Source organism: Nitrospira sp., from assembly GCA_030653545.1.
Classification (GTDB): Bacteria; Nitrospirota; Nitrospiria; order Nitrospirales; family Nitrospiraceae; genus Nitrospira_D.
This window is the reverse complement of the sequence record JAURZE010000028.1, coordinates 168667-226337: the sequence shown is the minus strand read 5'-3', so window position 1 is coordinate 226337 and position 57671 is coordinate 168667. Positions and strand designations below refer to the sequence as shown.

Genomic DNA, 57671 nt, shown 5'->3' with positions numbered 1-57671 from the left:
CTGCTGTCCTGACCGGGCTCGTTCCCTATAGCCAGATCGACATTCACGCTCCGGTGGCGGAAGCGTTGCGACTGGTAGGCTACAAGTGGGGAGCAGCCGTCGTGGCCATGGGAGCCGTCGCCGGCATTACCAGCGTGCTGGTCGTCATGATGCTGGGACAGATCCGGGTGTTCTTCGCCATCTCACGTGACGGCTTACTCGGCCCATGGTTGTCCGTAGTGCATCCACGCTTCGGGACTCCGCACCATGCAACGATCCTGACCGGCGTCGGCGTCGCAGTCATGGCCGCCTTTGTGCCCATCGGCACCGCGGCCGACATGACCAACATTGGAACCTTCTTCGCGTTCACCCTCGTGTGCATTGGACTCATCGTCCTGCGCTACACCCGTCCTCACCTGGCACGTCCGTTTAGAACTCCGCTGATGCCCTGGATCCCGCTGTTGGGAGCGCTCTCATGCCTCGGCCTGATGTGGCAACTCCCCGCCCTCACCTGGCATCGCTTCGTTTGGTGGACGCTCGCCGGAGTGATTATTTATGGGTTATACGGCATGCGACACAGTAAATTAGCCGATCAGTCGACAGACGCCCGCCTGCCTTCGCCGACCAATCACTAGCCAGATTGCTATCAGGAAATACTACTTCGTTTCGGCGGATGGCTCGGAAGCAGGCGCCGGAGCCGAGGAAGCGGCAGTCGGGGAGGAGGCGGTCGGGGCTAATGCTGGAGCACCAACAGCAGCGGACGCTGTTGGTTGAGGCGCAGGAGCGGCACCCGCTGCAGCAGCCGGCGTGGCGGCCGGCTTGGGAGGCGCGGCTGGTTTGGGCGGTGCAGGCTTTTCCGGCTTGATCCCGCCTTCCCAGGAAGGACCGGAATACATCTCCGCCGCAAGCCCCTTGGACTTCCACTTATCTTCGAAGTCGGCGGCGGCTTTGTTGGGAGTCTCGCCCACACCCATCACATCATTCCATGGATAGGCTTTCGGGCTGATCTGGCAGGAGGATTCCGTCCGATTCAAATACAAGGCAATCGGATTGCCTCGATAGGGACCGAGATAGATATGCACACAGCCGACGTATTCAAGCAGCTTCGCCATGCCGGTCTCCAAGAGGGCGCATGATGCCATAACTCCCTGGAAACAGGCAAGTCAAGAACGCCTTACTGACCCACACGCGCCGGTGCTGCGGGCGGGAGCGGTATCTGTTCGGGCCGCTTCCGAATCATGAATACGGCACCAATCAGGGCAATGATCACGGTGACGTTCAGCCCCACATCCATGAGGTATTGATAGAACTGCGTTTCCGTCATGTTTTGCTGATGCGACAGTTCTGCGCTTGCCGTCAGAATCTTCCTGGTACAAGCGATCACGCCAACAGACAGATAGGGCTCCAACTCCAACACTTCCGTCTGTAAAAATCGCACCACGGTCCGGAACAGCTCCAGGAGAATAATGACCAAAAGGATATCGTTTAACAATCTGAGACCGGCCGGAAGAATCAACACATGCCCCTTCGGATCGAACTGACCGGCGAGAAACACATACCAGGCATGGATGAACACCAACATGCCAAGGATCAACAAACTGAACCCGGCGGTTGCATACCCCAAACGGTCCAACCATTCCATGTAGTGGCACCATCGCCGCATCAACTCATTCCGATGAGCTCGTGGTTCTTCAGTCCCCATACATCACCTCCAGTCCAAGCTAGGCCGTGCCAGCCTGCCCGGTCTGCTCCGGCTCAGGGGCACGCATCTGACCGAACTTTAATTCACGCATCGAACTGATCGTCAAGGAGTGACCACAGCACCGAATTTCTTTGAAGCCCGCGCCGCCATCCATAATCATGACTCGCAACCCGCAGGAATCCGGATACAACTTCTTCTCGTCCAAGACCACCGCCGACGGCAAGGCGCCTCGTTTCCGGCCGGCGGGTGAGCCCATCTCCGCCACGACATCCTGCTCGGTCAGGTCATGGTCGCAACAGACAATCTTTTCAAACCCCTCACCTCCGCCCATAACTTTGACGACCAACCCGCAGGCATGCGGATGGCGTGTATGCTCATCGATGAAATCGCCTTTTTTAAGAGCCATCGCGTGACCTCACTCCTGCGCAGCCGCCATACCGCGCCGTTCATCTACCCCAAGAAAGACGGCCAACCCGACGAGAAAAAACAGCGCCATTGAGAGCACGGCCCAGCGCTGACTCCCGGTCCACACCGTCACCTCTCCGTAGACGATCGGGCCAAGAATCGCGGCAAATTTCCCGGCGACGGAAAAGAAACCGAAGAATTCACCCTGATGCCCCAACGGGGTAAACCGGCCAAGCAACGTGCGACTCACCGACTGATTGGCACCGAGCGCCGCGCCTGCCACCAGGCCAAGCAGATAAAACTGCATCTGCGTCTGCACGGCCGCCGCGCCAATCACCACGCCGATCCAGAGCAGTAAGGTCACCACGATCGACCGGGTCGCCCCGATCCGATCCGCCACAAACCCGAAACCGACTGAGCCGAGACCCGCCGTAATCTGGGTCACGAGGAAATAGATAATCAGATCGCCCGGCGTGAAGTCCAGGACTTTGTTTGCAAAGATGCCCGACGCGACGATCACCGTATTGATGGCGTCCGAATAGAGTAGATAGGCAATGAAATAGCGCCGGAGATCACGATAGGTCGACAGACGGCGGGCCGTGTCACGCAGTTGCCTGCTCACCGCACGCCATACCGTCAGGCCGTCAGGGACTGAACGCGGCTGAGCCCGTTCTTGCAAGTACAGAAACGTCGGCAATGTGGCACTCAGAAAGAACAGCGCCGTCACAACAAAGCTCATCCGATACGACCCGAGATTCGTGTCGGCAAAGCCGCCGACGATAAACGGGTAGGCCAGCGCCAGTGAGAGCAAGCCACCGACATAGCCGAATCCCCAGCCATAGCCCGACAAGCGGCCCATCTGCTGCGGCGGCACCAGCTCCACCAGAAACGCACTACAGAACACAAACCCCACATCAAAGCCGATATTGGCGATCCCAAAAATAAACAGTCCCAGCGCCACATCACCGCGGTGTACGAACCACAAAAGCGCGGTGCAGACCACACAGAGAAGCGTGGAAGCGATCAGCACCCTCCGCTTGTTTGCACGGATATCCGCCAACGCCCCAAGCACGGGAGATACCAGCGCCACCACCAGCATCGACAGCGCATAGCCCCAAAACCAGAGTCGCTCGGCCATGCCCGACGGCGACACATCGGCTGCCACCACCTGGATGAAGTAGACGCTGTAGGCGACCGTCACGATCAGGGTGGAAAAGGAAGAGTTCGCAAAATCGTAGAAGCACCAGGCCCAAAGTTCTCGGCGACCGGCTGGAAAGGAGGGCTGGGAGATCACACCGTGGCTTTCGCCAATCGTTCGCGGGCCTGATGGATGGAACGAAGCAAGACGTGATGACTTCGGCACCCGACGATCAGCTTGGCATCCGAAATCACGACCGGTTTGTACGGAACCAGAAACCGCTGTTTCAATCGGGCGATCCTGGCCAGGGATTGCTCCAACCGCTCGGCGCTGATCGAACCATCAGCCACGGCGCTATCCAGTGCCGTGATCGCCGCAATCTCCCGATTGCGGTCCTTGCAGATCAACGGCATGTCACACCCTGCTTGAATGGCCCGCACCGTGGCCTCTTCAATGCCATAGTGATCGATGATCGCGTGCATCTCCAAATCATCCGTCAATACCACGCCATCGTACTTCAGCTCACCGCGCAAAAACTCCGTGATGATGGCCGGAGAGAGCGTAGCCGGCTTTTGATCGTCCAGCGCGCGATACAGCACATGCGCCGTCATCAGCGTCGCCACCCCATGGGCCGTCGCATGACGGAACGGTGGAAATTCGATCTGTTCCAGTCGTTCCTTCGATGCGGTCACCACAGGCAATTCTTTGTGCGAATCCACACTGGTATCGCCATGACCGGGGAAATGCTTTCCGCAGGCCACCACCCGGTTGTCCTGTAATCCGCCCACCGTCGCCAGGCCCAATTCACAGACCGGGCCGGGCGTCGATCCAAAGGCTCGGTCACCGATCACCGGATTGGAGGGATTGCAGTTCACATCCAACACCGGGGACATGTTCATGTTGATCCCGACAGCCCGGAGTTCCTTCGCAATCGTCGCCGCCGCCGCGTAAGCGAGCTCCGACGAATTACAGCGCCCCAACACCTCGCAAGGGGGGAAGATGGTGAAGGTCTTCGGCAATCGTGAGACCCGGCCGCCTTCCTGATCGATTGAAATCAACAAGGGCGAATGGGGGCTGCAGGCCTGCAAGGCATTCGTCAACTCGACAATCTGCTCAATCGATTCAAGGTTGCGCGAGAAGAGAATCACGCCGCCCGGCTTGTATTCCTTGATGAACGCCGCCAGGTCGGGCGTGACCGAGGTCCCCTCGAACCCCACCATGAACAACTGGCCGATCTTCTCGCGCGACATGAGCATGGACGAAATCCCCTACTGAGGTCAGAGTGTCCGGTCGATGAGATACTGAATCAGCAATCTGGTGCCGATCCCTGAGGGGCCCATAGGAGTAGGAATCCCGTTTCCCAACCACATCACAGCGTTCGATCGATCAAATACTGAATGAGCAATCTAGTCCCAATTCCTGAGGGGCCCTTGGGAACATAGGCCCGCTCCCGTTCGCTCCAGTCCGTGCTGGCGATATCGAGATGGACCCACGGACAGTCGCCCACGAACTTGCTCAGGAACAACGCGGCCGTGATCATCCCGCCCCCGCGGCCCCCGATGTTGCGCATGTCCGCCACGTCGCTGCGCAGCTGCTCGAAGTATTCGTCCCACAGCGGCATTTCCCACACGCGCTCGCCCGCGCGGAGGCCGGCTTTCCGCACCGACTCCTTCACGCCGACATCGGTTCCGAACATCCCGATGGCAAATTGGCCGAGCGCCACCACGCAGGCGCCCGTGAGCGTCGCAATGTCGATCAATGCCGCCGGTTTGTAGCGGGTGGCGTAGGCCAGCGCATCGGCCAGAATCAGGCGGCCTTCCGCATCAGTGTTCTGCACTTCAACTGTTTTTCCGGAGAGTGTCGTGACGACGTCACCCGGCTTCATCGCCCGACCGCCCGGCATATTCTCGGCCACCGGGAGAATGCTGATCAGATGAAGCGGCAGCTTCAACCGCGCGGCCGCGCGGATTGAGGCCAACACCTCGGCGCCGCCGGTCATGTCCGCCTTCATATGTTCCATGTTCTCCGCCGGCTTGAGAGAAATTCCGCCGGTATCGAACGTGATCGTCTTCCCGACCAACACAACCGGACGTTCATCCTTCTTCTTCGATCCCTTGTATTCGAGAATGATGAACTTCGGCGGCTCATGGCTGCCTTGCGCCACACCCAGCAATGCCCCCATCCCGAGCTTTTCAATATCTTTCCGCTCCAGGATCTTGAGCGTGAGCGCCTCTTCCTTCGCGATAGCCTTCGCCTCAGTGGCAATCCGCGAGGGAGTCATGACATTCGACGGATGGTTGCACAAATCTCGCACCAGGACCGCGGCTTCGGCCGTCGCCACACCGCGCCGGATCCCTTCGGTCATCGCCTTGAGCTCGCTCGTCTGAGCCGCCAGGAGCGACATCCCTTTCACCTCTTTTCCCGACGCGCCCTCGCTTCGGTAGGCCGTGAACTGATAGCTGCCCAGAATGGCCCCCTCGGCCATCGCCTGGGCCACCTCAACGGCGGTCGAACCCTGTGGGGTGACGGAGGGAACCCCGACCGTGAAGAAACCGGCCTTGGCCTGCCGGACGCGCTTCACCGCATGCCCCATGGCCTGCCGCAGCTGATCCACCGTCACATCCTTCTCTTTCCCCAACCCCACCAGGAGAATCCGCTTGGCAGGCACCTTGCCCTGGGTATGCACCAGCACAAGCTCATTGGCCTTACCTTCAAATTCTTTCGACTGCAGCAACTCGTGTAAGGCCCCGTTCATCGATTTATCGATCATCGTCGCCTGTTTCGAAAAGACATCGCCCTCGCAATGGGTCAGGACCAACACATCAGTTGATTCCGTCTCCACACGCCCGGCCCGTGCATCTACTCGCATGATCTTCATTCACATCTCCTTCTATGATCGTCGTCCGCGACAGAATGAACGAAACCCTCGTCACACGCCCCGCATATCCGGGGCCCAGATATATTTGTGCATCTGCAATTGAAACCTGACTGATAGCCGATCCGCCAGAATCCACTCGGCAAGAGGGCGAAGATCCAATGACCCGAAGACCGGACTGAACAGCACGGGACAGCGATCCGCGAGACGATGTTGCGCCACAATCCCGCGCGCCCACTCATAATCCGCTCGCGAGGCCAGTACAAACTTCGCTTCATCCTTCGCGGTCAGGCAGTCGAGATTCGGCCAATGCATGCGGTCTGTCATTCCGCTCCCCGGGCATTTCACGTCCAGGATGAGCTTCGCCCGTTGGTCGACCGGCCGCACATCGATCGCACCGCTGGTCTCAATCAAGACCGTATAGCCGGCATCGCACAGACGAGCAATCAGTGGAAGCGCCTCCGGCTGCGCGAGCGGCTCGCCGCCAGTCACTTCGACCAACTGACAGCCAAACTCCCGCACCTTCGTCAGAATCTCGTCGATGGCGAGAGACGTCCCGCCGTAAAAACTATAGTCGGTATCGCACCAGGTGCAACGGAGCGGACAACCCGTAAGCCGGACGAAGACGCAGGGCTGCCCCACATACGTCGACTCTCCTTGGATACTATGAAAGATTTCTGTCACCCGGAGCGTCCGTTCTTGGGGTTGGGGGGGAGCCTTCATCGCCAGGACACCACCGGCCAGCCATGACGGCGAGCCACACGGCCCATACCGCGAATCGGATTCACCACCGTCGGATGCCCCACGGCACCCAAGACAGCCTGATCCCCCGGACTGTCGCCGTACGCAAAACAGGCCTCAAGATCTAACTCCAGCTCTTGCGCAAGCCGGTGCACATGCGTGAGCTTCCCATCGCCGTACGGCAGCGGAGGGACCACCTGACCGGTATAGACGCCCTCTAGCTGTTCAAGCTGACTCGCAACACAACGATCAACTTGGAGCGAATCCGCGATGGGCTCCATCAGAAAATCCAGCGACCCCGTCAGCAAAATGACCAGATGCCCCTCACTCTGGTGTCGCTCGATCGCCGTCATGGCAGCGGGAGACACACGCGGGCAGAGGGCTTCGCGACAAAACTCTTCACCCAGCGACTCAATGACTTGTGCGGGCTTTCCCGCCAGATACAATTTGCGTTCACGCAGCGGCTGCAGAGAGAGTGACGGGAGATGCCGGAGCCACCAGGCCACGCTGGCACGCGCCTCCGGCCAACCGACCACACCACGCTGCCGGAGCCAGCGAAAAAATCCCACCTCACTGGCTTCGCCAGGCAACAGCGTATTGTCGACGTCGAAAAACGCGGCGATCGCCGCGGCCACCCGCCGTTGAGGGACTGAGGGAGCGACCGACATGGTGCAGACGATCTCCTCGATAGAGGGAAACAGAGGAACAGCAGCGTGAAAGTGGGGCGATTCTACCGGACGTCTCCTTTATTGACAAGAATTTTGCCCTACTTCTATAATGCGCCTCCCTCAGGACCGTCGCACGTCGTTCGTGAAGCGTCCTACGCAGATACGAAACTAGAGTGACGGTCTATTTCGTGACCGAGGTGCAGGAGCTTCAAAAATTCCTGCAACAAGGCCGCAGCGAGCGAAAGCCCGAGGCGTACGACTGAGTACGGTGAGGGTTTGAGCGATGCGAGAACGCAGTTGCGGGAGTTTTTCAAGCTCCTGCCGGTAGCCGAAGTGGTGAAATGGCAGACACGCACGTTTGAGGGGCGTGTGGCGCAAGCCGTGCGGGTTCAAGTCCCGCCTTCGGCACCAATTTATGTTTCTCCCCCTGTACGCACGCGAGAGACCCGCTCCTACCACCTAGCCGGTGGATGCGCGGATCAGCGCGCACCAAGTTTCCCCCTGAATCGGACAGCAAACCCTGAATCGCTCAGCGCGGTCTGACCCGCATCCGTACACGCCGTGCCCGGCCTATTTGGATCTAGACATTTGGAGGCGGTCCGTAGGACACTGCGGACCTCGGCCTCCTGATTCTGGATCACTGATGTGGGAGTGTGCGATGCGGTTCCTGCAACCCGATCTGCACCCACAATCCCGGACATCTCATGGCTTCCCTTCCAATGGCTACGCGTCCCTGATGGACCGGAGGTCAACCCCATGGCCTCGCAATGGGGTACATGAGATTACACGTCCGGACCTATTGCATCACCCCTTGAGTACAGCCGACGCCAATCACACGAGTTCCCTACGCATCATCTGGCAAGGAGCCGCGCTATGAGTGGGACCGGACAACTGCCTGAACTGGAATCGCTGCGGACGCAACTCGCCGACGTGGCACGAGAGCTCGCCGAGCGGGATCGAACACTGTATGAGCAGACCACTAACCGTGACCGCCAGCTACAGGACCTACAAGAACAGTCCGTCTGGCTCCGCACGATAGTTGAGGGGACCGCCGCAGACATCGGCGAGCGGTTTTTCGCGTCCTTGGTGAATCAGCTCACCTCAACCTTGCAGGTGCAGTACGCGGTCATTGGCATCGTCACCGAGGCCGCCCCTCACACGATCCACACAATCGCCGTCTCCTCGGGAGGGACCCTTGTCAGAAACTTTGAATATGCCCTATCCCAGACACCCTGCGAGGCTGCGCTGAAAGAGTCTTTCGCCCGATTTGACAGCCAGGTGCAAGATACTTTCCCCAAATTTGAACTGCCGGGTGGGGTGAGAATCGACAGCTACTGCGGCGTCCAGATACGCATCAAGAGTGGCGCCGTGATCGGCATCCTCGCCATCATGGATACCAAACCGCTCCGCAAGAGCGAATGGATCCAGTCGGTCCTCACCCTGTTCGCTGCGAGAGCAGGAGCCGAACTGCAGCGACAGCGGGCTGAAGCAGCACAGCGGGCGGCGGAGAGCCGGTTGCGCTTCACACAGGTTGCCGTGGATCAATCATTCGATGGAGTGCTGTGGGCCGACGACTCCACACGATTCATCTACGCCAATGACGCCGTCTGCCGGTCGCTCGGGTATTCGCGGGAAGAGTTCCTTGGTCTGACCATCGCCGACATTGCGCCTTGCCATGATCCCGAACGTTTTCAACAGCGGCTTGATGAGATCAAGCAAGGCGGGGCAGCCACCTACGAATCCGTGCACCGCCGCAAAGACGGCTCGGAATTTCCCATTGAAATCTCGGTGACCTATCTCGAGTACGAGGGGACAGGCTATACCTGCGGCTTTATTCGCGACATCACAGAAAGACAACGCGTCGAGCAGGAGCGACTCCAGGCGCTCACGGATCTCCGTAATATCACAGAAACCGTTCCTGACTTTATGTTCACCCTCGACACCCAGGGGAACATGGTGAAATGGAATCACCGCGTCGAAGAGGTCACGGGGTACACCCCTGAAGAATTACACGGCAAATCCGCGCTCGCCTTTGTCCCCCCTCACGAGCAAGAACAGACGGCGCGCGCGATTCAGCGCGCGTTCACGGACGGAAAGGCTGAACTCGAAGGGCATCTCATAACCAAAGACCAGCGGACCATCCCCTATCATTGGACCGGAGCCGTGCTCAAGGAGCTTCATGGCCGAATCATCGGCATCACCGGAATCGGCCGAGATGTCTCAGCACAGAAAGAGACGGCCGAGGCCTTACAACGTCAACAACATCATCTCATGGAGGCCCAGGCGCTGGCCCATTTGGGAAGCTGGGAATGGGACATCGAGTCGGGAGACACCGTGTGGTCGGAAGAGCAATTCCGCATCTTCGGCCACGAGCCGGGGGCCATCGCCGTCACGTATGACACGTTCTTGGCCGCGCTGCTTCCTGACGATCACGATCGCGTGCTGGCGGCAGTCAACGACGCCTTGCTCGGGAAATGCCCGCTCGATCTGGAATGCCGAATCGTCCGGCCGAACGGGGACATTCGCGTCATTCACATGCGCGCAGACGTCCAGCGTGACATCACGGCGCATCCGACCGCGATGGCTGGCACCGCCCTCGACATCACCGAGCGCAAGCAAGTGGAAGAAGCCCTCCGGGCGAGTGAAGAACGCTGGCACCTGGCGGTACAAGGAAGCAACGACGGCATCTGGGATTGGAATATCCAAGCCGGGGAAATCTTCTTCTCCGCGCGATGGAAAGCCATGCGCGGCTTCGCAGACCATGAAGTCAGGAACCACATTGATGAATGGCGCAGCCGCATCCATCCCGACGATCTGGACCGCGTGCTCCAGAGCATCGACCACTATTTGGCCAGACAGACCCCCGGCTTTTGCGAAGAGTACCGGGTCCAGCGCAAAGACGGATCCTATATGTGGATCCTGGATCGCGGCACGGCTCTTTGGGCGGAGGACGGTAGCCCGGTCCGCATGGCCGGATCGGAAACCGATATTACCGAGCACAGGCAGACCCTATTACAGCTGGAGGAACAGGACACGCTCCTCCGCTCGATCCTCGATGCGGAGCCCGAATGCGTCAAGCGCGTGGCAGCGGACGGAACACTTCTGCATATGAACAAGGCCGGGCTCGGTTTCATCGAAAGCGATGCCCTTGAGCAAGTGGCTGGCCGGTCTGTGTACGGGCTCATCGCACCGGAATCCCTAGAACAATTCCGCCGCATGCACGACGCCGTAATCCGGGGGAATCCGCAAACCCTTGAGTTTCAGGTCGTCGGGCTGAAGGGCAGGCGGCGTTGGTTGGAAACGCATGCCGTGCCATTAAGTAATCCCATCGAGCACCGTGTAGAGCACCTGGCGGTTACTCGCGACGTGACTGAGCGCAAGCAGGCAGAGGGGGCACTGCGAACCTCGCAGGAAAAGCTCCAGCAGGCGCTCCGCGCATCCCATACCGGCCTGTGGGACTGGAATACGGATACGAACGAGGCTTCGTTTTCCAGAGAATGGAAATATCAACTCGGATACGAAGAAACGGAACTGACAGATACGTTCGAATCGTGGGAATCGCTCCTGCATCCTGAAGACCATGACCGGGTCATTGCCTATGTGCAGGCTTATCTCGCCAGTCCCGAGGGTGACTACCAACAAGAATTCCGGCTGCGGCATAAGGATGGAAGCTACCGCTGGATCGAGGCGCGCGCCGCGTTTGTGACGGAGACCGATGGTCGCCGAGTACGCCTGCTCGGATCACATACCGACATCACCAAACGCAAATGGGTCGAGCTGGCTCTCAGAGAAAGCGAAGCGCGGACCCGTTCGATTCTTGAAACGGCATTGGATGCCGTCGTTTCCATCAACGAGAGCGGTCTGATCATGGGCTGGAACCCCCAAGCGGAGGTCCTGTTCGGTTATGCTCCGCACGAAGTACTGGGACGTCTTTTGGACGAAACAATTATCCCGGCTCGATACCGCCAAGCCCATGCTCACGGCATGAATCGCATGCTGCAGAGCGACGACGGATCAGCCATAAAACGCCGCTTTGAATTCTTTGCCCTCCATCAAAGCGGGCAAGAGTTTCCCGTCGAATTCGCCATCGCTGCATCGCAAGTCGACGGACAGCGGATGTTCACTGCCTTCATCCGTGACATCTCCGAGCGCAAGCGGGCAGAAGAGGCGCTGCGGGAAAGCGAAGAACGTTACCGGACCTTGGTCGAACTCTCCCCCTCCGGCGTCTTTGTGTTCAGTGAAGGGCGAACCGTCTACGTCAACTCCATGGCCATGACCCTGCTCGGCGCCACGGAGCCGAACGATATTCTTGCGCGTTCCCCCTTCGAGTTCATTCATCCCGACTACCATGAGGACGTCACACAGAACCTCCGCCGCGTCTTGGCCGGCGAGGCCACCGTGCATCGGGCGGAGCGCGTGTATCTCAAGATGGACGGCACCCCCCTTCACGTCCAAGTCGAAGCCGTGCGGATCACGTGGAACGGCACACCGGCCATTCAGGGGTTCTTCTCCGACATTACGGAACGCAAGCAGATGGAAGACCGGCTGCGTACCACTCAATATGCGGTTGATCATGCCGCGGACAGCATCTTTTTCATCGGCGACAACGGGTATTTCCTGGACGTGAATGAATCGGCCTGCCGGCGCCTGGGCTACACGAAGGAAGAATTGCTCACGATGTCCGTGATGGATATCGACCCGGATTTTCTTCCTGCAGTGTGGGATAGCTTTTGGGAGGAGTTCAAGCGGACGAAACTCGTCCATCTTGAGACCAAGCATTGCAGCAAATCGGGCGAGATCTATCCGGTGGAAGTCACCGCCAACTACCTGCTCCATAACGGCCAGGAAATCGATTGTGCTATCGTCCGCGATATCACCGAACGTAAACAGGCCGAAGAAGCGCTCCGCCGAAGCGAACAGCAGCTGAGGACGGTGCTGGACACCTTACCCATCGGCGTGTGGTTCACCGATGAGAAGGGACACGTCTTGTACGGCAACCCGGTGGGCCATCGCATCTGGGCAGAGGCCGCCCGGGTTGGGCTTCCCCAGCCAGGGGGCGACGGGCTTTGGTGGGAAACGATTGCACAACCGGAAGCGCCTCACCGTTGGGCGGTCGGCACGGTACTCGCGCGCGGGCACGACGTGCAGAACGAAACCCTCGCCATCGAAACGCGCGCGGGAGAATGCAGAACGATTCGGAATTCCGCCGTCCCGGTGAAAGGCGATGCAGGGGAAATGCTCGGGGCGATCGTACTCAACGAGGATATTACCGACCGGATCCGTGCTGAAAAAGCGCTGCACCAGGAACATGCCCTCCTGATGGCCGTCATGGATGCTGCAACCGACATTATTTTCGTCAAGGATCTGGAGGGTCGATACATCCATATCAACCGGGCCGGCGCTCGCGCCCTTGGGATGCCCGTCGAGGAGGTGATCGGATGGAACGACTATGCCATCTGGCCATCCGACCTCGCCGCCTCCTGCCAGCTCGCCGATCGCCGCGTGCTCGAAACCGGGGAGCCGGTCACGGTGGAAGAAACCTCGGTGTGCGACGGCGTGACGACAATCTATCTCACGACCAAAGCGCCCTATCGTAACGCGGAAGGGCAGATCATCGGAGTCATCGGAGTGGCCCGCGACATTACCGAGCGGAAGCAAGCCGAAGAGGCCCTGCGTGCCAGCGAACAACTCTTTGCCAAGGCGTTTCGGGCTAGCCCGAATCCCATCGGTATCACGGAAGTGGCCACCGGTCGATGCATCGACACTAACCAGGCCTGCTTGGATCTCCTTGGGTTCTCCCGCGAAGAAGTCGTCGGACAAACCACCCTCATGCTTGGCATCTGGCCAAACCCAAAAGACCGGGACATGTTGATCTCGCGATTGCAATCATCCGGGGCAATGCATAATGAGGAAATGACCTTCAACACAAAATCCGGAAACCGTCGTCATGTCTTGGTATCGTCTGACCTCGTGGAGATGAACGGCATGAAGTGCCTCATCACGGTCGGAAACGACATCACCGAACGAATACGAGCCGAAGAAGCCCTGCGCGAACAGCACTCGCTGCTCTCGGCCATCATGAATACCACGATGGATATCATTTTCGTGAAGGATCTCGATGGACACTATCTGCATATGAACCCCGCCGGAGCCCGGGTGGTCGGGCTGTCTCCTCAGGAGGTGGTCGGAAAAGATGACGACGCCATTTGGCCGCCCGATCTCGTGGCCTGTTGCAAAGAAGCCGATCGGCTGATCCTGTCGACCGGCTCCGCGCAGACTATGGAGGAGAGCACGATCGCCAATGGGAAGCGCATCACGTACCTCACCACCAAGGCCCCCTACCGCGATGCCGCAGGAAACATGATCGGCATCATAGGGGTCGCCCACGATATCTCGCAGATCAAACAGTCTGAAGAAGACCTGCGGCGTTCTCATGCATTCATCAGGCAAATTATCGATACCAACCCGAATTTTATTTTCGCCAAAGACCGCGAAGGACGCTTCACGCTCGTGAACAAGGCCGTCGCCGAGGCCTACGGCACCTCGGTGGAGCAGCTCATCGGGAAAACCGATGCGGACTTCAATTCCAATACGCAGGAACTCGAATTCTTCAGAAAAAAAGATCTCGAGGTATTGAACTCGCTCCGCGAACAGTTTATTGGCGAAGAAATGATCACGGACGCGGCAGGACACACCCGCTGGCTCCAAACCGTCAAACGCCCCATCCTGGATGAATCAGGCCTGGCAACCATGGTGCTCGGCGCCTCCACCGATATCACCGAACGAAAGCGGATCGAGGAAACGCTTCGGCAACGGGAACGCGACCTTCGCACGGCGCTCGATGAACGGGAACGTATCAGTCAGGATCTTCACGACGGCATTCTTCAGTCCCTCTATGCCGTCGGACTCGGGCTTGAGGCCTGCAAGCCCCTCATGACCCAACGGCATTATAAGAAAGCCGCCGCGTCGATGGACCGCGCGATCGGACACTTAAATCACGTCATGAGCGAGGTGCGGAACTTCATCGCCGGGTTGGAATCCCAGATCCTCCAGGGAAGCACTTTCCCGATGGCATTGCGAACCATGGTCCAGACGCTCACCGCAAACCATCCGATTCCCTGCACCCTCACGATCGATGAGTGCCTGGCCGACACGTTTTCCACTGAACAGGCCCTTCACCTACTAAACGTGGTACGTGAAGCTCTCAGCAACAGCCTCCGCCACTCGGAGGCCACAAAAACGACGGTGTCCTTGAAATCGCTGTCCCGTTCCATCCGCCTGACGATCGCCGACAACGGGAGGGGCTTCAATCACGCCAGTATGCACGGAGCCGGACACGGCCTGACGAACATGGAGGCCCGAGCCCGGAAAGTCGGCGGACGGTTCGCGATTAGGTCCGTTCCACAACACGGCACCCGCATCACCATTGATTTACCGAAGCGATCTACCGAAGGAGACTCGCCATGCAGAAAGTGAAAGCGAACACGGTTCGACTGCTGCTCGTCGATGATCACGAGGTCGTCCGGGTCGGGCTTCGTACCGTCCTCACCCAGCACGAGCACGTCGCGGTCATCGGGGAATCCTCGACCGTCGCCGATGCGGTGCGCGATGCCGCACGGCTGAAACCGGACGTCATTCTCATGGACGTGCGACTGCCGGACGGATCCGGCGTGGATGCCTGCCGGGAGATTCTGGCGGCCCACCCCGACATACGTGTCATTTTCCTCACCTCGTACGCCGACGATGATTCAGTCCTCGCGGCGGTATTGGCTGGCGCGCACGGATATGTGCTGAAAGAAATCGACTCCTCCGCGCTGCTCCGTGCGGTGCATGCCGTGGCAGAAGGGCATTCCATCCTCGATCCCAGTGTCACAGAACGGGCCCTCACATGGCTGCGAGGCCTCAGCAAGGGCTCCGCCCCACCGGGAACCGAGCCGTTGTCTCCACAAGAAGAGCGGGTCCTGGCCCTCGTGGCAGAAGGTCAAACCAACAAGGAAATCGCCACCGCCCTGAACCTTAGCGATAAGACGGTCAAAAATTACTTAGCTAATGTCTTTCAGAAGCTGCGCGTGACGCGGCGGGCCCAAGCCGCTGCTTTTTTCGCGAAGAGGAAACAATAGCCGGAGTCGGACGGCTCTACTTCAGTAGGTCCTATTTTTATTTCACGCCCACGCGTCTACCTCTAGGCTATTCGCATGAGTTTCTTTATACTTATCCGTAACCTATGGCGTGTTGTGCACCTATCCCTCGCGGCTGTTCCCATGTGATGCTGTTTGGCCCTTTTCTGTATCAATTGCCTCCCCTCTGCTTGGGACAAACGCCAGGCCTGAACACCGAGCCACGGTCGGACCGTGAACACGTTCTCGACAAGCGCCACATGCCGAAGCTGGCGGCGTCTGGGAGTTCGGCATGGATGTAACCGAGAACCTCTTGTTCGGCAGCGCCCTTCTCTCTGGAGCCGCTCTCTGGGCCTTCGTCCGTGAACGACGGCGCAACTTCCTTCAATCGAGGGTGATCGCCGCCACCAACTCCGGCGTGCTGGTCACCGATGCCTCCGTCCCCCGCCATCCGATCATCCAGGCGAATCCGGCATTCCGGCTCCTGACCGGATACGCGGAGAGCGAAGTCTTGGGACAATCGACTCACCTTCTGAATGGAGCCCACACCGACCGAACGGCGGTTGAGAAAATCGGGCTGGCTCTTCAGGACAGTCGGGCCTGTCGCGTCACCGTCCGTCATTATCGGAAAAACGGCACTCCCTTCTGGAACGAAGTCACACTCTCCCCCGTCAAGAATCGGGCGGGGACCGTGATCCAGTTTATCTGGGTGATGAATGATGTCACCCAACGGCAGCAGGCCGAAGAAGCCTTGAAACACACGCACGACCCTTCGCACCTCTTGGCAGAGCTCACGGCCGAAACCATTCTGGTGATCGGCGAAGATAACCGCATTGTCTACGTCAATGCCGCCGGAATTCGACTCCTTGGCGCCACGTCTCCGGAACAACTCATTGGCAATCCCCTGGCGGCGATCCTGCCTCCTGACCGGCAGGAGGCCGCGCGGCAACGCCTGCAGCACCTGCGCGGCTCAGGGGATCCACGCACCTGTTTCGAAGAGCGATTCGTCTGTTTGGATTCGCACACGCTGCACAAAGTCGTCACGGTCATGGTCTCCGCCTCACCCGTGCTCTGGAAGGGGAGGGCTGCGACGCTGTTCTCCTGTTCGGATCTGACCGCAGAACAACAGGCCCGCTCGACCACCCAACGCCTCGAGCAACAATTGACGTCAGCGGAGACCGCGGCTCACCTTGGAAGCTGGGAATGGAATCCTGGAGACCATACCGCGCAGTGGTCAAAAGAGCTGTACCGTATTTTGGGCCATCCACAGGACACGGTTGCTCCCAGCCATAACCGGTTCCTGTCCTCGTTCCATCCGGACGATCGAGATCGTCTCCATACGGCCCTGACTCAGTATCTTGAGAGCGACACACCGCTGGATGTGAGCTGCCGTATTGTGCAGCCGAATGGCACCGTTCGCCACGTGCACTGCCTCGGAGAAGCGATTGTCAGAGACACGACGAATCAGCCGATCCGCGTAGCCGGCACACTGCAAGATCTCACTCCGCACGTGATGATGGAGCAGATCGCGCACGATCGGGATGAACAATTCAAGATGGTTGTGGAATCGGCCCCCAACGGCATCCTCCTGACGTCCGAGGACGGAACCATCACGCTAGCAAATGCGACCCTCGAAAAGATCTTCGGGTACGGTCACGGCGAACTCATCGGCCACTCGGTCGACATCCTGGTGCCGAATGAATTCAAGTCCAGCCACGCCGATCAGCGCCGAATCTTCTTCGCTGCGCCGGTCTCCCGACCGATGGGCGCCGGCCGTGAGTTTCTCGCGCGAAGAAAGGATGGGAAGGAGATCTCCGTTGAAATCGGACTCGCCCCGCTGCGCACGTCGACCGGAACGCATGTTCTCGCCACCATCGTGGATATCTCCGCTCGCAAAGCCCTGAACGAACTGCTGCGTGAGAAGGACGCCTTGAATCAAGCCGTACTCGATTCACTGACCGCGGAAGTCGCCGTGCTCGATCAGGCCGGCCAGATCACGGCCGTCAACACCGCGTGGCGGCAATTCGGACTGACGGGAACCGGCGAGGCGGCACCGATCTCCCCGGGACACAACTACCTTGTCAGCCTTAAGAACGCAGCCCACGGAGGGGATGCCACTGCGCAATGCGCGCTTGAAGGGATCGAGGCCGTCCGGGCAGGGACCCGTGAGCGGTTTTCTCTCGAATATCCCTGCCAGACACCCACTGAGGCGCGGTGGTTTGCCATGACCGTCATGCCGCTTCACGGACCCTGGGACGGACTCGTCGTCACCCACGAAGAGATCTCGGCCCGCAAGCTGGCGGAGCAAGAACGAGAACACCTCCTTACGCAAACGCAACATCTCCAAAAGATGCAAGCGATCGGGACCTTGGCCGGCGGGATCGCACATGAATTCAATAATAGCCTGACCGCCGTTCTTGGATTCAGCGAACTGGCCATCAAAGCCATCGCCAAGGATCACAAGGTCCGGCGACACCTCGATCAGATCATTGCCGCAGGACGAAAGTCCCGCGATCTGGTCCATCAGCTTCTTACATTCAGCCAGCAAGGGCGCCATCTCAAACGCCCGCTCTCGTTGCACATCCTCACCAAGGAATCCCTGAAGCTGCTCCGGCCGCTGGTCCCCTCCTGGGTTCAGCTCAACGAACGCATCCACGTGCCGACGCCGCCGGTATCGGCCGATTCCTCCCAGATGCATCAGATGCTGCTCAATCTCGTGGAAAACGCCTTGCACGCCATGCAGAAAACGGGCGGAACACTCACCGTCGCGCTGGAGGAAGCCCAGGTTACACAACTGCGAGTCGGCCCCCAGGCGCGCTTGGAGCCCGGCGCCTACGCGCGACTGATGGTCCAGGACACGGGGGAAGGGATGCCGCCTGATGTTCAAGAGCGCATCTTCGATCCCTTCTTTACTACAAAGGACCTTGGCACAGGGCGCGGCATGGGTCTCGCCGTCGTGCATGGCATCATCACCGCCCATGGCGGAACTATTTTTGTGGACAGCGCCCCGGGTACCGGCACGACCGTCGAGGTCTACTTGCCGATTATCCTCACCCAGAACGCCACGTCCGTTTCTCCCAACGCCGAAGAGCCGCTCCCGCAAGGGCATGAATGCGTCCTCTTTGTCGACGATGAGGAATCCCTTGCCCGTTTTGGAGGGGAGATGCTAGAGTCGCTCGGGTACTATGCAGTGGTGCGTATGAGTGCGTCGGAAGCCTTGCAGGCGTTCCGCATGGCCCCTCAGCGGTTCGACCTTCTGATCACCGACGTCACGATGCCGAACATGAGCGGCATTGCGCTCGCGAAAGACTGTCGCCTATTACGTCCCGATCTTCCGATTATTCTCTGCTCTGGATCGGAACACACGCTGTCCGTAGAGGCCAAGCAAGTCCAAGGCTTGACCAAATGCGTCTTAAAACCGCTGATGCTACAGGATGTGGCTCGCACCATCAGGCAGGTGCTGGACCAAGCAGCCTCGGAGACTCCGTCCCCCCATCAGCGATACCGTGAACTCGCCCGCGAACTTGTTGAGGAACACGATGCCATCAGTCCTAGTCGTTGACGACGAAGATCAAATCCGCCAGCTGATCCGAGAGACCCTGGAGCAGGCGGGGTACGACGTACAGGAAGCCAGCAACGGGAAGCAGGGCCTGGAGCGGTATCGGACCAAGCCCGCGGATCTCGTGATCATGGACATTCTGATGCCCGATCAAGACGGGCTCGAAAGCATCATGACCCTGCGCCGTGAGTTCCCGGCCTCGCGCGTGATTGCCATTACCGGTGGCAGTGACATGATCGGCATCTTGAATTTTCTCGATGTGGCCAAAATGCTTGGCGCCCGACGAACCCTTCAGAAGCCGTTCGATATGCAGACCCTTCTGGATGCGGCCCAATCAGAACTCAACCACTAGCTCACGCCCACAGCCCTCACTCCACGTTGACATCACAGCATCCTGCCCGGCACACTGCCGCCTCCATGCCTCCAGCTACTCACAGAATCATGCTGCTGAATATCAGCCTCGGCACACTCGTCGTGGCCATAGGATTCTGGCTGCTCTGGGGCACGCTGATGCCCGGGGTAGTCGCCCTGTGGGTCGCGTTGGTCGGTTCGTTTTTATATTGGAAGTGCCGCACCATCACGGAGATTTGGGCCTGGTCCACGTTGTTGCTCGGGCTCGAGAGTTTTGCCTGGCCGCTGCAACTGATGATACAGCTCAAATCAGTTCCAGCGGGACCCTCCGATGAAGAAATGGGTACGATCCTCTCCGCGGTGGTGCTTGGTCTGTTCTCATCGGTCTTTTGGATGTCCTTTTCCTACGGCCTGTTCAAACGAAAGCCAGAAACACCGGCACCCTCAACCACCCTCTCCACACCTGAGCCCGCCAAACGGCCCTCACGCCAGAAAAAGCGATAACCTGCTACCCCATATCGACCGGATCGACATCCACACTGAACTTGAAGATACGACCAGGATACGCTCGCTCCATAGTCTCGAGCGATCGGCGGACTCCGTCCCGCATCGCCGTGCGATCTCCACCTTTCACCATGATGTGCCACCCCAATGTCCCACTGGATCCAACCCCAGTCGCCGCCACCGGTCCAAGTACGACGATCCCCTGGCTCTGTGGATCAGCCGATAGACTCTGCTGTGACGATGCCATTCCAGATGATGCCGCAGGCTGCCGAACGGATAGGGTCTTGTGTAATTCACTCACCCACCTCTGCGCCGCCACCTCGGTCAGCCGCCGATCTTTCCCTGACACCGTCAGATAGATGAGGCGCTGGACCGGCGGGTACCCCAACAAGCGACGCGCCTGCATCTCCTCAGCGTAAAATCTCGCCGGATCATGGGCGGCGACCGCTTGCATGACGTGATGCATCGGCAACGAGGTTTGCAAGATGACCCGCCCGCCGGAGGGGGCCGACCGCGCGAGATTCACCGCATCAACCAACAACTGATGGGTCCGTTCAGCCGCACGAAAATCCGGGAGGTGCAGTCCGGAATCGGCATCGACGATTCCAACGAGACCAACCGGCAGAATAGGCTCCCGTTGAAACAAGGCCTGCGTCCCGATCAAGATGTCCCAGGTACGGGCATGGACTTGCTGCCACAATCGACGAGCGGACACCACCCCACGAGTCGTATCGCGATCAATTCGGAGAATCCGTGACCCCGGACAAAGCCGGTGGACTTCCTGCTCGATCCGTTCCGTCCCTTCCCCAATCGGACTCAAGCGTGACGCTCCACAGGCTCCGCAGATTTCAGGCAGCGATTCTTTACGTCCGCAATAGCGACAGGCGAGGCGTGCGGACTCCCGGTAATACACCAACGCAACGGCACATGACGGACAGCGCGGCACCCATCCGCAGTCGCGACAGACAAGCGCCCCGGCATACCCCCGGCGGTTGAGAAATAAGATCGCGCGATCTTGTTGCGCCACGGTAGCTCGCAGGGCAGCCGTGAGGGTGGAGCTGAATGGCGCTCCGCCGAACTCCCGGCTCATATCCACCAGTTCGATGTGGGGAAGACTCTCTGGCTCTTTGTGTTGAGCCACCCGTTCGATCTCGCCCACGCTCCTCACTTCCAGAGACGGATGGGCAGATCCATACACCAATAGGGCAGACTCGTGCTGCGCCCGCATCCAGGCGACCTCTCGTGCATGATAGTGCGGCTCCTGAGGCTCTTTCAGGGCGGAGTCTTCTTCCCCATCAACCCAGATCAATCCGATCGATCGAAGAGGATAAAATATGGCTGAACGGGTCCCTACCACAATCTGCGGAGCGCCCTTCCCATTCAGCTCGCCATCAACTCCCGGCACTCCCCGGGGCTGAAACGTGACGGGGTATAGGGTGGCTTCTTGAAGGACCTGAGCCAACCACTGAGCGCGCAGGACTTCACCGATAATAATGAGCACGGAGCGCCCTTGGTCCAGGACAAATTGGGCCGCCCTTGCCATGATCCCGACTCGATAGTCCAAGGCCCCGTCGATCAGTACCCTTGTCGGGCAAGCCTGCATGAGGCCCTGGACCCGCTGCAGCACTTCTACCGCTGGAGTGAGTGGCACAAATGCATGGATCGGGAGTTCCCTTTCGGGCTCGCTCCGGCGGATGCGAGACGGGCGAATGGAGAGAGTCCCCTCGCTCCGGAGAATCCATTGCTGAGCTTCGAGAAACCTAAGCGCCTGACGGTCGCTATTCCGTCGAGACAACTGAATGGTCGAAGCAGAGAGACCCTTCGTCCTGCGCGCGATTCGTTGGAGTAGTGGAAGATGCACATCCGGGCAAGTGCCTTGCTCCAAGGCCAGCCGTCCCTGTGAAGTGGCCACATAGGACCATTTGGGTTGAGGAACCGCGCGAGCCGACGGCGCCACAAGCCGTAAACACTGCCCCCATGGAGCGATATATTCTTCGGCGACCTGCCGCGAGAGCTCGAACATCCCGGGAGCAAACCCTGTCAGACCGTCGCCATCTGATACCGCAGCAATGGCCTTGAGTTGGGAGACCTTCACCCCGCTGGGCAAATCGCGCGTCAGTCCTATAACGGCCCCCTCCAACGTCGTCCGCCCAAATGGCACGACCACCCGCTGGCCCACTCCAACCCGGCTCACCAGCGAGGGCGGAATCAGATAGGTGAAGGTTTTCGCCAGATGCCGAGGAACAATCACGTCGGCAAACATGGGTCCATTCGGACAATCGATACGTGGACGAGAATCGATAGGCATCCGGCATTCTAGCAGCGAGCCGAAAGCCAGAACAACGAAGAGAAGGAGGGGAGGGGAGAATGACCGCCGAAGAACTGTTCAATGGGCGGATGCATGAGACATGCATCCGCCCATTGAAATGCGAAGCTTACTCTAAGGGCCGACCAGTGGGTACAGCCGGATCTTGCGCGGTCGGATCTGAGAGCCCGACCGGCCCTGAAGAGTCAGGGAGGCTGAGAGTCCCTGGCCCATGGTCCGCCGGAAGAGCATCCTGTCCGATTACTGAAGAGTCAGATGGGCCTCCCGCGGCATCCGATGCCGCAGGGACGGATGACGAGCCGTGAGCGCCTTTCGCACTGAGACTGGCAGGATCGCTATCCGGCTTATCTGCCGTCTTGGGCATCGCCGGCTGTGGAGGATTGGCCTCCGTTGAGGTAGGAGCGTAGAGCAGAACCTCCACACGCCGATTGCTGGTCCGGCCCTCTTCCGTTGCGTTCGTCGCGACCGGACGGCCATCCCCATACCCGACGGAAGCCAGGCGAGCCGAATCCAATCCGCCTTTTTCGACCAGATACCGAAGGACACCGCTCGCGCGGGCCTTGGACAGCTCCCAATTGCTCGGATAGCGCGACTTCAAGGTCGGACCGATCTCGACATTGTCTGCATGCCCCTCGACCCGGATCATTCGTGCATCCCCACTGGTGCGCAAATACTCGATCAATTGATCCAGGATTTTGTATCCTTCCGGCCTGATTGAAGCCTCTCCTGAATCGTATCGGAGAAAATTCGTGATTTCGCCAAGATTCAACCGGCTTTCTCCCGAAGCATCTTGCACCTTCAACTTCCTCGCAACGAGGTCAGGTGGAACGGCTGCCACCGTCTTCTCCATCTGAAGGGGCTTGGGCTGAGACAGCGGCTGAACAGGAGTCTCGACGGGTAAAACCGCCGGCGCCGAATGCCCTGCGAGTTTGAATCGATCTCCTTTCATGACTCTAGTCGTGGCGCCCTGGATCATGGCGGTCGCCGTCCGATCCTCTGTCGCGATCACTTTCAATAGTCCGATCTTCCGCGGCGGGAGTCCCTGGCTGTGGCGATGCAACTCCAGAATGTCTCCGCTCCTGAGGCCATCTCCCCTCCCACGGTCGAGATAGACCACATCGAACTGCGAGACCAGCGTCATAGGCTTATCGGCCTGGAGCTCAACAATCATTCCCCGAAGTTCCGCCACTTCACTCACTTGGCTGGGCTCTTCCGCAGAAGCCGGCGGCACAAAGCGCATCACGGGATCGCCGGGCGCGACGACCCCGTAACTCCGAACAACCTGAACCGTCGTTAAGGCATGATCCACTTGCGTCGCCTGCACGACCGCCAGCCGGATTATGACAAACCCAAGATATTCGCCCGTGGCCGGGTGAAAGACTTTCCGCACTCGACGATAGACGGTATAGAGATCCCCCGGCGCGACGTCATGCGGATTATCGAGCTTGAGATACAGCGCATCATTTTGTCCCAAAATCATTCGATCGCCGGTCGACTGATTGTCACCGGTGATGAGGTTCACGATGCCATCACGAGGCGTCGTTTTTTGAATCGCCCCCTCAGCAAATGCCAAGGCACCTTCCCCAAATCGTATGGTGCTCGTATCAACCGGCTGGGCTCCAGCCGGCGCCGCGACCACACACAATGCCAGGGCCAAGAGGAGAGAAGTAGTCGTTTTCATAAATGTTGTCCTTGGTTGAGGCGAGTGGATCCTCGCAAACCATAGCAAATAATAGGGTATTGTCAAGAATTTCTCCTGATTGTACGGTCGTTTGACGGACCTTTTTACAAGGTGCTACCGTATACAAATCGTATCAATGTTCCCTCCAAGAGAATTTGTATCAAAAGTTATGACACCCCCCAAATCAGCCTACAATCCGGATCCGAAGAAACAACCACGGATCGAAACCCAAATCCACCGACGCCGGAAGGCGAAGGCCTTCTCCCCTCTCGAAGCAGAATGGGATATCGCTCAAGGGACTCCTCCAACCCAACTTAGGACAGTCCGCGCTCCTCAACTCAAACCTGACTCAAAGAAGCCGTAACCAACTCCTTCCCACAGGCTCTTGAGGCATAGATTGTCTTAACCTCTCGGGCTTGGGTCTCATACTGAAGAATCGTAAATACGGGAAGCTTCCGCTTTTCACCATGAACGATTCCTAGCAGGACAGGCTAGGGCTTTCGGGTCGCTAACCGTAGGTCCTTTGTCCACTTGCTATCCCCCAGACCGCAGAACTAAGATTTCGACTCTTCTTTCCAGTTCAACATCTTGCGAGATGGGAACGATGACCGGCTTTGATCTTCTGCTCGAGTATCTCACCAGGTATTTCCCGATACTTCTATTCATATTCATTGCTCTGGCCTTTGGGGTCGTCACACTGGTGATCAGTTATTTCGTACAACCACGGTACCCTGAGCCGGAAAAGCTATCGACCTATGAGTGCGGATCCGAACCGTTTTCAGACGCTCGCATGCCGTTTCCCGTCCGGTATTACGTCTTTGCGATGCTCTTTGTGATCTTCGACATTGAAGTCATCTTTCTCTATCCCTGGGCCATCGTATTCGAAAAGCTCGGGATCATTGGGTTGGTTGAAATGATGGTGTTTATCGCGCTGTTCCTGGTCGCGTATGTCTATGCCTGGAGAAAAGGGGCACTTGAATGGGACTGATCCAACTGGGACGGCCGGACAAGGACGGCTCTCCCGATGTCATTACGACGACTGTCGAAAAAGCTGTGAACTGGGCACGCAAAGGCTCGCTCTGGCCCATGACCTTCGGCCTGGCCTGCTGTGCGATCGAAATGATCGCCGCGGTGTCATCCCGCTATGACATGGATCGCTACGGAGCCGGTGTCTTTCGTGCGTCCCCCAGACAGTCCGACTTGATGATTGTTGCTGGAACGGTCTGTCGCCGCATGGCCCCTGTGATCCGTAAAATTTACGATCAGATGCCCGAACCCAAATACGTCATCGCCATGGGATCCTGCGCTACCTCCGGCAATATCTATGACAGCTATAGCGTCGTCCAGGGTGTCGATCGATTCGTTCCCGTCGATATCTATGTCCCGGGTTGCCCTCCCACGCCAGAGGCGCTGTTCGACGGCATCCTGAAACTGCAAGAGCGGATCATGCAAAAGCGTGTGTTTGTCACACAGCCCGACCAGGTCAAACCAAGCGTGAAGGTCTAGGAACCGCGCGATGCATCAACTGGCACAACGAGTTCAAGACACCTTTCCCGTGGGCTTCCTGTCATCGACGGAATGGCGCGGCGATATCTCCGTCACCGTCACGAGAGACACAGTGCACGAAGTCGCTCAGTTCCTGCACGATGATCCTGGGATGGACTTTGACTATATCGTCCATGTCAGTTCCGTGGACTGGCCCGATGACGAAGAGCGTTTTGAAGTGGTCTGGGAATTCTATGCGATCCGGAAGCGTCAGCGCATCAGACTCAAGACCCGAGTCCCGGAATCGGATTGTATCGTCGACTCCCTGACCGACATCTGGAAAGGTGCCGACTTCATGGAGCGCGAAGTGTACGACATGATGGGGATCCGCTTCCGCAACCATCCGGACCTGCGCCGCATCCTCATGCCCGACGATTACACCGAAGGCTATCCGCTGCGGAAAGATTTTCCGCTCCGCGGCAAAGGCTGGCGAGACACGTTTGATTTCCTCGACGAAGTGCCGCGATAGGAACGGGATTGGCTCATGGCGTTTGAAGATCAGAGAACCACCGTCTATAAAGTCGACCCGGAACATCCGGAGAGCGAGTCGCTGCCGACGCTTCGCACCGAAGAACTGCTCCTCAACATGGGGCCTCAGCATCCCAGCACCCATGGCGTCCTCAAGGTCATCTTGGAATTAGAAGGGGAACGGCTCGTAAAATCCACGCCGGTCCTAGGATTCCTCCACCGCGGCGTAGAAAAACTGGCTGAGGACGGCACCTATCATCAATTCATTCCCCATACGGACCGGCTCGATTATGTCTGCGCGATGTACAACAACTTCGCCTATTGCCGCGCCGTCGAGAAACTCCTGAATCTCCAAGTGCCCGATCGGGCTGAGTACCTCCGTACCATCGTCGCCGAAGTTCAGCGCATCATCGGCCATCAGTTCTGGCTGGGAACCCAAGCGCTCGACATCGGCGCCATGACCGTGTTCTTCTATTGTTTCCGCGACCGGGAAATCCTGTTGGACTGGTTCGATGAACTCTGCGGAGCTCGTCTAACGACGAGCTGGTACCGGATCGGCGGGGTCGAACGCGATTTCACGCCGTCCTTACTCGACAAACTCAAGAAGTTTCTCGACTACTTTCCGCCCAAGATCGATGAGTACATCGTCTTCCTGGAGACAAACCGTATCTGGGTTGCACGCACTAAAGGCGTCGCCGTCATCTCGGCGGAAGATGCCGTCAGCTTCGGCCTCAGCGGCCCGACCTTGCGCGGATCTGGCGTCGACTATGATCTGCGTAAGTACGAGCCTTATTCGGCCTATCCCAAATGCGAATTCAGCGTTCCCGTGGGAAAAAACGGCGACACGTACGATCGCTATTGGATTCGGGTCATGGAACTCTACGAGAGCGTAAAAATCATCCGGCAATGTCTCGAGCAAATGCAGGAAGGTCCGATTATGGCGGACGTCCCGAGCGTCACGCTGCCGCCGAAAGAACGCGTCTTTACGAATCTCGAGGCCATGATCCAGCAGTTCAAACTGTTCTCCCAGGGTTTTAACGCACCTCCAGGGGAAATCTACTGCGGAACGGAAGCGCATAAGGGTGAGTTGGGCTTCCACATTGTCAGTACGGGCGGCGGAAAACCTTATCGCCTGAAAATCCGCGCCCCTTCCTTCATCCATATGGGCGCATTTGATTACATGTCACGCGGGTATATGATCGCCGACGCCATTACGTTGTTCGGCACGTACGATATCGTCATGGGCGAATGCGACCGGTAGCCAGAGAGAGGCAAGGATCCGAACTATGGGCTTGAAGCCAGCCACCAATCCGGATGTCGAAGCGACGTCGATCGAGCTCAGCATCGACGGGAAGACGGTCTCCGCCAAAGACGGCGTCTCGCTGTATGACGTCATTTCCAGCACGGGCAAGATCATCCCGGCCATGTGCTATCACTATACATTTGACCCCTTCGGCTCGTGCGGTATGTGCCTCGTCATGCAGGAAGGGAAGAAAGCTCCGGTTCGCTCTTGCACGGCCAAAGCCACCGCAGGAATGGTGATCCGCACGGAAGGCGAGGACCTCTTCCTCGCGCGAAAGAAAGCCGTCGAAAAACATCTCTCGGTCCATCCGCTGGATTGTCCGGTCTGTGACGCCGACGGTCACTGTGAACTCCAGGACATGGCGTTTCAGCACGGTGTGACTAATCTGGCCAGCGCAAAACAGAAATTTATTCCGGAAGACACCCGCAGCCTGGTCCTCGACTTCAACATGAACCGCTGTATCGCCTGCGCCGAATGCATCAACGTCTGTAAAGACGTGCTGATGATCGATGCCTTGCAATTCATGAAAAAGGGCGGATTCAACCAGGTCGTCGCGAAAGGCGATCTCCCGCTGTCTTGCGAATTCTGCGGTGATTGTCTTGCCGTATGCCCCGTCGGCGCGATCACGAACAAATATTCGAAATATCTCTACAAGCCCTGGCAGATGAAGAAGACCGCCAGTACGTGCAACTATTGCGGCGACGGCTGCCAGCTCTACCTGGAAACCAAAGACTCCGAAGTCATCCGTGTGACGTCCCCGCTGTCCTGGAAAAACAAATGGGGCGATCGCGAGGAAACCGCCAAGGGACACGGTGGACTCTGCGTGCGGGGACGATTCGGATTCGAGTATCTCGACAGCAAGACTCGGCTCACTCAGCCGCTCGTGCGCGAGGGCAATCAGCTCGTGCCCAAGCCCTGGCTCGAAGCGATGCACCAGGTCGTCGACCGTTTCGCCGAAGTGAAGCAGAAACACGGCTCGGACGCGATTGCCGGATTGATTACCGCCCGTTGCACAAACGAAGAGCTCTATCTCTTCCAAAAGCTCATGCGGACCGTGTTCGGCAGCAATCATCTCGACAGCAGCGCCCGCTACGGACATATGAATTTCGTCCATGCCTCGCGCCATGCTCTGGGCTTCGGCCGGACCCCTAACGACTGGGAAGACCTCACCAAAGCCAAAGCCATTCTGGTGCTCGGCTCCAACATCACCGAGACCAATCCCTTGACTGCCGTCCGTATCAAGGAAGCCATTCGGGTCTACAAAGCCCAGGTGATCGTGCTCGATTCGACCGTCACGAATATCGGAAAGCTGGCCTCCCATCCATTTCTCATCAAGCCCGGCACGGAGGGATGGGTCATTGATGGGCTCGTGAAAGCCACGCTCGAGCAAGATCTGGTAGACGAAACCGCGGTCGCCCGCTATCCGAAAGCCTTTGAGGCATTGAAAGCCGCCATAGCCACTCTGTCACTCGAACAGATTGCCACGTACACCGGGATTACCGTCGACGCCTATCGAGACATCGCCGCCATCATGGCCGAAGCTCCGCGCTCGATTTTCTTGTGCGCGGAAGGCATCGTGCGGCGGCCTGATGGCTATCAAAACGTGCTCAAGCTCATTGACCTGGCCTGGATTACCGGCAAACTCGGCCAGCCCGGTTGCGGCGTCAACACCCTAACCGAGGAGCCGAACGAGCAGGGCGCTGTCGACATGGGCGTTGCGCCTGAATTCCTGCCAGGCCAGAGCCGTTACGACGATACGGCGGCACGGGAACGATTCAGCAAAGCGTGGGAGGCCACATTACCCGCCACTACAACCGGCGCCAACCTGATCGAAATTTTGAAGCGCTGCAAGAGCGGTCAGATCAAGGCCTTGTATGTCATCGGCGAAAATCCCTTGGCCACACTCCCGGCCTCGGTTGAAGTCCGCAGTGCGCTCGAACGCCTCGAGCTGCTGGTTGTGCAAGATCCCTTCTTGACCGACACCGGTCGTCAGGCGCATTTTGTCCTGCCTGCTTGCACGTATGCGGAGAAAGAGGGGACATTTACAAATCTGGAGGGGCGCGTGCTGCGTGTGCGCCAGGCCATGGATCCCGTCGGAGAAAGCCTGCCGGACTGGCACATTATGACAGCGCTGGCCAATGCACTGGGAGCCCAGTGGGGATACGAATCGGCCAACGACATTCAAAGCGAGATTATGAAACTCTTGCCTGGGTACTACAACCTCGGCCAGCCGCGTAAAGTGACGCCGGCTCCCGATCAGTACCTGACAAACGGTTACGCCACCGAAGTGAAGACTCGCTATCGCCCCGCGGCACCGGTCACCGATTCCAAACGGCCCTTCGCGCTAGTGATGGGACAATTGCTCGCCCATTCAGGCAAGATGTCGACAGAGGCACCGGGACTGATCAACATTGCGCCAAACACCGGAAAGCTTCGGATGAACGCAGGCGATATGCAACGACTGGGACTCCAGGAAGGCACAAAGGTTCGCGTGACCTCTGAACGGGGTTCGCTCCAACTGGGCGTACAGCCCGATATTGCGCAGGCACCGAACACCTGCTTCTTCCCGGAGCATTTCAATGAACCCCCGGTCAAAGACTTGATGGCCGTACAGGTGGATGCCGTCACCGGCGTGCCATCCTTCAAGCACACGTGGGTCAGTATCGAAAAGGCTTAACAGTAATACCGATCTTCGTATCAATGGGCGGGAGCCGACGATGAGCGTTGCCACACTGACAAAAAAGATTCTGCATGCAGCCCTGTTCTATGAGATCTGGGATGCTATGAAGGTGACGTTTCGCCATATGTTCCATCGCCCGATCACGTTTCAGTACCCGCGCGAACAGCGGACCCTGCCAGACACCCATCGGGGCGCATTATCACTGCTGCGCTACGACGACGGCCGCGAACGCTGCGTGGGATGCGATCTCTGTGAGGCCGCCTGTCCGTCCCGTTGCATCAAGGTGATCAGTGCGGAGGACCCAGCCCGGCCTCTCCAGCGCTATGCCACGGAGTTTTACATCGACATCACGAAGTGTGTGTTCTGCGGCTACTGTGTGGAAGCCTGCCCCGTCAATGCGCTGGCCATGACCAAGATGTACGAATTCTCCACGCACGACAAGCGCACCCTCCTCTTCGACAAGAAGCGGCTCTACGACATTGGTGAGCGTCATCTCAGTGACGCGAAAAAATATCTGTACGCCCATAACCAGGAGAAAAATGTCGAGGAGAGTCGTGAGTACCGATACTATTTCCCCCAGTCGGTCCTCAAAGCAACGCAATCGACTCCCAAACATTTGAGCTGAGACATCCCGATGATTGCTGTCTTCTTTTCGTATTTTGCGCTGATGAGTATTGCGGCCGCCGTCATGACGGTCGCGCTCAAAAATCCCGTCCACTGCGGCTTGGCTTTGCTGGCCCTCCTCCTGCACGTCTCGGGCTTTTTCGTCCTGCTCAATGCGGAGTTTCTCTGGGCTGTCCAGGTCATCGTCTACGCCGGAGCCATCCTCGTGCTCTATCTCTTCGTCCTGATGCTCCTGAATCTCAAAACGGACGAGCGCTATTTTCACTCCACCTATCTGTATTTTTTGACCCCGGCCGTTCTGGGATCCCTCTACGTGATATATCTCTTGCTCCACTCGCCTTTTGCCGGAGCGAAAGGCGATGCACCCGCCGTCGCCGTCTTGCAGGACGGGGACACGGCCGCGATCGGGATCAAGATGTTCAGCGACTATCTCTTGCAATTTGAAATCGTGGGGGTCTTCTTGTTGGGTGCCATTATCGGCGCGATCGTGCTGGCGAAAACACCCAAGCCGCTCAACTTGAGGAAAGACTGACGCATGCTTCCGTTAGCCGCCTATGTGGCAGTCAGTGCAATCCTGTTCGTCATCGGACTGCTCGGCGTCCTGATCAGACGCAATTTTATTATCGTGCTGATGTCCGTCGAGATTATGCTCAACGCCGCCAATATCAACCTCGTGGCTTTTTCTTATTATCTTGAATCCATGGCCGGCCAGTTGGTGGCTCTGTTCATCATTGCGATCGCCGCAGGAGAAGCGGCCATCGGCTTAGCCATTATCATTGTTGTGTTCCGCGGAAAGCTCTCAACCAACGTCGATGAAATGAACCTCTTGAAGTGGTAACGTGTTCGACTTAACTGATCTGCTTATTAAACTGATTCCGGTATTCCCCCTCCTGGCCGTCATTGCCAACGGTCTCCTTGGCAGCCGGTACTCCCATGAGGTCGCCCATCGTCTCGCCTGGGGATCGGTGGGGCTCTCATTCCTCTGTGTCATCGGCGTCTTCGCGGATGTCCTGCGCACCGGAGCCACGCATGAAGTTGTAGCCTATCAATGGATCTTCGGCGGCGACCTCACCATTAACCTGGCCTATCTGGTCGACCCCCTGACCTGCGTCTGGCTCTTGGTCGTCACCGGTGTGGGATTCCTGATTCACGTCTACTCTGTCGGCTACATGCACGGTGAAGCAGGCTTCACGCGCTTCTTCACCTACATGAACCTATTTATGGTTTCGATGCTGCTGCTCGTCATGGGCAACAACTATGCGGTCCTGTTCATCGGGTGGGAGGGGGTCGGACTCTGCTCCTATCTGCTCATCGGCTACTACTACGATAAAGTCTCTGCCGCCAAAGCCGCCTCCAAAGCGTTCGTCGTTAACCGTATCGGTGATGCCGGGTTCCTGTTGGCCATCTTCCTGATCTTCATCAATTTTAAAACACTCGACTACACAAAGGTGTTTGCCCAGCTGGGGCAACTCTCGCCCGACATGGCCACCGCTATCGCCCTCTGCCTGTTAGTCGGCGCGGTCGGGAAATCCGCCCAGCTTCCTCTGTACACCTGGTTGCCGGATGCGATGGAAGGGCCCACACCGGTCAGTGCGCTGATCCATGCCGCCACCATGGTTACGGCAGGGGTCTATATGATCGTCCGAAACCATGCCATTTTCGACCTCTCTCCCATTGCCATGGAGACCGTCGCAATCGTCGGTGGCTGCACCGCCTTATTTGCAGCGACCATCGGACTGGTGCAAACCGACATTAAACGTGTGCTGGCTTACTCGACCGTCAGCCAACTCGGCTACATGTTTCTCGCGTGCGGAATCGGTGCCTATACTGCCGCCGTCTTCCATGTCATGACCCATGCCTTCTTCAAAGCTCTCTTGTTCTTATCCGCTGGTTCGGTCATCCATGCGCTGTCAGGGGAACAGGACATCCGTAAAATGGGCGGGCTTAGCAAGAAGATACCCTGGACCTATCGGCTCTTCCTCATCGGTACCATTGCGATCGCAGGCATCCCCCCGTTGGCCGGGTTCTGGAGTAAAGACGAGATCATGGGCCACGCCTTCGTGAATCACCAGTTCCTCTTCTATGGACTGGCGGCGATCGGTGCGTTCCTCACGTCTTTTTATATGTTCCGGCTGACGTACCTGACCTTCTACGGCGCCTCTCGCATGGACCATCACACAGAAGAGCATGTCCATGAGTCGCCCATGGTGATGGTCGGACCTCTGATGGCGCTCGGCGTGTTATCAGTCTTCGGCGGACTCATCTTGGGATTTCCACCGGAACATGGGTGGCTCCATGGGTTCCTGGCCCCCGTTGCAGGCGCTGCCGGCGGACACGAAACCAGTGTTGCGACCACCCTGCTTCTTATGGGAACAGCCACCGGCATTGCGCTGCTCGGATGGGGCCTGGCTCATTTTCTCTATAGTTTAAGTCCTTCAACCGCGGACAACTGGTCAATCAAATTCCAAGGCGTCTACACAACTCTCTTGAACAAGTATTACGTAGACGAGCTCTATGACTTCCTGTTTGTCGAGCCGACCAAACGGTTGGGGGAATTCCTGGATTGGTTTGATCGGACTGTGATCGATGGTCTCGTCAACGGCGTCGCACAGATGGCCGAATGGGGATCGGCCGGATCGACCTGGGTCGAAAAATACGTGGTCTATGCCGGCCTCAATGTGATTGGACTCGGCAACCATCTGGCCGCTCGCCAGGGGCGCAAGCTCCAAAGCGGCATGGTCCATCACTATGCGGCGATCATTGTCGCCGGTCTCTTCTTGCTGGCGTTAGTCGTACAACTGATCGTCCAAAAGTAAGTCACGATCGAGGGATCGTCGGAGTCGTGCAACGATTATGTTAGAAGAACTCGCAGCTGGTTTTCCCATCTTGTCCTGCCTCCTCTTTCTCCCGTTTGTCGGAGCCGCCGTGCTCTGGCTCGTGGATGATGAGGATATGGTTCGGACCTCCGCCCTGACGATCAGCCTGGTCGAACTGGCGCTGGCCGTCTTCGTCCTGCTTCGCTTTGTTCCCGATTCCGCTGCCATGCAATTTGCCGAACACGTTCGATGGATTCCCGCCTTGGGGATCAGCTATCACCTGGCAGTCGACGGCATCAGCGTGCTCTTTGTCGGGTTGACCGCGTTCCTGACGGTCCTCGTGATTGTGTATTCCTGGGACACCATTCGCCACCAGGTGAAACTCTACATGATGTGTCTCCTGGCCCTCGAAACGACGACCATGGGCGTCTTCGTCTCGCTGGACCTCATTCTCTTCTTCGTCTTTTGGGAATTGATGCTGATCCCGAGCTATTTTCTGATCAAGCTCTGGGGTGGCGGGGCCGAACGTCATCATGCCGCCTTGAAGTATGTGCTTTACACCCTCTTGGGCAGCGTCTTCATGCTCGTGGGCATTGCGCTTCTGGATCTGAACTTTCATCATTGGGCGGTCCTCCGGCATACCGATCAGCTCTACTCCTTTGACCTCCTCGATCTGTTGGCTGTCCCCATTCCGGTCGATCAGCAAATCCTAATTTTCTGGCTGATGTTCATGGGGTTTGCCTTCAAAGCCCCGGTGTTTCCATTCCACACGTGGCTGCCTGACGCCCTGCTCGAAGGGCCGATCGGGATGGCCGTGGTTCTCGCCGGACTCAAGCTCGGGACATTTGGCTTTATCCGCTTCAGCATTCCCTTGCTGCCAGAGGCATCGAAGAGCCACACCGTCGTGACGGTTATCATGTGCCTGGGAATTGCCGCGATTACGTATGGCGCCATCATGGCCCTGATCCAGCCGGATTTCCGCAGACTTCTGGCGTTCAGCAGCATCAGCCATTTGGGCTTTGTGATGATGGGGCTCTTCGCGCTCAACTACCAGGGTCTCCAGGGCAGCCTCCTGACGATGATTAATCTCGGATTCAGCACGGCGGGACTTTTCTTTATCGCCGGGTTCCTCTACTCGCGACAGCAAACCACTCACCTGTCGGCATTCGGCGGGATGGCCCAACAGGTACCGCTCCTCGCGTCATTCTTTTTACTGATCGGACTGGCATCAATCGGCCTGCCCGGCACCAACGGTTTCGTCGGAGAATTTCTGATTCTCCTCGGCACGTTTAAAGCCAATTGGGTGTTCGGCGCCTTCGCCGTCACCGGAGTCGTCTTCGGTGCGGCCTATTTTCTGTGGTACTACGAACGGGCGATACTGGGCCCTCTCGGAAAAGCCGTGAAGAGTACGATGGCTGATTTGCAGTTACGAGAAATGGTTATTGCCGTGTCGCTTTCCGTCATGATTCTCTGGATCGGGCTCTATCCGTCCCCCTTCCTCCACATCATGAACGGCTCGATCCAGGCGCTGGTAGACCGTCTCGATCATGGAACCGTCGCCGTGCTGACTGAACCAGTTCAACGATTGGATCACTAAGACCCATGGGTGAATACGCATTACTCTACATTCTCTTCGCTCCGTTCTTCGGCGCGCTCGCATTGATCTTCGTCTCCAACCGCCAGGCGCTCCTCGTGCGCGGGATTGCCGCCGGATCAGCGTTTATTTCGCTCATGGCGTCCCTCTATTTGTTCTATTCGTACGACCCTGTCAGAGGGGGATTCCAGTTCATCCAACGGTTTGAATGGTCGCGACAGCTCGGCATCTCGCTCTACCTTGGCGTCGACGGCATCGGCACGCCTCTGGTCCTGGCCTCGTCGATCTTGTTATTCGCGGGTATTTTTGTCTCCTGGCACATCAAAGATCGTGCAAAAGAGTTTTACATCTGGATTCTGATTCTCGCGGCCGCGACCATCGGCGTCTTCATGTCGCTGGACCTCTTCTTCCTCTATTTCTTCTACGAAATGTCGGTCATTCCGATGTACCTCCTACTGGGTATGTGGGGCAGCCATACCAAGAAGTATCTGGAAATGACCGATCCGGAAGGCGTCAAACAACGCGATTCAGTCGGCTTCATCTTCAATTTCGGATCGAACAGCAAAGAATACGCCGCCATGAAGCTGGTGCTGTTCCTCTCCGCCTTTGCCGTCGCGGCCTTCATGGGTATTCTCCTGATCTACAAATATTCAGGCTTGAACACGTTTGATATTCTGGTCCTCCGGGAACATGCCAATCTCATGAACATTCCCGTGCTGGGCACGACGCTGGATAAGATCATCTGGGTGTTGATTTTCTTCGGATTCGCCTCCATTGCTCCTCTGTGGCCATTGCATTCCTGGTCGCCTGTAGGACACGCGGCCGCTCCGGCTGCCACCAGCATGTTGCACGCCGGCGTCCTCATGAAGCTCGGACATTTCTCAATTATCAGAGTCGCCTATGAGATTCTCCCTGAGACCACGCGCGAATTGATGCCGATGGCGGCCGTGCTCTGCATGTTCAGTATCGTCTATGGCGGGTTCGTCGCGTACTACGCGAAAGACACGAAATACGTCATCGGGTATTCCAGTTCAAGTCACATGGGCTATGTGTTTCTCGGCATGGCGGCACTGGATTACATCAGTCTCAGCGGCGCGGTGATTTACATGTTCGCCCACGCGATGGCCACGGGCATGCTCTTCTCGATGGCCGGGTGGGTCTACGATCAAACCCACACCCGCGATATTCCGTCACTCGGGGGACTGTCGAACAAAATGCCCTTTATCTCCGCCTGCTTCGTGGTGGGATGCATGGCCTCCATCGGCATGCCGGGGACGATCAATTTCATCGCTGAAGTTATGATCATCGTGGGCAGCTGGAACAAATATCCACTCCAAGTGATTGTGGCCGTGCTCGGGATCGTGCTGACGATGGCCTACCTGTTTAAGATGATGCGGAGCCTGTTCTACGGCCCGATGGACCAGAAGTACAGTCACTCGCACGATGCGGTGGCGTTCGTCGACCGTCTCCCGCTCTTAATCATGATTTCCGTCAGCGTGGGATTTGGACTCTTCCCCATGCACCTATATAACGTGGTTCGCTCAGGAGTCGATCCGCTCATCGCGAAGATTACGCACGTCGTGCCCGTCGCCGAGCTTCAGACTCCGGAGGGACCGGGTACATCACTGCACGAACAGTTAGCGGCCCGTGGCGCCCAGCTCCCTGCTTCGCCCGTGGCTCAATAGGGTACCAGTCGACACTATGAACTTTGAACTCAATATGACGATTGCCGATCTCCTGTTTCTCCTGCCGGAGATCTTTCTGACGCTGTGGCTCTGCCTGGTCTTGATAGTCGACTTTGCCTTTCCCCGACTGCCTAAGGAACAGCTGGCCTACTTGAGCGTCGTGGGTCTCGTCGTCACCCTGGGCTGCCTCGCCTGGTTCGACCTGACGCATATTTCCGGAGCCCTATTCGGAAACATGTTTGTGCTCGATCGCATGTCCATCTTCTTTAAGATGTTCATCGTCGGCGCAAGCATTCTCGTGATCCTCGCCTCCATCGAATATGTCAACCGCTTTGCCTTTTTCAGGGGGGAGTATTACTTCCTCATCGTCATGTCTGCGCTCGGCATGATGTTTATGGCCTCGGCCAACGATTTACTGTCCCTGTTCGTCACGCTGGAATTTTCCACCTTCGGATTCTATGTGCTCGTCGCCTACCTGCGCGAAGACCTCGCGTCAAACGAAGCGGGGCTCAAGTTTTTTATCCTCGGGGTCTTTGCCGCGGGTCTCCTCGCCTACGGAATCAGCTTGGTCTACGGGGAAACCGGCAAGCTGGTCTTTTCAGACATGGCCTCTGCGCCGGCTACGCCGGGTTTGATCATCGGCTTCCTGTTGATCTTCGCGGCGCTCGGTTTCAAAATCGGCGCAGTCCCGTTCCACTCCTGGATTCCGGACACCTATCACGGTGCGCCCACCCCCGTCACAGCGTTTCTCTCCATTGCCCCGAAGGGCGCAGCCATCGCCATCCTGCTCCGGTTGTTCTTCGTTGCCCTGTTCACCTTTAAACCGATGTGGGTGCTCCTGCTCGCAGCGGTCTCCGTCTTATCGATGACCTACGCGAACATCGTGGCCATCGCCCAAACGAATATTAAGCGCCTCCTGGCCTATTCCGGCATTGCCCAAATCGGAAACGTCCTCATCGGAATGGCAGCGGGCACGAAGATGGGGAATGATGCGATCCTGTTTTATCTTCTCACCTATCTGTTCGCCAATATCGGCGCCTTCGCGGTTGTGATCGCGATGAGCCAGGCCATTGGCAGCGAAGAGATCAACGATTACAGCGGACTCAATCGCCGATCGCCGTTTCTGGCTTTTTCCATGCTGCTGTTCCTCCTCTCGCTGGCCGGCGTGCCGCCCTTAGCCGGGTTTATCGGCAAGATCTACATCTTTGTGGCGGCCATTAAGGAAGGGTTGTATACCCTTATTACCGTCGGGCTTGTGAACATTGTGATTTCGATGTACTATTATCTGATCGTCGTCAAGAAGATGTACATTGCCGAACCGATTGACCCATCACCCATTCGGATTTCCGGTCCGATGAAGGCTGTGGTATATGTCGGCCTTGCCGGAACGCTGTTGATCGGTATCTATCCCCAACCCTTCATCGACTGGGTGGTCTCGGCAACGATGATGTTCTCCCATCTCCCGGCACCTGCCACGACCGGTCTTCCCCCCGTCCCCCCTCTCGGCGGCTAGCCATCTAGCATCCGTTGAAGATCTGCTAAAATAGATCTTGCGGCCTGTGAACGGCCGAGAGTAGAGTGCCCAAAGTTTTCCCTACACCTTTCAACGCGGTTTCTTTCCATGGACACAGTGACGAGCGATCGACCGCCGCTGCCTCCGATCGCCGGAGATCCCACCCCGGAAACAGGCGCCACCCCGGCTCTCAGTCCGCCACAACCGGCCAAGCGGACACTCGTCATGCGATTCCGCGAACTGACCATTGAACGCCGGATCCTGGCAGGGTTTAGTCTGGTCTTTATCGGCATCCTCATTATCGGCGCCGTGTCCTACCGCAATACGACCATTCTGATCGAGAACAGCCGCCTGGACACAAGGAGCCATGATCTCCTCCAGCTGTTGAATAACGTGGACGTGGCGATGGATGAGGCGGAAAATAACCATCGCCGTTATCTCGTCACCGGAGAAGTCGTCTACCTGAAGAGCTTCCGGTCACTCACGGAACAGAAGCCAACCTATCTGAAGTATCTGAAAGACCTCACCACAGGGCTCCCGCTGCAAGAAAGTCGAGTCGACACACTCCAGAAACTGATCGAACAGCAAATCAATGCGGAAACCGGGGCGATCGCCAAACGGGATGGAGGGGGATTCGAAGCCGTCCGTCGCATCGCGCTTGAAGGCGCCGCGAAACGCGAGCTCGCGGCCATTCACCGCATCATCGGAGAAATGGAAGTTGAGGAGCGTCAGAGTTTACGCCGTCGCCTCAGCGAATCGACCCTCAGCACAACCAATACCATCGTGCTGCTCGCCCTGGGCGCCCTCCTTCAACTGGTACTCCTCGCCTCTGTCTATTACCTCATACGGCACGATATTACCGCGCGTCGAAAAGTCGCAGCGGAACTGCAACTTCGCGGAGAACTCCTCGAGGCGGCCAATAAAGAGCTTGAGGCATTCAGCTATTCGGTCTCGCACGACCTCCGTGCGCCGCTTCGCCACATTGATGGCTATGCCTCGCTCCTCAGTAAATCAGTCGGCGACACCTTGAATGAGAAAGCCAAACGCTACCTCCAAACGATTTCCGACTCGGCCAAACAGATGGGCCAATTGATTGACGACCTGCTCGTGTTTTCCCGCATGGGACGCCAGGAAATGCTCCATACCACGGTCAATCTCGACCAGCTCATTAAGACCATCCTTTACGATTTACGTCTTGACTTGCAAGGACGGGAAATATCCTGGACAATCGACACACTGCCGGAAGTGCCGGGCGACCCCGCCATGCTTCGACAGGTGTTTGTGAATCTGATTTCGAACGCGATCAAGTTTACCGGAACCCGGCCCATCGCGAAGATCGCCATCGGGCTTGAACGGAAGAGCGCAGGGGAGATCACCGTGTTTGTCCGCGATAACGGCGTGGGATTCGATATGCAATATCTCGACAAGCTGTTCGGCGTCTTCCAACGGCTGCACCGAGCAGATGAATTTGAAGGGACCGGCATCGGCCTCGCCAATGTGCGTCGCATCGTCCATCGCCACGGAGGGCGGGTGTGGGCTGAAGGCATCCCCGATCAAGGCGCGACGTTCTTTGTCACACTCCCAACCAGGAGACCTCGAACATGACGGCTGCAAAACCCATCTTACTGGCCGAAGACAACCCCCGGGATGCGGAACTCGCGCTCGCGGCCATGGAAGAAGAGCATATCTCCGATAAGGTTGTCCTGTGCCACGACGGCGCCGAAGTCTTGGACTATCTCTATTGCCGCGGACAATTCAAGTCTCGCCTCAAGGGCAATCCCGCTGTCGTCTTTCTGGATCTCAAGATGCCCAAGGTCAATGGCCTTGAGGTGCTCCGCACCATTAAGTCCGACATCAGCCTTCGTCCGATTCCCGTCGTCATGCTGACCTCTTCCCGGGAGGAAAAAGACCTGGCAGAAAGCTATGCCCTGGGTGCCAATGCCTACGTCGTGAAGCCCGTCGAATTTCACCAGTTTCTCACGGCCGTGAGAGAATTGGGCACGTTCTGGGGCGTGATCAATGAACCACCCCCCGAAGGATCGGCGTCCACTAACTAATATGACCCACCCCGAGGCTCTGTGACGACCCCGCTAAGACTCCTCCAGCTGGAGGACAACACCGTCGACGCCGAATTGATCCTGGCGACCCTCAACGAGGGTGGTATTCCCTGTGAGACCAGCCGGGTCGACCGGCGAGACACCTTTGTCGACGCCTTGAAAGCAGGGAAGATCGACCTGATCCTCGCGGATTATTCTCTTCCCGGATTCGATGGGATCACCGCCCTCTCGCTCGCGCAACAACTCAGGCCCGACATCCCCTTCATCTTCGTCTCCGGAACTCTCGGCGAGGAATTGGCCATCGACGCCATGCATCGCGGCGCCACCGATTATATTTTGAAACAGCGCCTCGGACGGCTTGTGCCGTCACTCCAACGCGCCATCAGGGAACTCCAGGAACGGCAGGAGCGCGCCCGCGTGGAAGAAGCCCTTCGACAGAGCGAGAAGCAGCTTCGGCAGGCCCAGAAGATGGAAGCCGTCGGCCGCCTGGCCGGAGGGCTCGCCCACGATTTTAACAACCTCCTCACCGTCATCATGGGCCATGCCCAGGTCCTGCTCAACGAGATGGAGACGGAACATCCCTTCCGAACCAAAGTCGAAGAAATGCAGAAGGCCGGCGATCGGGCCGCGACGCTGATCCGTCAGCTTCTCACCTTCAGCCGTAAGCAACCGTCGACCCCAAAAGTGCTGAGCGTGAATCCCCTGATCACCAATTTTGAAACCATGATGCGCCGGCTGATTGGCGAAGATCTGGAACTCACCCTCGCCCTGGCACCTCAGGATCTCCGCATCAGCGCTGATCCCGCCCAGATTGAACAAGTCCTCATGAACCTCGTCGTCAATGCGCGGGATGCGATGCCCAAAGGCGGGAGGCTGAGGATCGAGACCGCACAGGTCGAGCTGACCAGAACACCCATGTATCATGCCCAGCTTCCCGCGCTCGGCACATTCGTCAAACTCAGCGTCTCTGATACCGGAAGCGGGATGTCACCCGATACCCTCACCCATATCTTCGAACCGTTTTTCACCACGAAAGAGGAAGGGAAAGGCACCGGCCTGGGTCTGTCGACCGTGTTTGGAATTGTCACCCAGAGTGGAGGGGGCCTCGATGTGACCAGCCGGATTGGACAAGGCAGTCGCTTCGACGTCTATTTCCCCAGCGTCCGATCCAATCTCGATCCGACCGCGTCCGCCCAAGCTCCTCGTTCATCACACCGGGGGCGTGAAACCATCCTCCTCGTAGAAGACGATGCCTCCGTGCGCGACCTCGTCCGGGACGAGCTCAAGAAACTCGGCTATCGCGTATTGGAATCCAAGAACGGACTGGAAGCCTGCCTGGTTGCCACACAGCAGATCGGCAATTATCAGCTGCTGCTTACCGATGTGGTCATGCCCGGCATGAACGGGACCGAACTGGCACAACATCTGCGCATCCTCAAGCCCGACCTCAGGATTCTCTTCATCTCGGGGTATGCCGACGATGTCGGCATCGGTGCGACTGATCAGCTGAGCGACTACCTCCAGAAGCCGTTTACGCCGGAAGCCTTGAGCCAACGGATTCGCCAGCTCCTCGATCTAGTGCCACTCCCACAGAACGGTTCGCCGCGGAAGGAAGCCTCCACCTCTCACTTATCGTAATCGCGCAGGTCGCCGCATGACGGCGTTACCATGGATAGACCTCATGGACCTTCAGACGACGCAGACCCCGCACCGTTCCTGCCGCATCCCACGCACGTTCTTTATTTCACTCCTGCTCTGGTCAACAACACCGGCGCTCGCGCAAGAACCGCTATGGGAACCTCTCCGCCCAGGGCTGACCGCCTCGATCTGGCAACCGGATGAGCGATGTCCCGACATGGACCGATTGTTGGTCATCAAGGTCAATCCAGCCCTCCATCGCTTTTCAGTACATCACTTTGCTCAGGAAGGTCTGCTGCATCCCCCTAGTATTGACGAATGGCAGAAACGAACCAGTCATGAGATTGTGTTCAACGCGGGGCTGTTCAGAGAGAACTTCGCGTACCTCGGCCTGCTCTTTAAAGGCGGGAAGTCACTTGGCAGTCGACGCCATAGCATATGGCAAGGACTGTTCGTCGCAGAACCCCAACCTCCGCTCTCAGCACCCAAAGCAGGCGTACTGGATCTGGCCAACGATGTCTTTCATGAAGAGGCGCCCGCCTATCTGGAAGCCGCCCAGTCGCTGATGCTGCTTGATCGGAAGGGAACCATACGCGTGCGGCAGACCGGGAAGCGGGCATACCAAACCGTGGTGGCAGAAGAAAAAGACGGGCACATTCTCATTCTGAAAAGTCTCGGTCTGGTCACCTTACATGGGCTCGGCCAATGCCTGCGGGATACATTCCCATCAATCAGGCTCGCCATGGCCATGGACGGAGGATCGTCGTCTGATCTCGTCGTCTCAGAGTCCCTCTGGAAAGACCGGGAACCCTCAGACGCCAAGGCCAGTTGGAAGGACCTGTTCACCGGCCGGTCAACCGCACATATTCCGCTGCCGGCGATCATCGGCCTCAGTCTTCGCGAGAGCAGCACGGGCCCCGTCAAACCCTCACCGCAACCCTAGCGTCCCGGACGCGCGACAGGGAATCCCGCTTCCGTCCAGGCATTCATGCTTCCCGACACATTGTAGACATGGCGGTAGCCGAGGTCGGCCAACGTCTCGGCGGCAATGTTGCTGCGGTGGCCCGACTGGCAATACACGACAATGTGCTCGTCTAACTGAGCCCCGAGCTCACGATGCCTGGCTTTCATCTCTCGGAAATCAATGTTCAGGTCCGTACCGGGTATCATGCCGGTCCGGTGCTCTTCCGGACTTCTGACATCAACCAACACAAATCCCTTCTTGTCGGGAGTCGATGCTTTGGCCAACCCCGCCTGCAGCTGCTGGACGGTCAGCAGGTAGGAATGGTATGACCACACCTGGCTGGTGACAGCGAGGCTACTCAACAGAAGAGCACCCAGGAGTCCCCATTTCCACCGTTGCATAAGACCTCCTCATGGTTCGCAATACGTTTTTGAGTCGAACATCATGCTGGCTGATCATAAAAAGAAGTTACAAAATTGGTCAAGCGCCCTGTTGCTCCTTCTGTCCCTCTTACTGACCGGCTGTGGTGAGAGCGCAACCTTGCTGCAAGAGTCCGATCGCGGCGGGGTCGTCGTCTATCCGTTCAAAGGCGAGCAGGGCGCCATGTTGGCCTCGTTCAGATCAGATGCATTGGCCATCATGAAGGAGAAATGCGGCGGGGCCTACTCGATCATCCGGGAGGGAGAAACCAAAGGCCGAGTCCGAGTAGCGGGCCCCGTCGAAGGGGCACAAGAAATCGTTCAAGAACGCCGCTGGGGGATTCACTTTCAGTGCAAGTAGGAAGGCGTCAACCTCAGCGCTGAGCACCGTTGGCCCTGGTCAGATCGTCGATCGTCAGAAGACTCACCAGCGTGACCTCTTCCGCTTCCACTTTCTTACGTCCGTCCTGCTCCTGCCGATCGACAATGACCAATGCATGGGTGACGGTCAATCCAGCACCTCGTGCCGCCGCGACCGCCTTCAGCAACGATCCGCCGCTGGTCAGCACATCATCCACGATGAGCGCTCGCTCGCCGGGCTTGTAGGCCCCTTCGATCAGCTTCCCCAGCCCATGGTCCTTGGCCTGTTTGCGAACCACGAAAGTCCGCCAATCACGGAATGGCTGTGCAACATAGGCATAGTCGGAGATTGTCGTGGCAATGGAGATTGCCCCGATCTCCAACCCGCCCAGACAATCCAGCTGAATGTCCCGGAGTGCGTCATAGGCTAGTTGCCCGACCAACCGCCGCGCGCCCGGGTGTGCCATAAGCACACGACAATCCACATAGAAAGGACTCGTGAGCCCCGATGCCAGCTTGAACCCGCCCTGGGGATCCCACTTAAAAGAGTGGGTCTCGTGAAACGCTGTTGCCAATCGCTCGCGCACGGAACCTCCCTTGGCCAACGTGAATAAACACTGGAGCGCTATTCTACACGGTTGACCGACGGAAGGCAGCACCCGCTGGAGCAAGGTAGCTGTCCACATGAAACGTGAGCGGCAAGATACAGGCGGCCACCGCCGGCCCGATCCATCCCTTCGAAGAAGCCGCCCCTAGCACCGCGGCCCACCAGGCGAGTTAAAAGGCCGCAACGTTGGCCACCTTGCTCAGCATACGAGAGGGACGCCGCGCCAGCCTGCTTTGGCCAGGAGCAGATGAACATTGCTGATCGAGCGTTCTGCAAACCCTCCTTCGCAATAGCTGAGATAGAACTCCCACAGCCGCACAAAGTCCGGCGGATACCCGAGTGCCGTGATGGCCGTAAGCGCCTGAGCCGCATTCTTGCGCCACGCTTGAAGCGTCGGAACGTAGTGCGCCCCGATGTCTTCCAACTGCACGAGGTTGAGCCCTCCGCTCCTCGCCGATGCAGAGATCAGCGCACTGACCGAAGGAATACAACTGCCGGGAAACATGAAATGCTTGATAAAGTCGACGGACCGTTTGGCCCGCTCGTAGAGCTGCTCGTCGATCGTGATGCCCTGCAGAAGCATCAGTCCGCCTGATTTCAACATCCGATTGCAGACGTTAAAGTAGGCATCGAAATAGTGATGGCCGACCGCCTCGATCATCTCGATGGAGACCAGCTTGTCGAAGCGCACGTTCAACTGAGGGAGGTCGCGATAGTCGGTCTGAATGATCGTCACCCGATCCCGCAGGCCCGCTGCATCCACACGCTGCACCGCCAGATCGAACTGCTGTCGAGAGATCGTTGTTGTCGTCACACGACATCCGTACTGCGAGGCCGCATGAATGGCGAACCCACCCCAGCCGGTGCCGATCTCCAGCACATGATCGCTCGCGGACAGCTGCAACTTCCGGCAAATCCGGTCGTTCTTGGCGCGCGACGCTTCCGCCAGCGTGGCATCCGGACGTTCGAAGTACGCGCAGGAATACATCATCGTCTCATCAAGTACGAGGCGGAAAAATTCATTGCCCAGGTCGTAATGGGCGGCGATGTTCTTTCGGCTGCCCGTTTTCGTATTGCGATTGAGCCAGTGCATGGCCGTGAGTAAAGGGCGAGTCAGCGTCGCGAGGCCGCCTTCCACACCGTCCAGCAACTCGCGATTGAGGACAAAGATACGAACCAATGTCGTGAGATCGTCACAGCCCCAGAATCCACGCCGATAGGCATCGGCGACCCCGATCGTCCCGCCCAGTGCGACATCGGCATAGGTATGAGGATCACGGATCGTGATCGTCGCCTGGAGCGGACAGACCGGGGTCACCTGACCAAAGGTATGCCGCTCGTGGCCGTCGACCACGCTGACTGAACCATGACGGAGAGATCCCAGCCGGGCAAAGACCGCTCGTCGGGCAAGCCGGTACAATTGCGCCAGCACACGTGAAGGCGGGGAGACTGGACCCGATACCTGTTCGATCATCACATCTGAGGGAATCATGGTTTCATTCATGAGTGTAGATGACTCGTCGCCGCAGGCGACGCCTCCTTCCGTTTCTTCGGATGTGAAAGAAATGGCACCCCCTTCAACCAGAGCTTCAAGGCCTGCCAATGAATCGCACCGATAACCTTGGCCGTCATCAGTGGGTACTGCACCAGCACCTGCGCCAACGCGCTCCCGGACAGCTCCTTCCTCTGCAACACCATCGTCGCGTCAAAGAAGGGATGCCCATCGCGCAGATTCTCCATATGAATCGCCAGTTGTCTCGTCGGCGCCGTGAACCGCCAGTCATAGGCCACGTCCATGCCGATGAAGGGAGAGATATGAAACTCTTTATTGAGATGAAACCGCTTGCGCGAACCGGCCGCAAGATTGTCCCTTTCGCCGAGTACATAACAATGACGTTCGCCCCACGGGGTATTCGTAATCTCCGCCACGATCGCCTCGACGTGTTCCCCCGTCCCGTCGTAACAATAGAAGAAACTCACCGGATTGAAGACATAGCCGAAATAGCGGCAATGGGTGAGCAGCCTGATGGGACCGGTCGGCCTCCGGCCAGTACGAGCCTCGACCAGTTGGCGGATCGACTGATCCAGCGGAATCGCAGGATCGCCGACATGATCAGTCCGCTGAAACGAAGCGAGATTCCCTCGCCCAACAGACCAGAGCCAGCGGTCGGTGAAGACGATCGGGAGTTCTTCCAGATCCAGAAACATCATGAACAGCCGGTAGGTAAACGCATGGGACACGGGCCTGAAGCGGCGATGCCGGACATGTCCTGAGTAGATACAACTGTTCATGACGACAGATCCTTGCCGAACGGCTTGCAAACCGCCAGGGCGCTCTTGACCCCGTCCTCGTGGAACCCGAACCCCCAATAGGCCCCGCAATAGGATGTCCGGTTCACGCCGCTGATGTCCCCGTGCCGTTTCTGCGCCCCAACGGCGGCAGGGGAATAGACGGGATGGTGATAGGTGATTCGCCGAATGATCTTCTGAGGATCGATCGCCTGCGTATGATTCAACGTGACGCAGAACTCATGGGATGCCGTCAGGCCCTGCAGGCGGTTCATATGATAGGTCACCACCGCGCGATCCGGCTGATTCCGGATCAGATGATAGTTCCACGCGGCCCAGGCCAGTTTTCGACGGGGAAGGAGCGACGCATCGGTATGGAGGACCGCTTCATTATCTTGATAGGGGATTGCGCCTAGAATCTCTCTCTCCGCGGGCGAGGGATCGGCCAGCATCGCGAGCGCCTGGTCGCTATGAGTGGCAAGAATGACGTGGTCGAATCGCCTCGATGGAGTTTGCCGCCCGTGAACGGTCACCCCGATCTCCACGGAGCCCGGCTGACGGGTAATGGACTCAACCGGCGCATTCAACTGAATCCGATCTAGAAACGGCGCCACCAGCTTGTCCAGATAGCGCCGAGACCCGCCCCTGACCACGCGCCAAGTCGGGCGTTGATCGACAGAAAGCATGCCGTGGTTCTTGAAAAACTGCACCAGATAGCGCGCCGGGAACTCCTGCATCGTCGCATGATCTGCCGACCAGATCGCCGCTCCCATCGGAACAATGTACTGCTCGATAAACTCCCTGGAGTAGCTCTTCGCGGTGAGGTACGAACCGAGCGAGGGCCCCGGCTCCGGCTCTTCAAGCAGGGTCAGCGAGTCACGATTGAATCGGAGGATATCGCGGATCATGCGATAAAACGAAGGGCGCAGGAGATTGCGTCGCTGGGCAAAGAGGGTATTGAGAGACGTCCCGTTGTACTCCAATCCGGTGCGCTCGCACTTCACGCTGAAACTCATATCGCTCGCTTGCGATTCCACCCCGAGCTTGTCCAGCAGCGCAATGAAGTTGGGATACGTCCAGTCGTTGAAGACGATAAATCCCGTATCGACTGCGAAGGTCCGCCCATCCCTCTCTACGTCAATGGTATTGGTGTGGCCTCCGATGTACCCAGCGGCCTCGAAGACGGTGAGCTCATGATCCCGGTGAAGCAGGTAGGCCGCGACCATTCCGGAGATGCCTGTACCGACAATCGCGATCTTCATACGATCTTCAGCGCCTCGTTGATCAGGTCCGGACCAGGCCAGATCGGAAAATAAGCCGCCACAACATCGACGCCCGGTATGATTCCATTACTTCCTGGCCTACGCTAGTTCCACCTATGCGGGACCCTACGGACCTTGGAAACATCGTAGCCTTCCTGGGCGATGAGCGTGAGAAACCGCTGATAGTCTGGATCAGAAATCTGAGCGGTTCGCGCCATCAACCAGACATAATCACGCGCAGCTCTTCCAATGACCGTCTGACTGTACGAATCGTCTACAAAGATGATGCGATAGTCGGCTTGGATGGGCCAGATGAATTGCATACCCCAGACGGCATTCGATTGCGTATCGATAATGTAGCCGGTCGGATGATAGGTCTTGCGCGCGCCCTCAAATCCGCCCTCGCGGAAACTGAAGGTCGTGGCCACGGTGCCATCCCCGGCTAGGCGATAGGACTCCATGGCGTTGTAGGCGTTCGTCTCAATAAAAGTTGGAATATTGGCGATGACATACCAGTCCCCCATGAACCGCTCCAAGTCCACGGCCGTCGCAGTGTGAATGGGTGGGGGGCTGCTGCAGGCTGCGAGTACGAGCAGCACAACGGGCATCAAGAATGACAGTCTCATAGATGACATGTGTACCTCACTGGAGCGTATAGCGAAGGGTATCGCCCTTCTTCGTGGTGGATTGGAGTGCGACCCATCTGCCGTTCAAGGTGTACCAGAGATCGACCGCAAACTTATCCGTCACGATCCGGCGGTGGATCGCTCGCGTCGGGACTCCCTGCACGGGAATCGTCTCTTCACCCACCGCGAGAATAGACACCGGCTGATGTTCGCCGGTCTGCGAATTTAGCAATCGCTCACCCTTGATCCACTCAGGGTTCCAGTAGGCAAAGGTCTTGATACATCCCTCGCCGATCCAGTTCCCGGCCTGTGTCTGCACCTGTAACTGTCCGTTCCGAAAGATTCCGTTCACAAAGAAAGAATCACCGTTATCATCAGTCTCCGCGTGAATCTCGCGCAGGCACGTTCCCTCCCATGTTTCGACGTTGGTATGCCGATAGGTATAGACCGTGATGTACAGGAACTTGACCTTGAACTGCGCATCTACCCGGACCTGGGTCCGGTCGCCTTCCGATGAGACATCAAAACGCTGGCGTCCGATTTCATCCTTGCCGAGGAAGACCTTGAAGTCATAGGTCTGCGAGCTGGCACTCCACGCCTGTTGGGAGGCGCTTCCAAGGCACGTCAGGAACCCGAGAAGAGCCACCGCGATACGAAACCCGCTGGTCATGGAACACACGCTAAGCATGACCTCTGTCTCCTGGAATGGAGGCCTGCACACTTTGTTTCGGCGGACCGGGAATGAAGGCATTGGTCCTTGCGATGTACTCTCGATACGCCGGTCGCCGCTCGACGATGGTCTGCTCCACCAAAGTTACGCCCGAGAATTTCAAGAGCATGTAGGTGAGGAGCAGGGGCCCCGCGACCGTCCACCAGGCCCCGGCCGGCAGCGCAAAGAGGAAGAAGCCCCACCAGATCAGGCACTCGCCGAAGTAGTTGGGATGACGGGTGTAGCGCCAGAGTCCGCAGTCCATCACCTTGCCGTGGTTCGCCGGATCGGCCTTGAACTGTGACAGCTGCCAATCTCCGACACCTTCGAAGATCATGCCGACGGTCCATACCGTCACCGCCAGTACATCCCATGCCCCTCCATCGACCGGTACGGTGAGAGCTGGCCACAGGGGTATGGAAATGACCCATGCCAGTCCTGCCTGAAACCAGAAGATGAGTCCAAGACTCTTCAGGGCGAAATTCGGTTCATATTTCTGGCGGATGTCTCGATAACGCCGGTCCTCGGGCTCACCCCAGTTGCGACGGATGATATGACCTGACAGACGCACGGCCCACAGCACAACCAGCGTCAGGATGAGCGTCGTCCGTCCCGCATAGGGCTCCGCACCGGTGGCGTACACCGTCGCGGCGGCGAGGAGCATCAAGGCCCACACGCCGTCCACGATGCTCACATCGCGTTTAAGGACGCTGACCACCCATGTCAGCGTCGCCAGACCCATCGTTGAAACCAGTCCTAAGAAATAGAGCGATAGACTCATGACGTCTTCTTCTCCAGCAGGCCGGCATAGCCATCAAAGCGAGCTGACAACGCCAGCAGCAGCGGCGTCAGCACCGCCCAGCCGAGGGCCAGAGCCAACAGACCCGCGGGCATATTGCCGAATTCCAGCGCGCCCAGGCGGAGGCCGCCATAGTAGGCGGCAGGACCCCCGGCAGCTCCAAACACAACCGCGATGACCCAGCGCCCCCTCATCCAACGCAACGAAACATTCAAGAGGGTTGCGAAGAGCCCCCACAACGCCACGATCCAATACGGGGCAACGTTCGGGAGCACGATTCCCGAGGAGTACTGCAGCCAGCCCTGCCATACCAACAGACTATCGAAGACAAGTCCCAAGGCGAGTGCCAGGAATACCAGTGTGAGCTCCGCCATTGGCAGGGGAGCGCGGAGCACATGCACGACCACCACCCCCGTCGTCACGAGCACGCCGATCCAGGGCTGGTGCGCCGCGGCGCTCCACACACACGCAAACCAGCCGATTTGAAAGAGCACAAAGTTGCTCACGATCATTGTGGTGCTCATCTTCATGAAGCACTCGCCGCCGGTTTTTCGAAGAGATAGTGACTGACCCCCCATTGCCGGCCCTCTTCATAGCCGAACAGCTCGGCACAGGCCATAAAGAAGATACGCCACCGTCCCCACCAGGCTCGCGCCTGGGTCTTGCCGTAGACACGCTCGATCACGGGCCAGAGTGTCTCGCGGGCGGCATCCATATTGGTCAGCCAGGAGTTGGCCGTCTTCTCATAGTGCGTGCCGTCCCACCGCCAGCGGGCCACACAGGCGAGTTGGTCCTGACAGGCCAGCGGCAGGCTATCGCTGGGCATCATCCCGCCCGTGAAAAACTGACGACTCATCCAGTCGGCGGGCCCCCGGTCTTCGAACAGGTACGAAGTCGCGCGATGCACGAACACGTGCATGAAGAACTGGCCGCCCGGTCTCAGCCATCGTCGGACGCGCGCAAAGAGATCAGGCCAGTTACGCATGTGTTCGAACATTTCCACCGACACCACCCGATCGAATTGCCCGGGGTCGATCTCGAACCGGTTCATGTCGCAGGTCACCACCCGAACCCGGCTCTGTAAGCCGCGTTCTCTGGCCTGGGCCTCGATGTAAGTCCGCTGCGAGCGGGAATTGGAAACCGCCGTGATACGGCTGTCAGGGTAGTGCTCAGCCATCCACAACGTAAGGGAGCCCCAGCCGCATCCGAGCTCCAGAATCGTCTGCCCATTCATCAGACCAGCATGCAGGCAGGTTTCACGCAGACCGGCGGCTTCCGCTTGGGCTAAGGTTGTCGCGCCGGCCGGCCAGAACGCGCTGCTGTATTTCAGGTGAGGCCCGAGGACCTGCCGGAAGAACTCGGCCGGAATCTCGTAGTGCTGATCATTGGCTTTTTCCGGTACCACGGCGATGGGCGAACGGCGTATCTCCTCTATAAATCGCATTTCCTGCCGTGCTGCTGCTGCAGCGTCACCTGACCGGATCTCCTGGAGGCGCTGTTTGAGCAACTGCCGAATCCCCCATCGGATCGTTACGTCTGGTAACAGCCCCTGTTCGGCCAGGTTCAAGGCAAGACGAGTGAGATATTGCATAGGCTTAGTCTCCAAGCAGAGGCGCGCACCCGGATGCCGCCTTAGCCATCGTCATGAAAACCGCTTCACCTGCTCCGCCAACGTGCTCGCGACGAGCTGTAGATCGAACGGCCAGGCATATCGCAGTTCGACGCCGGTATATTGCGGCCGCAGATGATCGAGAATTTCCGGAATCTCCACTTCCGAATGCGACCCGCCCGGCGTAAACATCGTGGTGGTGACGGTAATGTGGGTCGCGCCCTTCTTGACAAGTTCCTCCACCGACGCTTCCAACGTCGGTGCACAAAACTCGTTGTACGCCACGGCGAACAAGACATCCCCTAAGTTAGCCCGCAACTGAGCGGCGACCGCTTCAAGTCCTGATTGATACGGATCCGTCTCCGGCGTCCTCGGCATCTGACGAATCGTGGTATCCAACTCGATCTCTTCGGCCGACGGCGGCAGCTTCGCCGCGCGCCGCTGACCCTCCAGCCGCTTTAGTTTCGTGACCAATTCCTGCGGGCATCCTTTGGGGATGCCACCGTGACCCACTAAAATTACACCGCGTCTTGCGACCGTCATGTCATCACTCCTCCGGTTGATTCTATTGCTCAGTTCGAGCCTGTCGTCACACTCAAGTACTCTTGAAGATTGGTCTTCCCATAGTGACTCGCCGGGTACACGGTCCGAATGAATCCGGCAATTAATGCCATCACCTGCTTCACCGCCGGAGTCTTTTCAGGGTCGGTGGCCGGCAAGAGACGGACGGTAATGGAGCGCTCGTGCCGCTTGAGCTGGACAAAGAAACTGCGCGCGACGCCCTGTTCAATCGCCACCGACTCCAGCAAGGCTTCCTTCCCGCTCCGGCCCACATAGAACTCCTGCACTTTCAGGATGTCGGTTCCCGCCCGATGCATCATCGGAACGAAGGCCTGATAAAGCCCCTGTAGATCTCCGGCTTCTTCTATGACGACATGCGGCATGATGGCTCCTCTCTACACATGATTACGCAACATGAGTTCTTTCGGATGCGGATTGAGATAGACCTGATCTCGGATATAGCCGACGTCGAAGAGATGCACGTAGTGCTTGATCAGCGTGAGCGGCACAATCAGCGGCGTCAGACCCTGATGGTAGTCACTGATCACCCCCAACAGCTCTGCTTTTTGCGAGGCCCCCAATTGCGTCTTGAAGTAGCCCAGAATGTGCTGCAGCACATTGACATGTTTGCGAACCGTCGCCTTCACGGCTAACGCCTTCATGAACAGCTCCCCATACTTGATGGCCAGCTCTTTGGGCCGATGATCCTCCGCCTGGCCGACCAGGCGGCCGAGGAATTGATAGTGCTGTGCGCTATGGGCCAGCAGGAGATACTTGTGGATCGTGTGAAATCGCACCACCGCCTGTCTCGTGACTCCGTTCTGAAGCAGATCCTGATAGCGGCGATAGCAAAACACTCGTTCGATAAAATTCTCTCTCAACGGCGCATCACAGAGCCGCCCTTCCTCCTCGACCGGAATCAGCGGGAAGTGCTCGATGAAAGCCCGTGCAAATATCCCGACGCCGTTGTGGCTCGGCATCGCCTGTTCCGTATAGACTCGCACCCGCTCGACCCCGCAGCTCGGCGAACCTCTCTTGAAGACGTAGCCGGATAAATCAAGATTTCCGAGGTCCGCGAGGCGGCCCGTGGTCATCTTTTCCAGCGCCCGCGTATGGTCTCGGCCACTCTTGATGGTCAGAAGGCGGGGATGCGCCGGATCGCCCACCAGCCGCATCGCCTCGCGAGGAGTCCCCAGTCCCGCCTCGACTTCCGGACAGACCGGGACCCACTCCACGTAGGGGCCGAGCACATCGGTCAGAAAATTGTCGCGCTTATGCCCTCCGTCGAACCGGACTTCGTCTCCGAGGAGACAGCGGCTGATCCCGAGACGGAGCGGTCCGGTCGTCATGTCGTCACCGTGTGTTTGCCGAGATCCAAATACTCCCGGCGGGCCTGCGCATGATCCACAAGAGGCGAGGGATACTCGACGCCGATCCGGCACCCCGCCCGAACCTGCTCATCGGGCGTCATCAGATGCGGCTCATGAATCCACTTGCCCGTCACGTGCGCCAGCTCCGGGACGTACGCACGGATGTAGTGGCCGTCCGGATCGAACTTCTTGCTTTGCAGCGCCGGATTGAAAATGCGATACCCGCGCATTGCGTCCGTCCCGGTTGCCGCGCACCACTGCCAGTTTCCATTGTTCGCCGCCACATCGGCGTCCAGCAGCTGTTGCATGAAATACCGCTCGCCGCTTTGCCAGTCGAGGCGCAGATCTTTGATGAGGAACGAGGCCACGATCATCCGCACCCGATTGTGCATCCAGCCAGTCTGATGCAACTGCCGCATGCCCGCATCCACGATCGGAAACCCGGTCTTCCCCTGACACCAGGCCTGAAACAACCGGTCCCGTTCGAGCCCCGGTGCGCGGACCGGGGGAACGGCTACGTCACGGAACGGACCCTTCGCCACCCGCGGAAAAGCCGAGAGCACCTGCTGAAAGAATTCTCTCCAGACCAGTTCGTCGATCCAAATGAGTACGTCCGCCCTCGACACGCGTCCGCCTTTCGCGAGAGCAGCCAGGGCCTCATGAACGGCGGTGCGGACCGACAATGTGCCGAAACGGAAATGCGGAGAGAGACGCGAGCTCCCGTCCGTACCTGGCCGGTTTCTCCCGTCACCATACGTGTGGACAGATTCCCCGAGAAACTCCTGCAGCCGTAACCTCGCCTGCCGCTCGCCCGGAATGATCCATGGGACGACCCGGTCGTACCCCAGTTCTACCGGAGACGGAAGGGGACGCGTGGCGGATGGCGATGAAACCGCGGTCGATACCTTGGACCTGGGGCTCGCCAGAGGTGCCGGTTTCGAAGCCTGCCACTTGGCCCACCAGCGAGCACGATAGGCACTATACCGTTGCAACGGGTCTCCTGTGGCGCCCCGAATCTCCTCCGCCTCAAAGACCACATGGTCTTTGAAGGTCCTGGTGCGGATGCCCAGCTCGGCAAGCGCCAGCTGCACCCGGCGGTCACGTTCGATCGCCACAGGCTCATAGTCGCGATTCCAATAGACGACGTCGGCCTTCCATTCGCGCGCGGACTGCAGGACTGCTTCCACTGGCTCGCCCAATCGCCACTGCAGCGCGAGTCCCCGGCCGGCCAGTGATGCCGACAGTTCCTGGAGGCAACCCAGCATGAAGTTGACGCAGGCGGAACCGAACTCACGGGACCGGAGCAGCGGCTCATCAAACACAAAGAGCGGCAGGACCTCATCGCACTCCTGGCAGGCCGCCGTCAGCGCCGGTTGATCATGCAGTCGGAGATCCCGCCTGAGCCAGACGATGCCGCGCATCAGAGCAGCTCCTGTGAGGCCCGTTTCGGTTTGTTGTCGGATATCGGTTCATCGACAAAGACAGAACGCCGCCAGATGAGATAGAAGGCAAACAGAAGGGTCGTTGCGATGAACCCGGAACGCACGACATGGAATCCGAACGCGAGCTGGTTCATCACCTCGCTGACGATGCCAAACCCGGCATACGCCAAACCCAATCCCCAGGCCCACGGGCGCAGCCAAAGAAACCCGTACCCGATCAACAGATGCACGGCAGGGGAGTGGAGCTTGATCAGAAACGAGGCCGGCCCCGACACACTGGCCCCGAACAGCTTGAGCGCATAGGCGGGGAATAGCACAATGACAATCAGATCCATCGTGCCGACGATCAGGAACAACCCGCCCCATATTTTGATATCCACTCCCGCCGGCTGTGCGCGCATCCTTCCCTCCTATCGCATCCAGGCGGCGGGCATTCCCTGCCACCAGGTTTTCGGATTCGCGGCCCGCCACTGCGTCTGTTCCACCCAGAGACGGTCCGACTCGGCCTTATCCAGACGATTGGCCATCGACGCACTCACGTCGGACTGTTGCCGCACGCTGGCCTGGATCATTTCCTTGGCCATGCGGGCCAGTCCTCCCGGAGGATCGACTAGGTCCTCGGTGTCGCGATAGGCCAGGTTCAGGTAGAGATGCTCGACCGCCATCCATCGCTCTTCCTGCGACAGATGTTCCAAATAGGCATCGATCGCCTGATACACATAGGTCAGGTGGATGTAATGGGCTGCCGACGGATCGTCATCGATAGCTCGCTGGCAGGCTTCGAGCGCACGACGATAATCGCCGGCTGCCAAAAAGAGATTCGCCTTTGTGAGAGTAGGCTGCATCGTAACAGCACTCCCTCTTCCGGATTCGGCCGACACCGGCCCGTGACCCAGGAACACCAGCAACGCAAACAGGGCCATGCACGTCCTGCGACAGACCATGATCGACTCCTATTTCGATGGACCGCCGTGCGATCCGGACGGGCCCTTCGGAAGTTTGTCACCGGCGACGCGGGTAATCGACAGTTCCCGCATGCCTCCCTCGCCCTTCACGCCCAGCTTGACCACGGTACCGACTGTGCCGCGTATCATCTTCACCACCTGCTCATAGCTTTTGCCGGTCGTAGCCGTTCCATCCACCGCCACAATCTCGTCTCCGTGCGCCAAACCCGCCTGATGGGCCGGGCCTTCCGGATGCACCATACCGACATAGAGCACCGCCGGATCGCCGATCCGCTCAGCCCCGACCTGCAACGAGACCCCGACGACACCGTTCGGCAGCGCTGCTTCGTCTCCATGGGCGTACGGGGAGGGCGTCGCCGAGCTTTCCGCCGCGCGCACCTCCATGCTGCACAGCAGCCCCAACATCACACATCCGGCCAGATATGCTGTTCTCATGTTCATGTTGTCCCTCCTTCTAATTTGATCATCACTAACGAATCAGCGCTATCAAGGCACAGCCCGCAAGGAGCACGCTGGAATTCAAATAAACGGACCGTTGATGCACCCGCTGCCAGGAGGCCTGAAGGACCGGATCGATCGCTCCTTGCGACTCCTGTTCCTTCAGCCGATCCCGTATGGCATTACTCTGAGGCGTCAACGTCGAGCGGCAATAGGCTTCGGTCACCAGCACCAGGATCCAGAGCCCACCGGCGATAAGCAACCTTGCACTGCTCGAATGCATCGCCACCAGTCCGTTCACCGCGATGAACCCGGCAACCGCGGTCCCCATCCCCAACCCGTAATAGGCCGGAAACAACTGCCGCACGACTTTCCCGAACGGTTCCCGGTCGAGATTCTTGGCCAGGATAGGCGCCACCACGAAGGACAAGAGCACCACTTTGCCGACCAGAATAGCCACCGCTAACGCATGGACAAACTGGATGAGGGTATCCATGATCCGTCCTCCTTCATGCCTTCGTGAGAATCGCGCGCAACGCCGGATCCAATGTTGGATACTGAAACGTATAGCCGCCCGCGAGCGCTTTGGCGGGGCTGACCCGCTGTCCGGTCGTCATCAATGTCCCCAATTCCCCCAGAGCCGCTTTGAGCGCGAACCCCGGCACCGGCAGCCAGGAGGGACGATGAAGCACCTGTCCGAGCGCATCGCAGAACGTCTCCATCGTCACAGCGCCGGGAGCGACGGCATTGACGGGACCGGAAATGCTCGACGTCGCAAGCACCCACTGAATCAATCCTATGTGATCGCGCCGATGAATCCACGACACCCACTGCGTACCCGGCAGGATCGGACCGCCCGCGAACAGCCGGAAGGGCAGCACCATCTTGGGCAACGCACCGCCGTCTTGTTCGAGCACCATTCCGGTCCGCACGATCACCACGCGAGTCCCGAACGATGCCGCCGCCAACGCCGCCGCTTCCCACTCAAGGCAGAGGTCGGCCAGAAATCCCTCACCGCGCGCGGCCCCCTCTTCCAAGATGCGATTGTCGCTCGCACCGTAGTAGCCGATGCCTGAAGCGCTGATCAGGGTGCGGGGTTTGAAGGGCCGGCGGGACAGGGCTTCGACCAACAGGCGCGTCGTCGACACCCGGCTGTCGGTGAGCAGGCGCTTCCGCGCAGTGGTCCAGCGGGCATCGGCAATCGGGGCGCCGGCCAGGTTGATCACGGCATCGGCCGCCTCAAGGGTCTTCTCCCAGGCTCCCCCCTCACGACTATTCCACC

The 57671-nt window shown here is 58.3% G+C and carries 52 protein-coding genes and 1 tRNA gene (2 of these 53 only partly in view); 24 read left to right on the top strand and 29 right to left on the bottom strand.

The features are described 5' to 3' along the window. A protein-coding gene (locus tag Q7U39_15990) for an amino acid permease (protein ID MDO9119462.1) crosses the window boundary here: on the top strand, positions 1-614 show its end. 892 nt of this gene lie to the left of the window's left edge; 614 of the gene's 1506 nt are visible here — the last part of the coding sequence; the start codon falls outside the window, past its left edge; the stop codon is at positions 612-614. A gap of 21 nt (positions 615-635) precedes the next feature. On the opposite strand, the gene Q7U39_15985 is transcribed toward Q7U39_15990, so the two are convergent. The 8 genes from Q7U39_15985 to Q7U39_15950 form a co-directional block, all read right to left on the bottom strand. Next, positions 636-1091, bottom strand: coding sequence for a hypothetical protein (locus tag Q7U39_15985; GenBank protein MDO9119461.1), 456 nt, complete (start codon positions 1089-1091; stop codon positions 636-638). Positions 1092-1153: 62 nt separating this feature from the next. After that, positions 1154-1681: a phosphate-starvation-inducible PsiE family protein gene (locus tag Q7U39_15980; protein MDO9119460.1), complete on the bottom strand. Its 528-nt coding sequence runs from the start codon at positions 1679-1681 to the stop codon at positions 1154-1156. Between the two features lie 19 nt (positions 1682-1700). Continuing rightward, positions 1701-2087: a hypothetical protein gene (locus Q7U39_15975; protein ID MDO9119459.1), complete on the bottom strand. Its 387-nt coding sequence runs from the start codon at positions 2085-2087 to the stop codon at positions 1701-1703. 9 nt (positions 2088-2096) lie between these two features. Next, on the bottom strand, positions 2097-3380 hold the full coding sequence (locus tag Q7U39_15970) for an MFS transporter (protein ID MDO9119458.1): 1284 nt from the start codon (positions 3378-3380) through the stop codon (positions 2097-2099). Beyond that, positions 3377-4480 carry a beta-N-acetylhexosaminidase gene (gene nagZ / locus Q7U39_15965; protein ID MDO9119457.1) on the bottom strand — a complete coding sequence of 368 codons (1104 nt, stop codon included), beginning with the start codon at positions 4478-4480 and terminating at the stop codon, positions 3377-3379. The genes Q7U39_15970 and nagZ overlap by 4 nt, the downstream gene beginning before the upstream one ends. Before the next feature lie 113 nt (positions 4481-4593). Next, positions 4594-6102, bottom strand: coding sequence for a leucyl aminopeptidase (locus Q7U39_15960; GenBank protein ID MDO9119456.1), 1509 nt, complete (start codon positions 6100-6102; stop codon positions 4594-4596). Positions 6103-6153: 51 nt separating this feature from the next. Further along, entirely contained in the window at positions 6154-6822 is a 669-nt protein-coding gene (queE, locus tag Q7U39_15955) for a 7-carboxy-7-deazaguanine synthase QueE (protein MDO9119455.1), read from the bottom strand. After that, entirely contained in the window at positions 6819-7508 is a 690-nt protein-coding gene (locus Q7U39_15950; protein MDO9119454.1) for an HAD family hydrolase, read from the bottom strand. Before Q7U39_15950 ends, queE begins: the two co-directional genes overlap by 4 nt. Before the next feature lie 327 nt (positions 7509-7835). Between Q7U39_15950 and Q7U39_15945 the strand changes: the two genes are divergently transcribed. The 6 genes from Q7U39_15945 (at position 7836) to Q7U39_15920 (ending at position 20039) form a co-directional block, all read left to right on the top strand. Continuing rightward, a tRNA-Leu gene (locus Q7U39_15945) sits at positions 7836-7919 on the top strand. A gap of 462 nt (positions 7920-8381) precedes the next feature. After that, positions 8382-14984 carry a PAS domain S-box protein gene (locus Q7U39_15940; protein MDO9119453.1) on the top strand — a complete coding sequence of 2201 codons (6603 nt, stop codon included), beginning with the start codon at positions 8382-8384 and terminating at the stop codon, positions 14982-14984. Beyond that, positions 14972-15628, top strand: coding sequence for a response regulator transcription factor (locus Q7U39_15935; protein MDO9119452.1), 657 nt, complete (start codon positions 14972-14974; stop codon positions 15626-15628). Before Q7U39_15940 ends, Q7U39_15935 begins: the two co-directional genes overlap by 13 nt. A 289-nt stretch (positions 15629-15917) precedes the next feature. Beyond that, entirely contained in the window at positions 15918-19187 is a 3270-nt protein-coding gene (locus Q7U39_15930) for a PAS domain S-box protein (protein MDO9119451.1), read from the top strand. Beyond that, a complete protein-coding gene (locus tag Q7U39_15925) occupies positions 19165-19536 on the top strand; it encodes a response regulator (protein MDO9119450.1) in 372 nt (123 codons plus the stop codon). Before Q7U39_15930 ends, Q7U39_15925 begins: the two co-directional genes overlap by 23 nt. An 89-nt stretch (positions 19537-19625) precedes the next feature. Continuing rightward, positions 19626-20039 carry a hypothetical protein gene (locus Q7U39_15920; GenBank protein MDO9119449.1) on the top strand — a complete coding sequence of 138 codons (414 nt, stop codon included), beginning with the start codon at positions 19626-19628 and terminating at the stop codon, positions 20037-20039. Positions 20040-20043: 4 nt separating this feature from the next. On the opposite strand, the gene priA is transcribed toward Q7U39_15920, so the two are convergent. Further along, on the bottom strand, positions 20044-22347 hold the full coding sequence (gene priA / locus Q7U39_15915; GenBank protein MDO9119448.1) for a primosomal protein N': 2304 nt from the start codon (positions 22345-22347) through the stop codon (positions 20044-20046). Positions 22348-22474: 127 nt separating this feature from the next. Then, a complete protein-coding gene (locus Q7U39_15910; GenBank protein ID MDO9119447.1) occupies positions 22475-24046 on the bottom strand; it encodes an OmpA family protein in 1572 nt (523 codons plus the stop codon). A 604-nt stretch (positions 24047-24650) separates the two neighbouring features. Between Q7U39_15910 and ndhC the strand changes: the two genes are divergently transcribed. The 16 genes from ndhC (at position 24651) to Q7U39_15830 (ending at position 42912) form a co-directional block, all read left to right on the top strand. Continuing rightward, positions 24651-25034 carry an NADH-quinone oxidoreductase subunit A gene (gene ndhC, locus Q7U39_15905; GenBank protein ID MDO9119446.1) on the top strand — a complete coding sequence of 128 codons (384 nt, stop codon included), beginning with the start codon at positions 24651-24653 and terminating at the stop codon, positions 25032-25034. Beyond that, on the top strand, positions 25025-25552 hold the full coding sequence (locus Q7U39_15900; GenBank protein MDO9119445.1) for an NADH-quinone oxidoreductase subunit B family protein: 528 nt from the start codon (positions 25025-25027) through the stop codon (positions 25550-25552). Before ndhC ends, Q7U39_15900 begins: the two co-directional genes overlap by 10 nt. 10 nt (positions 25553-25562) lie before the next feature. After that, the gene (locus Q7U39_15895) at positions 25563-26060 is read left to right on the top strand and encodes an NADH-quinone oxidoreductase subunit C (protein MDO9119444.1); all 498 of its coding nucleotides are present in this window, start codon (positions 25563-25565) and stop codon (positions 26058-26060) included. Between the two features lie 15 nt (positions 26061-26075). Further along, complete coding sequence (gene nuoD / locus Q7U39_15890; protein MDO9119443.1) at positions 26076-27320, top strand: NADH dehydrogenase (quinone) subunit D; 1245 nt, start codon at positions 26076-26078, stop codon at positions 27318-27320. Positions 27321-27345: 25 nt separating this feature from the next. Then, positions 27346-30039 carry a molybdopterin-dependent oxidoreductase gene (locus tag Q7U39_15885; GenBank protein MDO9119442.1) on the top strand — a complete coding sequence of 898 codons (2694 nt, stop codon included), beginning with the start codon at positions 27346-27348 and terminating at the stop codon, positions 30037-30039. 40 nt (positions 30040-30079) lie between these two features. Then, the gene (gene nuoI / locus Q7U39_15880; GenBank protein MDO9119441.1) at positions 30080-30667 is read left to right on the top strand and encodes an NADH-quinone oxidoreductase subunit NuoI; all 588 of its coding nucleotides are present in this window, start codon (positions 30080-30082) and stop codon (positions 30665-30667) included. 9 nt (positions 30668-30676) lie between these two features. Then, positions 30677-31198: an NADH-quinone oxidoreductase subunit J gene (locus tag Q7U39_15875; GenBank protein ID MDO9119440.1), complete on the top strand. Its 522-nt coding sequence runs from the start codon at positions 30677-30679 to the stop codon at positions 31196-31198. Between the two features lie 3 nt (positions 31199-31201). Continuing rightward, positions 31202-31504, top strand: a complete 303-nt coding sequence (gene nuoK, locus Q7U39_15870) for an NADH-quinone oxidoreductase subunit NuoK (GenBank protein MDO9119439.1) — start codon at positions 31202-31204, stop codon at positions 31502-31504. A 1-nt stretch (position 31505) separates the two neighbouring features. Continuing rightward, positions 31506-33482, top strand: coding sequence for an NADH-quinone oxidoreductase subunit L (nuoL, locus tag Q7U39_15865; protein MDO9119438.1), 1977 nt, complete (start codon positions 31506-31508; stop codon positions 33480-33482). A gap of 37 nt (positions 33483-33519) precedes the next feature. Continuing rightward, positions 33520-35079, top strand: coding sequence for an NADH-quinone oxidoreductase subunit M (locus Q7U39_15860; GenBank protein ID MDO9119437.1), 1560 nt, complete (start codon positions 33520-33522; stop codon positions 35077-35079). Between the two features lie 5 nt (positions 35080-35084). Next, a complete protein-coding gene (locus tag Q7U39_15855; GenBank protein MDO9119436.1) occupies positions 35085-36761 on the top strand; it encodes an NADH-quinone oxidoreductase subunit M in 1677 nt (558 codons plus the stop codon). Positions 36762-36777: 16 nt separating this feature from the next. After that, positions 36778-38274 carry an NADH-quinone oxidoreductase subunit N gene (locus Q7U39_15850; GenBank protein ID MDO9119435.1) on the top strand — a complete coding sequence of 499 codons (1497 nt, stop codon included), beginning with the start codon at positions 36778-36780 and terminating at the stop codon, positions 38272-38274. A 108-nt stretch (positions 38275-38382) separates the two neighbouring features. After that, positions 38383-39879, top strand: a complete 1497-nt coding sequence (locus Q7U39_15845; GenBank protein MDO9119434.1) for an ATP-binding protein — start codon at positions 38383-38385, stop codon at positions 39877-39879. Next, the gene (locus Q7U39_15840) at positions 39876-40331 is read left to right on the top strand and encodes a response regulator (GenBank protein ID MDO9119433.1); all 456 of its coding nucleotides are present in this window, start codon (positions 39876-39878) and stop codon (positions 40329-40331) included. Before Q7U39_15845 ends, Q7U39_15840 begins: the two co-directional genes overlap by 4 nt. A gap of 21 nt (positions 40332-40352) precedes the next feature. Continuing rightward, complete coding sequence (locus Q7U39_15835; protein MDO9119432.1) at positions 40353-41969, top strand: response regulator; 1617 nt, start codon at positions 40353-40355, stop codon at positions 41967-41969. A 43-nt stretch (positions 41970-42012) separates the two neighbouring features. Then, on the top strand, positions 42013-42912 hold the full coding sequence (locus tag Q7U39_15830; protein MDO9119431.1) for a phosphodiester glycosidase family protein: 900 nt from the start codon (positions 42013-42015) through the stop codon (positions 42910-42912). On the opposite strand, the gene Q7U39_15825 is transcribed toward Q7U39_15830, so the two are convergent. Then, a complete protein-coding gene (locus tag Q7U39_15825) occupies positions 42909-43334 on the bottom strand; it encodes a rhodanese-like domain-containing protein (GenBank protein ID MDO9119430.1) in 426 nt (141 codons plus the stop codon). The genes Q7U39_15830 and Q7U39_15825 overlap by 4 nt on opposite strands. A gap of 43 nt (positions 43335-43377) precedes the next feature. Between Q7U39_15825 and Q7U39_15820 the strand changes: the two genes are divergently transcribed. Then, on the top strand, positions 43378-43713 hold the full coding sequence (locus Q7U39_15820; protein MDO9119429.1) for a hypothetical protein: 336 nt from the start codon (positions 43378-43380) through the stop codon (positions 43711-43713). A 13-nt stretch (positions 43714-43726) separates the two neighbouring features. Here Q7U39_15820 and pyrE read toward each other — a convergent pair whose 3' ends face one another. The 18 genes from pyrE to Q7U39_15730 all read right to left on the bottom strand — a co-directional run. Next, positions 43727-44299, bottom strand: coding sequence for an orotate phosphoribosyltransferase (gene pyrE / locus Q7U39_15815; protein ID MDO9119428.1), 573 nt, complete (start codon positions 44297-44299; stop codon positions 43727-43729). Between the two features lie 219 nt (positions 44300-44518). Beyond that, positions 44519-45823 carry a cyclopropane-fatty-acyl-phospholipid synthase family protein gene (locus Q7U39_15810; GenBank protein ID MDO9119427.1) on the bottom strand — a complete coding sequence of 435 codons (1305 nt, stop codon included), beginning with the start codon at positions 45821-45823 and terminating at the stop codon, positions 44519-44521. After that, positions 45820-46611, bottom strand: coding sequence for a DUF1365 domain-containing protein (locus tag Q7U39_15805; protein MDO9119426.1), 792 nt, complete (start codon positions 46609-46611; stop codon positions 45820-45822). Before Q7U39_15805 ends, Q7U39_15810 begins: the two co-directional genes overlap by 4 nt. Further along, positions 46608-47870, bottom strand: a complete 1263-nt coding sequence (locus Q7U39_15800; GenBank protein MDO9119425.1) for an FAD-dependent oxidoreductase — start codon at positions 47868-47870, stop codon at positions 46608-46610. The genes Q7U39_15805 and Q7U39_15800 overlap by 4 nt, the downstream gene beginning before the upstream one ends. Before the next feature lie 104 nt (positions 47871-47974). Continuing rightward, positions 47975-48505 (bottom strand): lipocalin family protein, encoded by a 531-nt coding sequence (locus Q7U39_15795; GenBank protein ID MDO9119424.1) that lies wholly within the window; start codon positions 48503-48505, stop codon positions 47975-47977. 7 nt (positions 48506-48512) lie between these two features. Further along, a complete protein-coding gene (locus Q7U39_15790) occupies positions 48513-49184 on the bottom strand; it encodes a DUF6134 family protein (GenBank protein MDO9119423.1) in 672 nt (223 codons plus the stop codon). After that, on the bottom strand, positions 49177-49986 hold the full coding sequence (locus tag Q7U39_15785; protein MDO9119422.1) for a DUF1295 domain-containing protein: 810 nt from the start codon (positions 49984-49986) through the stop codon (positions 49177-49179). Before Q7U39_15785 ends, Q7U39_15790 begins: the two co-directional genes overlap by 8 nt. Then, positions 49983-50534, bottom strand: a complete 552-nt coding sequence (locus tag Q7U39_15780) for a DUF2878 domain-containing protein (protein MDO9119421.1) — start codon at positions 50532-50534, stop codon at positions 49983-49985. Before Q7U39_15780 ends, Q7U39_15785 begins: the two co-directional genes overlap by 4 nt. Continuing rightward, entirely contained in the window at positions 50531-51595 is a 1065-nt protein-coding gene (locus tag Q7U39_15775) for a cyclopropane-fatty-acyl-phospholipid synthase family protein (protein MDO9119420.1), read from the bottom strand. Before Q7U39_15775 ends, Q7U39_15780 begins: the two co-directional genes overlap by 4 nt. A 51-nt stretch (positions 51596-51646) precedes the next feature. Continuing rightward, positions 51647-52156: a CbiX/SirB N-terminal domain-containing protein gene (locus Q7U39_15770; GenBank protein ID MDO9119419.1), complete on the bottom strand. Its 510-nt coding sequence runs from the start codon at positions 52154-52156 to the stop codon at positions 51647-51649. Positions 52157-52185: 29 nt separating this feature from the next. After that, positions 52186-52557, bottom strand: coding sequence for a hypothetical protein (locus Q7U39_15765; GenBank protein MDO9119418.1), 372 nt, complete (start codon positions 52555-52557; stop codon positions 52186-52188). A gap of 12 nt (positions 52558-52569) precedes the next feature. After that, a complete protein-coding gene (locus Q7U39_15760; GenBank protein ID MDO9119417.1) occupies positions 52570-53523 on the bottom strand; it encodes a DUF523 and DUF1722 domain-containing protein in 954 nt (317 codons plus the stop codon). Then, entirely contained in the window at positions 53520-54965 is a 1446-nt protein-coding gene (locus tag Q7U39_15755) for a deoxyribodipyrimidine photo-lyase (GenBank protein MDO9119416.1), read from the bottom strand. The genes Q7U39_15760 and Q7U39_15755 overlap by 4 nt, the downstream gene beginning before the upstream one ends. Further along, positions 54965-55387: a hypothetical protein gene (locus Q7U39_15750; GenBank protein MDO9119415.1), complete on the bottom strand. Its 423-nt coding sequence runs from the start codon at positions 55385-55387 to the stop codon at positions 54965-54967. Before Q7U39_15750 ends, Q7U39_15755 begins: the two co-directional genes overlap by 1 nt. 9 nt (positions 55388-55396) lie before the next feature. Next, positions 55397-55930 (bottom strand): hypothetical protein, encoded by a 534-nt coding sequence (locus tag Q7U39_15745; protein ID MDO9119414.1) that lies wholly within the window; start codon positions 55928-55930, stop codon positions 55397-55399. Positions 55931-55939: 9 nt separating this feature from the next. Continuing rightward, entirely contained in the window at positions 55940-56386 is a 447-nt protein-coding gene (locus Q7U39_15740; protein ID MDO9119413.1) for a PDZ domain-containing protein, read from the bottom strand. 34 nt (positions 56387-56420) lie between these two features. After that, entirely contained in the window at positions 56421-56885 is a 465-nt protein-coding gene (locus Q7U39_15735; GenBank protein ID MDO9119412.1) for a DUF4149 domain-containing protein, read from the bottom strand. Positions 56886-56898: 13 nt separating this feature from the next. Then, positions 56899-57671, bottom strand: partial view of a TIGR01777 family oxidoreductase gene (locus Q7U39_15730; protein ID MDO9119411.1) — the 3' portion only. 145 nt of this gene lie beyond the right edge of the window; the window shows 773 of its 918 coding nt (coding positions 146-918); its start codon lies beyond the right edge, outside the window; the stop codon is at positions 56899-56901.

Excerpts from the sequence above, each read along its gene's own strand:
- Q7U39_15985 (MDO9119461.1), bottom strand. The coding sequence starts at position 1,091 with ATGGCGAAGCTGCTTGAATACGTCGGCTGTGTGCATATCTATCTCGGT.
- Q7U39_15980 (MDO9119460.1), bottom strand. The coding sequence starts at position 1,681 with ATGGGGACTGAAGAACCACGAGCTCATCGGAATGAGTTGATGCGGCGA.
- Q7U39_15975 (MDO9119459.1), bottom strand. The coding sequence starts at position 2,087 with ATGGCTCTTAAAAAAGGCGATTTCATCGATGAGCATACACGCCATCCG.
- nagZ (MDO9119457.1), bottom strand. The coding sequence starts at position 4,480 with ATGCTCATGTCGCGCGAGAAGATCGGCCAGTTGTTCATGGTGGGGTTC.
- Q7U39_15960 (MDO9119456.1), bottom strand. The coding sequence starts at position 6,102 with ATGAAGATCATGCGAGTAGATGCACGGGCCGGGCGTGTGGAGACGGAA.
- queE (MDO9119455.1), bottom strand. The coding sequence starts at position 6,822 with ATGAAGGCTCCCCCCCAACCCCAAGAACGGACGCTCCGGGTGACAGAA.
- Q7U39_15950 (MDO9119454.1), bottom strand. The coding sequence starts at position 7,508 with ATGTCGGTCGCTCCCTCAGTCCCTCAACGGCGGGTGGCCGCGGCGATC.
- Q7U39_15940 (MDO9119453.1), top strand. The coding sequence starts at position 8,382 with ATGAGTGGGACCGGACAACTGCCTGAACTGGAATCGCTGCGGACGCAA.
- Q7U39_15935 (MDO9119452.1), top strand. The coding sequence starts at position 14,972 with ATGCAGAAAGTGAAAGCGAACACGGTTCGACTGCTGCTCGTCGATGAT.
- Q7U39_15930 (MDO9119451.1), top strand. The coding sequence starts at position 15,918 with ATGGATGTAACCGAGAACCTCTTGTTCGGCAGCGCCCTTCTCTCTGGA.
- Q7U39_15925 (MDO9119450.1), top strand. The coding sequence starts at position 19,165 with ATGCCATCAGTCCTAGTCGTTGACGACGAAGATCAAATCCGCCAGCTG.
- Q7U39_15920 (MDO9119449.1), top strand. The coding sequence starts at position 19,626 with ATGCTGCTGAATATCAGCCTCGGCACACTCGTCGTGGCCATAGGATTC.
- priA (MDO9119448.1), bottom strand. The coding sequence starts at position 22,347 with ATGCCTATCGATTCTCGTCCACGTATCGATTGTCCGAATGGACCCATG.
- Q7U39_15910 (MDO9119447.1), bottom strand. The coding sequence starts at position 24,046 with ATGAAAACGACTACTTCTCTCCTCTTGGCCCTGGCATTGTGTGTGGTC.
- ndhC (MDO9119446.1), top strand. The coding sequence starts at position 24,651 with ATGACCGGCTTTGATCTTCTGCTCGAGTATCTCACCAGGTATTTCCCG.
- Q7U39_15900 (MDO9119445.1), top strand. The coding sequence starts at position 25,025 with ATGGGACTGATCCAACTGGGACGGCCGGACAAGGACGGCTCTCCCGAT.
- Q7U39_15895 (MDO9119444.1), top strand. The coding sequence starts at position 25,563 with ATGCATCAACTGGCACAACGAGTTCAAGACACCTTTCCCGTGGGCTTC.
- nuoD (MDO9119443.1), top strand. The coding sequence starts at position 26,076 with ATGGCGTTTGAAGATCAGAGAACCACCGTCTATAAAGTCGACCCGGAA.
- Q7U39_15885 (MDO9119442.1), top strand. The coding sequence starts at position 27,346 with ATGGGCTTGAAGCCAGCCACCAATCCGGATGTCGAAGCGACGTCGATC.
- nuoI (MDO9119441.1), top strand. The coding sequence starts at position 30,080 with ATGAGCGTTGCCACACTGACAAAAAAGATTCTGCATGCAGCCCTGTTC.
- Q7U39_15875 (MDO9119440.1), top strand. The coding sequence starts at position 30,677 with ATGATTGCTGTCTTCTTTTCGTATTTTGCGCTGATGAGTATTGCGGCC.
- nuoK (MDO9119439.1), top strand. The coding sequence starts at position 31,202 with ATGCTTCCGTTAGCCGCCTATGTGGCAGTCAGTGCAATCCTGTTCGTC.
- Q7U39_15860 (MDO9119437.1), top strand. The coding sequence starts at position 33,520 with ATGTTAGAAGAACTCGCAGCTGGTTTTCCCATCTTGTCCTGCCTCCTC.
- Q7U39_15855 (MDO9119436.1), top strand. The coding sequence starts at position 35,085 with ATGGGTGAATACGCATTACTCTACATTCTCTTCGCTCCGTTCTTCGGC.
- Q7U39_15850 (MDO9119435.1), top strand. The coding sequence starts at position 36,778 with ATGAACTTTGAACTCAATATGACGATTGCCGATCTCCTGTTTCTCCTG.
- Q7U39_15845 (MDO9119434.1), top strand. The coding sequence starts at position 38,383 with ATGGACACAGTGACGAGCGATCGACCGCCGCTGCCTCCGATCGCCGGA.
- Q7U39_15840 (MDO9119433.1), top strand. The coding sequence starts at position 39,876 with ATGACGGCTGCAAAACCCATCTTACTGGCCGAAGACAACCCCCGGGAT.
- Q7U39_15830 (MDO9119431.1), top strand. The coding sequence starts at position 42,013 with ATGGACCTTCAGACGACGCAGACCCCGCACCGTTCCTGCCGCATCCCA.
- Q7U39_15825 (MDO9119430.1), bottom strand. The coding sequence starts at position 43,334 with ATGCAACGGTGGAAATGGGGACTCCTGGGTGCTCTTCTGTTGAGTAGC.
- Q7U39_15820 (MDO9119429.1), top strand. The coding sequence starts at position 43,378 with ATGCTGGCTGATCATAAAAAGAAGTTACAAAATTGGTCAAGCGCCCTG.
- Q7U39_15810 (MDO9119427.1), bottom strand. The coding sequence starts at position 45,823 with ATGAATGAAACCATGATTCCCTCAGATGTGATGATCGAACAGGTATCG.
- Q7U39_15805 (MDO9119426.1), bottom strand. The coding sequence starts at position 46,611 with ATGAACAGTTGTATCTACTCAGGACATGTCCGGCATCGCCGCTTCAGG.
- Q7U39_15800 (MDO9119425.1), bottom strand. The coding sequence starts at position 47,870 with ATGAAGATCGCGATTGTCGGTACAGGCATCTCCGGAATGGTCGCGGCC.
- Q7U39_15795 (MDO9119424.1), bottom strand. The coding sequence starts at position 48,505 with ATGTCATCTATGAGACTGTCATTCTTGATGCCCGTTGTGCTGCTCGTA.
- Q7U39_15790 (MDO9119423.1), bottom strand. The coding sequence starts at position 49,184 with ATGCTTAGCGTGTGTTCCATGACCAGCGGGTTTCGTATCGCGGTGGCT.
- Q7U39_15785 (MDO9119422.1), bottom strand. The coding sequence starts at position 49,986 with ATGAGTCTATCGCTCTATTTCTTAGGACTGGTTTCAACGATGGGTCTG.
- Q7U39_15780 (MDO9119421.1), bottom strand. The coding sequence starts at position 50,534 with ATGAAGATGAGCACCACAATGATCGTGAGCAACTTTGTGCTCTTTCAA.
- Q7U39_15775 (MDO9119420.1), bottom strand. The coding sequence starts at position 51,595 with ATGCAATATCTCACTCGTCTTGCCTTGAACCTGGCCGAACAGGGGCTG.
- Q7U39_15770 (MDO9119419.1), bottom strand. The coding sequence starts at position 52,156 with ATGACGGTCGCAAGACGCGGTGTAATTTTAGTGGGTCACGGTGGCATC.
- Q7U39_15765 (MDO9119418.1), bottom strand. The coding sequence starts at position 52,557 with ATGCCGCATGTCGTCATAGAAGAAGCCGGAGATCTACAGGGGCTTTAT.
- Q7U39_15760 (MDO9119417.1), bottom strand. The coding sequence starts at position 53,523 with ATGACGACCGGACCGCTCCGTCTCGGGATCAGCCGCTGTCTCCTCGGA.
- Q7U39_15755 (MDO9119416.1), bottom strand. The coding sequence starts at position 54,965 with ATGCGCGGCATCGTCTGGCTCAGGCGGGATCTCCGACTGCATGATCAA.
- Q7U39_15750 (MDO9119415.1), bottom strand. The coding sequence starts at position 55,387 with ATGCGCGCACAGCCGGCGGGAGTGGATATCAAAATATGGGGCGGGTTG.
- Q7U39_15745 (MDO9119414.1), bottom strand. The coding sequence starts at position 55,930 with ATGGTCTGTCGCAGGACGTGCATGGCCCTGTTTGCGTTGCTGGTGTTC.
- Q7U39_15740 (MDO9119413.1), bottom strand. The coding sequence starts at position 56,386 with ATGAGAACAGCATATCTGGCCGGATGTGTGATGTTGGGGCTGCTGTGC.
- Q7U39_15735 (MDO9119412.1), bottom strand. The coding sequence starts at position 56,885 with ATGGATACCCTCATCCAGTTTGTCCATGCGTTAGCGGTGGCTATTCTG.